The 41,811-nt window shown below is 66.6% G+C and carries 44 protein-coding genes and 1 pseudogene; 28 read left to right on the plus strand and 17 right to left on the minus strand.

Translation table 11 applies throughout. The annotated features are described in order from the left end of the window. Nucleotides 1-282 precede the first annotated feature (282 nt). The 5 genes from phnC (at nt 283) to AAC997_RS12660 (ending at nt 5,386) form a co-directional block, all read left to right on the plus strand. Nucleotides 283-1,077: a phosphonate ABC transporter ATP-binding protein gene (phnC, locus tag AAC997_RS12640; protein WP_340646056.1), complete on the plus strand. Its 795-nt coding sequence runs from the start codon at nt 283-285 to the stop codon at nt 1,075-1,077. Continuing rightward, nucleotides 1,074-2,084, plus strand: a complete 1,011-nt coding sequence (gene phnD / locus AAC997_RS12645) for a phosphate/phosphite/phosphonate ABC transporter substrate-binding protein (protein WP_340646057.1) — start codon at nt 1,074-1,076, stop codon at nt 2,082-2,084. The genes phnC and phnD overlap by 4 nt, the downstream gene beginning before the upstream one ends. Continuing rightward, nucleotides 2,084-2,896 carry a phosphonate ABC transporter, permease protein PhnE gene (gene phnE, locus AAC997_RS12650; RefSeq protein WP_340646058.1) on the plus strand — a complete coding sequence of 271 codons (813 nt, stop codon included), beginning with the start codon at nt 2,084-2,086 and terminating at the stop codon, nt 2,894-2,896. Before phnD ends, phnE begins: the two co-directional genes overlap by 1 nt. Nucleotides 2,897-3,056: 160 nt before the next feature. After that, entirely contained in the window at nt 3,057-4,271 is a 1,215-nt protein-coding gene (locus tag AAC997_RS12655; protein WP_340646059.1) for a porin, read from the plus strand. 71 nt (nt 4,272-4,342) lie between these two features. Next, entirely contained in the window at nt 4,343-5,386 is a 1,044-nt protein-coding gene (locus AAC997_RS12660) for a substrate-binding domain-containing protein (protein ID WP_340646060.1), read from the plus strand. A gap of 67 nt (nt 5,387-5,453) precedes the next feature. On the opposite strand, the gene AAC997_RS12665 is transcribed toward AAC997_RS12660, so the two are convergent. From AAC997_RS12665 to AAC997_RS12675, 3 genes and pseudogenes are all read right to left on the minus strand, one after another. Further along, entirely contained in the window at nt 5,454-6,551 is a 1,098-nt protein-coding gene (locus AAC997_RS12665) for a glycosyltransferase family 1 protein (protein WP_340646097.1), read from the minus strand. Nucleotides 6,552-6,662: 111 nt separating this feature from the next. After that, nucleotides 6,663-6,857, minus strand: a pseudogene (locus AAC997_RS12670) (helix-turn-helix domain-containing protein); the annotation flags it as partial. A 47-nt stretch (nt 6,858-6,904) separates the two neighbouring features. After that, complete coding sequence (locus tag AAC997_RS12675) at nt 6,905-7,717, minus strand: UDP-2,3-diacylglucosamine diphosphatase (RefSeq protein WP_340646061.1); 813 nt, start codon at nt 7,715-7,717, stop codon at nt 6,905-6,907. A 152-nt stretch (nt 7,718-7,869) separates the two neighbouring features. On the opposite strand from AAC997_RS12675, the gene AAC997_RS12680 reads away from it, so the two are divergent. Then, on the plus strand, nt 7,870-8,505 hold the full coding sequence (locus AAC997_RS12680; RefSeq protein ID WP_340646062.1) for a helix-turn-helix domain-containing protein: 636 nt from the start codon (nt 7,870-7,872) through the stop codon (nt 8,503-8,505). 8 nt (nt 8,506-8,513) lie between these two features. Here the strand turns inward: AAC997_RS12680 and AAC997_RS12685 are convergent, their stop codons facing one another. The 5 genes from AAC997_RS12685 to rfbB all read right to left on the minus strand — a co-directional run bounded on the left by AAC997_RS12685 (nt 8,514) and on the right by rfbB (nt 13,520). Continuing rightward, a complete protein-coding gene (locus AAC997_RS12685) occupies nt 8,514-8,660 on the minus strand; it encodes a hypothetical protein (RefSeq protein ID WP_340646063.1) in 147 nt (48 codons plus the stop codon). 127 nt (nt 8,661-8,787) lie between these two features. Next, nucleotides 8,788-10,533 carry a DUF885 family protein gene (locus tag AAC997_RS12690; protein WP_340646064.1) on the minus strand — a complete coding sequence of 582 codons (1,746 nt, stop codon included), beginning with the start codon at nt 10,531-10,533 and terminating at the stop codon, nt 8,788-8,790. Between the two features lie 148 nt (nt 10,534-10,681). Further along, nucleotides 10,682-11,578 carry a glucose-1-phosphate thymidylyltransferase RfbA gene (gene rfbA / locus AAC997_RS12695; RefSeq protein ID WP_340646065.1) on the minus strand — a complete coding sequence of 299 codons (897 nt, stop codon included), beginning with the start codon at nt 11,576-11,578 and terminating at the stop codon, nt 10,682-10,684. Then, the gene (gene rfbD, locus AAC997_RS12700) at nt 11,575-12,474 is read right to left on the minus strand and encodes a dTDP-4-dehydrorhamnose reductase (protein WP_340646066.1); all 900 of its coding nucleotides are present in this window, start codon (nt 12,472-12,474) and stop codon (nt 11,575-11,577) included. Before rfbD ends, rfbA begins: the two co-directional genes overlap by 4 nt. Next, on the minus strand, nt 12,471-13,520 hold the full coding sequence (rfbB, locus tag AAC997_RS12705; protein WP_340646067.1) for a dTDP-glucose 4,6-dehydratase: 1,050 nt from the start codon (nt 13,518-13,520) through the stop codon (nt 12,471-12,473). The genes rfbD and rfbB overlap by 4 nt, the downstream gene beginning before the upstream one ends. Before the next feature lie 256 nt (nt 13,521-13,776). Between rfbB and AAC997_RS12710 the strand changes: the two genes are divergently transcribed. Next, entirely contained in the window at nt 13,777-15,339 is a 1,563-nt protein-coding gene (locus tag AAC997_RS12710; protein ID WP_340646068.1) for an MATE family efflux transporter, read from the plus strand. Here AAC997_RS12710 and AAC997_RS12715 read toward each other — a convergent pair. Then, nucleotides 15,336-16,553, minus strand: a complete 1,218-nt coding sequence (locus AAC997_RS12715) for a serine hydrolase domain-containing protein (protein ID WP_340646069.1) — start codon at nt 16,551-16,553, stop codon at nt 15,336-15,338. The genes AAC997_RS12710 and AAC997_RS12715 overlap by 4 nt on opposite strands. Before the next feature lie 296 nt (nt 16,554-16,849). On the opposite strand from AAC997_RS12715, the gene AAC997_RS12720 reads away from it, so the two are divergent. The 4 genes from AAC997_RS12720 (at nt 16,850) to ribB (ending at nt 21,807) form a co-directional block, all read left to right on the plus strand. After that, entirely contained in the window at nt 16,850-18,184 is a 1,335-nt protein-coding gene (locus AAC997_RS12720) for an acyl-CoA dehydrogenase family protein (RefSeq protein ID WP_340646070.1), read from the plus strand. A gap of 127 nt (nt 18,185-18,311) precedes the next feature. Beyond that, entirely contained in the window at nt 18,312-20,051 is a 1,740-nt protein-coding gene (locus tag AAC997_RS12725) for a class I adenylate-forming enzyme family protein (RefSeq protein ID WP_340646071.1), read from the plus strand. 2 nt (nt 20,052-20,053) lie between these two features. Further along, on the plus strand, nt 20,054-20,635 hold the full coding sequence (locus tag AAC997_RS12730; RefSeq protein ID WP_340646072.1) for an NADPH-dependent FMN reductase: 582 nt from the start codon (nt 20,054-20,056) through the stop codon (nt 20,633-20,635). Next, on the plus strand, nt 20,632-21,807 hold the full coding sequence (ribB, locus tag AAC997_RS12735; RefSeq protein WP_340646073.1) for a 3,4-dihydroxy-2-butanone-4-phosphate synthase: 1,176 nt from the start codon (nt 20,632-20,634) through the stop codon (nt 21,805-21,807). The genes AAC997_RS12730 and ribB overlap by 4 nt, the downstream gene beginning before the upstream one ends. Here the strand turns inward: ribB and AAC997_RS12740 are convergent. Further along, nucleotides 21,804-22,277, minus strand: a complete 474-nt coding sequence (locus tag AAC997_RS12740; protein WP_340646074.1) for a hypothetical protein — start codon at nt 22,275-22,277, stop codon at nt 21,804-21,806. The genes ribB and AAC997_RS12740 overlap by 4 nt on opposite strands. A gap of 635 nt (nt 22,278-22,912) precedes the next feature. On the opposite strand from AAC997_RS12740, the gene AAC997_RS12745 reads away from it, so the two are divergent. Then, nucleotides 22,913-23,572 (plus strand): cell cycle transcriptional regulator TrcR, encoded by a 660-nt coding sequence (locus AAC997_RS12745; protein WP_340646075.1) that lies wholly within the window; start codon nt 22,913-22,915, stop codon nt 23,570-23,572. Nucleotides 23,573-23,650: 78 nt separating this feature from the next. On the opposite strand, the gene AAC997_RS12750 is transcribed toward AAC997_RS12745, so the two are convergent. Further along, on the minus strand, nt 23,651-23,824 hold the full coding sequence (locus AAC997_RS12750) for a DUF465 domain-containing protein (protein ID WP_340646076.1): 174 nt from the start codon (nt 23,822-23,824) through the stop codon (nt 23,651-23,653). Between the two features lie 131 nt (nt 23,825-23,955). Here AAC997_RS12750 and AAC997_RS12755 point away from each other — a divergent pair, with 131 nt between their 5' ends. From AAC997_RS12755 to AAC997_RS12765, 3 genes are read left to right on the plus strand one after another with little or no spacing between them, the layout of a single operon-like run. Beyond that, nucleotides 23,956-24,555: a UbiX family flavin prenyltransferase gene (locus AAC997_RS12755; RefSeq protein WP_340646077.1), complete on the plus strand. Its 600-nt coding sequence runs from the start codon at nt 23,956-23,958 to the stop codon at nt 24,553-24,555. After that, nucleotides 24,555-25,001, plus strand: a complete 447-nt coding sequence (locus AAC997_RS12760) for a TIGR02444 family protein (RefSeq protein WP_340646078.1) — start codon at nt 24,555-24,557, stop codon at nt 24,999-25,001. The genes AAC997_RS12755 and AAC997_RS12760 overlap by 1 nt, the downstream gene beginning before the upstream one ends. Before the next feature lie 15 nt (nt 25,002-25,016). After that, on the plus strand, nt 25,017-25,274 hold the full coding sequence (locus AAC997_RS12765) for a DUF465 domain-containing protein (protein ID WP_340646079.1): 258 nt from the start codon (nt 25,017-25,019) through the stop codon (nt 25,272-25,274). Here the strand turns inward: AAC997_RS12765 and AAC997_RS12770 are convergent. Next, a complete protein-coding gene (locus AAC997_RS12770) occupies nt 25,271-26,032 on the minus strand; it encodes a GGDEF domain-containing protein (RefSeq protein ID WP_340646080.1) in 762 nt (253 codons plus the stop codon). The genes AAC997_RS12765 and AAC997_RS12770 overlap by 4 nt on opposite strands. A gap of 135 nt (nt 26,033-26,167) precedes the next feature. Here AAC997_RS12770 and purE point away from each other — a divergent pair, with 135 nt between their 5' ends. Both purE and AAC997_RS12780 read left to right on the plus strand, forming a co-directional pair. Further along, entirely contained in the window at nt 26,168-26,659 is a 492-nt protein-coding gene (gene purE, locus AAC997_RS12775; RefSeq protein ID WP_340646081.1) for a 5-(carboxyamino)imidazole ribonucleotide mutase, read from the plus strand. Between the two features lie 6 nt (nt 26,660-26,665). Next, the gene (locus AAC997_RS12780) at nt 26,666-27,760 is read left to right on the plus strand and encodes a 5-(carboxyamino)imidazole ribonucleotide synthase (protein WP_340646082.1); all 1,095 of its coding nucleotides are present in this window, start codon (nt 26,666-26,668) and stop codon (nt 27,758-27,760) included. A gap of 110 nt (nt 27,761-27,870) precedes the next feature. Here the strand turns inward: AAC997_RS12780 and motA are convergent, their stop codons facing one another. Then, a complete protein-coding gene (motA, locus tag AAC997_RS12785) occupies nt 27,871-28,740 on the minus strand; it encodes a flagellar motor stator protein MotA (protein ID WP_340646083.1) in 870 nt (289 codons plus the stop codon). A 132-nt stretch (nt 28,741-28,872) separates the two neighbouring features. Here motA and AAC997_RS12790 point away from each other — a divergent pair, with 132 nt between their 5' ends. Next, nucleotides 28,873-30,180: an MFS transporter gene (locus tag AAC997_RS12790; RefSeq protein WP_340646084.1), complete on the plus strand. Its 1,308-nt coding sequence runs from the start codon at nt 28,873-28,875 to the stop codon at nt 30,178-30,180. 9 nt (nt 30,181-30,189) lie between these two features. Here AAC997_RS12790 and AAC997_RS12795 read toward each other — a convergent pair whose 3' ends face one another. Next, the gene (locus AAC997_RS12795) at nt 30,190-31,467 is read right to left on the minus strand and encodes a lytic murein transglycosylase (protein WP_340646085.1); all 1,278 of its coding nucleotides are present in this window, start codon (nt 31,465-31,467) and stop codon (nt 30,190-30,192) included. Between the two features lie 169 nt (nt 31,468-31,636). Between AAC997_RS12795 and ykgO the strand changes: the two genes are divergently transcribed. From ykgO to AAC997_RS12815, 4 genes are all read left to right on the plus strand, one after another. Continuing rightward, complete coding sequence (ykgO, locus tag AAC997_RS12800) at nt 31,637-31,762, plus strand: type B 50S ribosomal protein L36 (RefSeq protein WP_111456358.1); 126 nt, start codon at nt 31,637-31,639, stop codon at nt 31,760-31,762. A 15-nt stretch (nt 31,763-31,777) separates the two neighbouring features. After that, the gene (locus AAC997_RS12805; RefSeq protein ID WP_340646086.1) at nt 31,778-32,380 is read left to right on the plus strand and encodes an HAD family phosphatase; all 603 of its coding nucleotides are present in this window, start codon (nt 31,778-31,780) and stop codon (nt 32,378-32,380) included. A gap of 29 nt (nt 32,381-32,409) precedes the next feature. Further along, nucleotides 32,410-33,381, plus strand: a complete 972-nt coding sequence (locus tag AAC997_RS12810) for an aminoglycoside phosphotransferase family protein (RefSeq protein WP_340646087.1) — start codon at nt 32,410-32,412, stop codon at nt 33,379-33,381. 70 nt (nt 33,382-33,451) lie between these two features. Next, nucleotides 33,452-33,904 carry a PA2169 family four-helix-bundle protein gene (locus tag AAC997_RS12815; protein WP_340646088.1) on the plus strand — a complete coding sequence of 151 codons (453 nt, stop codon included), beginning with the start codon at nt 33,452-33,454 and terminating at the stop codon, nt 33,902-33,904. Nucleotides 33,905-33,952: 48 nt separating this feature from the next. On the opposite strand, the gene AAC997_RS12820 is transcribed toward AAC997_RS12815, so the two are convergent. Both AAC997_RS12820 and folE read right to left on the minus strand, forming a co-directional pair. Then, a complete protein-coding gene (locus AAC997_RS12820; protein ID WP_340646089.1) occupies nt 33,953-34,222 on the minus strand; it encodes a hypothetical protein in 270 nt (89 codons plus the stop codon). A 94-nt stretch (nt 34,223-34,316) separates the two neighbouring features. Further along, nucleotides 34,317-34,898 carry a GTP cyclohydrolase I FolE gene (folE, locus tag AAC997_RS12825; RefSeq protein ID WP_340646090.1) on the minus strand — a complete coding sequence of 194 codons (582 nt, stop codon included), beginning with the start codon at nt 34,896-34,898 and terminating at the stop codon, nt 34,317-34,319. Between the two features lie 231 nt (nt 34,899-35,129). On the opposite strand from folE, the gene AAC997_RS12830 reads away from it, so the two are divergent. The 3 genes from AAC997_RS12830 to AAC997_RS12840 are packed head-to-tail and all read left to right on the plus strand — an operon-like array spanning nt 35,130 to nt 36,102. Further along, nucleotides 35,130-35,396 carry a DUF2312 domain-containing protein gene (locus AAC997_RS12830; protein WP_215338304.1) on the plus strand — a complete coding sequence of 89 codons (267 nt, stop codon included), beginning with the start codon at nt 35,130-35,132 and terminating at the stop codon, nt 35,394-35,396. Next, nucleotides 35,393-35,725 (plus strand): hypothetical protein, encoded by a 333-nt coding sequence (locus tag AAC997_RS12835; protein ID WP_340646091.1) that lies wholly within the window; start codon nt 35,393-35,395, stop codon nt 35,723-35,725. The genes AAC997_RS12830 and AAC997_RS12835 overlap by 4 nt, the downstream gene beginning before the upstream one ends. Next, a complete protein-coding gene (locus tag AAC997_RS12840; protein ID WP_340646092.1) occupies nt 35,722-36,102 on the plus strand; it encodes a hypothetical protein in 381 nt (126 codons plus the stop codon). Before AAC997_RS12835 ends, AAC997_RS12840 begins: the two co-directional genes overlap by 4 nt. Nucleotides 36,103-36,474: 372 nt before the next feature. Here the strand turns inward: AAC997_RS12840 and AAC997_RS12845 are convergent, their stop codons facing one another. Further along, complete coding sequence (locus tag AAC997_RS12845) at nt 36,475-37,971, minus strand: sigma-54 dependent transcriptional regulator (protein WP_340646093.1); 1,497 nt, start codon at nt 37,969-37,971, stop codon at nt 36,475-36,477. Between the two features lie 180 nt (nt 37,972-38,151). Between AAC997_RS12845 and AAC997_RS12850 the strand changes: the two genes are divergently transcribed. The 3 genes from AAC997_RS12850 to AAC997_RS12860 all read left to right on the plus strand — a co-directional run. After that, the gene (locus AAC997_RS12850; RefSeq protein WP_340646094.1) at nt 38,152-38,799 is read left to right on the plus strand and encodes a hypothetical protein; all 648 of its coding nucleotides are present in this window, start codon (nt 38,152-38,154) and stop codon (nt 38,797-38,799) included. A gap of 78 nt (nt 38,800-38,877) precedes the next feature. Further along, nucleotides 38,878-40,992: a PQQ-dependent dehydrogenase, methanol/ethanol family gene (locus AAC997_RS12855; protein WP_340646095.1), complete on the plus strand. Its 2,115-nt coding sequence runs from the start codon at nt 38,878-38,880 to the stop codon at nt 40,990-40,992. Between the two features lie 52 nt (nt 40,993-41,044). Beyond that, on the plus strand, nt 41,045-41,811 hold a 767-nt coding region (locus AAC997_RS12860; RefSeq protein WP_340646096.1), incomplete at its 3' end, for an alpha/beta hydrolase.

The raw sequence follows: 41,811 nt of genomic DNA on the forward strand, positions 1-41,811 counted from the left end.
GCCTTCTACCAGGCGCTCGGCGGCCGGGTCGCCGGACGCTATGTCGATCCAGGACCGCTCTGGCGTTCGGAAAACCTGATCTTTGTCTGGGACGAAGTTTCCGACCTGATCTGAGCCGCTTCCCGCTGACTTTCGCAGGACATTCGACGACTTGTCGCGGCCGCTTGCATTATCGGACGCTAGACCGTAGGCCGCGCGACATGTCATGAAGCTGTGGCAAGGGGGGGCGATTACGGTTGTTCCGTCCTGTGCGCGCGCCGATCCGAGGAAGCCTCGCCATCTATGTCTGACGCCGCCGTTCTGTCCGTGCGGAACGCCTCGAAGAGCTTCGGTTCCAGGCGCGCCCTCGATTCCGTTTCATTGAATGTGAGCAAGGGCGAGATGATCGCTCTGATCGGGCCGTCCGGTTCGGGCAAGTCGACGCTGCTGCGCTCGATCAGCGGCCTGCAGACCATCGACAAGGGCGACGGCCGGATCGAGGCGTTCGGCGGTGTGGTGCAGTCCGAGGGCAAGATCAGCGGCAAGGTGCGCGACGCGCGCATCCGCATCGGCTTCATCTTCCAGCAGTTCAACCTGGTCGGCCGTCTGAGCCTGTTCTCGAACGTGGCGCTCGGCTCGCTCGGCCGGATCAACAAGGCGCGCGGCCTGTTTGGCCTCTGGCCGGCCGAGACCAAGACCGCGATCATGGCGGCCCTGGCCCGCGTTGGGGTGGCCGAGTATGCGGCTCAGCGCGCCAATACGCTGTCCGGCGGCCAGCAGCAGCGCGGCGCCATCGCCCGCGCCCTGGTCCAGAAGGCCAAGATCATCCTGGCCGACGAACCGGTCGCTTCGCTCGATCCGGTCTCGGCGCGCCGGGTCATGGAAATCCTGCGGAACCTGAACAAGGATGACGGCCTGACGGTCGTGGTCACCCTGCACCAGGTCGACTACGCCCTGCGCTATTGCGACCGGGTGGTGGCCTTGAAGGCCGGCAAGGTCGTCTATGACGGCCCAGCCGACGGCCTGGACCGCAAACAGCTCATCGATATCTACGGCCCGGAATTCGAAGACGTCTTCTGGGAAGGAGCCCCGAAATGATCCGTCGACACCTGCTGACCGCCTTTGGCGCCGCCCTGGCGCTGGCGCTCGGCGCCTGCAGCGGCGAGCCTGAGCAAAAGGCCGCCGGCGCCCCCAAGGAAATCACCTTCTCGATCCTGTCGGCCGAGAGCCAGCAATCGATGGCGCCGCTCTGGCAGCCGTTGCTGGACGACATGTCGGAATATACCGGCGTGAAGGTGAAGCCCTATTTCGCGACGAACTACACCTCGCTGATCGAGGCCATGCGTTTCAACCAGGTGCAGGTGGGCTGGTTCTCGGCCCTGCCGGCGCTGGAGGCGACGCGCCGCGCCGAGGGCCAGGTGCTGGGGCGAGTGGTCGATTCCGGGGGCATCGCCTCCTATGAATCGGTGCTGATCGTCCGCAAGGGCAGCGGCATCACGCTCGACGACGTGCTGAAGTGCGGCAAGCGCTACACGTTCGGCCTGGGCGACGCCAAGTCGACCTCGGGCACCTTGGCCCCGATGGCCTATCTGTTCACGCCCAAGGATATCGAGCCGGCCAAGTGCTTCAAGGCCGTGCGCTCGGCCAGCCACCAGGCCAACGTCTTCTCCGTGGCCAACGGCGTGCTGGACATCGCCACCAACAACACGGTCGGCCTGGTCTTCGCCGGCCGCGAGAACCCGCAGATCGCCGAGAAGATCGAGGTCATCTGGCGCTCGCCGCCGCTGCCCGAGTCCTCGATCGTCGCCCGCAAGGATCTCGATCCGGCGATCCGTGAGAAGATGCGCCAATTCTTCCTCACCTACGGCACCGGCACGGGACCGCGCGCCGACAAGCAGCGCGAAGTGCTCAAGGGCCTGGCCTATGGGGGCTTCCGTCCGGCCGACGACAGCTATCTCGACCCGATCCGCGAGATGGAGGCTTCCGAGGTGCTGGCCGACGCCAAGCGTGGCGGCGACGCCGCCAAGATCGCCAAGGCCCAGGCCGCGTTCGACGACATCCGCACCAAGGCCGCCCAGCGCCGCGCCGTCAATCCGGACGTCTGATGACCCTTACAGATTCCAAGATCGCGGGCGTTCCCCGGCCGCCGAGCCGCACCCTGGCGCAGCGGGCGCCAGACATCCTGGTCTGGGGTGGGGTGATCGCATTCCTGGCCATCAGCTTCGGCCCGGTGGAGATCAGTCGCCTGCCAATGCTGTTCTCCAATTCCGAGAACATGCAGCAGTTCGGCCGCGAACTGCTGCGCCCCGACTTCACCAACTGGAAGCTCTATGTCGCCCAGATGTGGCTGACGGTGCAGATCGCGCTCTGGGGCACGTGCCTGGCGGTGTTCCTGGCCATTCCCTTCGGCCTGGTCTGCGCACGCAACATCTCGCCGGTCTGGCTGCAGCAGCCGATGCGTCTGGCGATGAATCTGCTGCGCTCGATTCCTGACCTGGTGCTGGGCCTGTTGTTCATCGTGGCCGTGGGTCTCGGGCCCTTCGCCGGCGTCATGGCGCTGGCGCTGAACACTGGCGGCGTCCTGGCCAAACTCTTTTCCGAGGCCGTGGAGTCCATCGACCGTGGACCGGTCGAGGGCGTGCGCGCCACCGGCGCCACGCCGCTGCAGGAAGTGGTCTGGGGCGTTATCCCCCAGGTCGCGCCGTTGTGGAGCTCATATGCGCTCTACCGGTTTGAATCCAACTCCCGCTCGGCCACCGTTCTGGGCCTGATCGGGGCGGGCGGGATCGGCCAGACCCTGTTCGAATCCCTGAATGGATTCAACTATTCTCAGGTCGCCGCGATCGCCATCGTCATCGTCGTGGCGGTCACCTTGATCGACATGCTCAGCCAGACGATTCGCGCCCGCCTGCTGTAGAGCGCTCCGTCTACGGAGCGTGCGTCATAAAACTTGAGCCTGGCCGTCATCGTTTCGGCGTCAGACCGTCACGCAAGTTTGGCCGGAGCGTCACAGGACCTCGTTAAGCCGCCCCTAGCCTGAAGAGGCACGGGGATAAGCTCCACAAGGATCCGAAGATATGACGTTCAAGACCTCGCTCTGCGCCGGGGCGGCGCTCAGCGTCGCCATGTTGGCGGCCGGCGCCGCCAGCGCCCAAGACACCTCGACCGCCTGGAAGGGCGCGCCGCAGTGGACCAACGACACCCTGACCTTCAAGGTCCGCGGCCGCGTCTATGAAGACTTCGTGTCGCAATCGGTCGACCGCCAGACCGGCGCCGACTTCGACGCCAACGTGACCCGCCTGCGCACCGCCCGCCTGGGCGTTGAAGGCACCTGGAACGCCAACTGGGCCTACAAGGCCGAGGCCGCGATCTCCTCAGGCGGTGGTTCGACCCAATGGGAGGACCTGATCCTCGAGTACAAGCCCACCGACAACATCTCGATCCTGGCGGGTAACTTCAAGACCGTCGCCCTCGAGAACATCTCGTCGTCACGCTACATCACCTTCATGGAACGCGGCCCCTTCAACGACGTCCTCGACGTCGGGCGCGTGATGAATGTCCAGGTCAAGGCCAACGGCCAGAACTGGACTGCGGCGGTCGCCGTCTCGGGCGACTCCCTCAATGCCGCTGATCCCACCGCCACCGCCACCGGCGGCTCCGAGACCCTGGGTGTCAATGGCCGAGCGACCTTCACGCCCATCAATGAGGACACCCAAAAGCTGCACCTCGGCGCTTGGGCCCGCTACCGCGACCGCCAGGACCAGGCCAACTTCAACTACCAGGCCCGCAACAACACCAACTACGGAGCCCGCTATATCTCGACGGGCGCGGTGGGCGTTTCAGACCGCATGGTCGGCGTCGAAGGCCTCTACATCCACGGGCCGTTCTCGATCCAGGCCGAGTACGCCAGGGCCGATGTCGACCGCCTGGCCGGGCTCTCCAGCGACTTCCGCACCTACTATGTCGCAGGTTCGTTCTTCGTCACCGGCGACATGCGCAACCTGGACGTCAAGAAGGGTGAATTGGGCCGCACCAAAATCCTGAACCCCGTCACCAGCGGCGGATACGGGGCCCTGGAACTGGCTGTTCGTTACGACAATGTCGACCTGACCAACTTCAAGATTCCCGCCACGGCGGGCGAGTACACCGCCTGGACCGTGGGGGCCAACTGGTATCCCCACCCCTACGTCCGCTTCATGGCCAACTACAGCAAGTCCAAGAACGACAACGTCGCTGTCGGCGCCGACGTCGATGTGGACACCCTGCAGTTCCGCGCGCAGTTCGACTTCTAAGGCAACCCCTCGCGGGGCGGCCTCAGGGTCGCCCCGCATCCCTTTCGGAGATATCTCCCGTGAAGATCACCATGGCTAAGAAAGCCCTCCTGGCCTGCGCTGCGGCCTCCGCGACGCTGGCCTTCGGCGCCCCGGCCTTCGCCGCGCGCGACTACGTCTGGGCGGCAGGCTCCTCCACCGTCTTCCCCTTCTCCACCCGGGTGGCGGAGAACTACGCCAAGAAGACCGGCAAGAAGTCGCCGAAGATCGAGAGCCTGGGCACCGGCGGCGGCATCAAGCTGTTCTGCGGTGGGGTCGGCGACGCCTTCCCCGACATCGCCAACGCCTCGCGCCCGATGAAGAAGTCCGAGTTCGACGCCTGCGCCGCCAAGGGCGTGAAGGACATCATCCAGATCAAGATCGGCTTCGACGGCATCGTCGTGGCCACCGACAAGGATGGCGCCGACTACGCCTTCAAGACCGAGCACCTCTATCTCGGCCTGTCGGCCAATGTGCTGCGCCAGGGCAAGTTCGTGGCCAACCCCTACACGACCTGGGACGAGATCGGCGCCGGCCTGCCCGGCAACCGTATCCAGGTCTTTGGTCCGCCACCCACCTCCGGCACTCGTGACGCCTTCGTCGAGCTGGCCATCGAGGCTGGGGCCCGCAAGTACCCCACGGCCGAAGAACTGCGGTCGAACAATGAGAAGAAGTTCAAGGAAGTGGTCGACCCGCTCCGCAAGGATGGCTGGGTTGACGCCGGTGAGAACGATAACGCCATCGTCGGCACCCTGACGAAGACGCCGGGTTCGCTGGGCGTCTTTGGCTGGTCCTACCTCGAAGAGAACATGGACAAGATCAAGGGCGCCAGCGTCAACGGTGTGAAGCCTTCGGCCGGCTCCATCTCCGACGGCTCGTATCCTCTGGCCCGCTCGCTCTACATCTATGTGAAGAAGTCCCACATCGGCGTGACGCAAGGCCTCCAGGACTACGTCAACGAGTTCGTCTCCGACGCCGCCACCGGCCGCGGCGGCTATCTGCAAAGCCGCGGCTTGATCCCGCTGCCCGCTGGTCAGCACGCCGGCCAGCAGTCGGCCGCCGCCAAGCTTACCCCCATGGCGCGTCCGGCCTCCTGAGCCCCCTCAAACCGGCACGCCAAGAGCGCCGCGGTCCTTCGGGATCGCGGCGTTTTCTTTGTGTGGATCAGGCGGCTTCGGGGCGTCGACGCCGGACCCGCGCCAGTCGGCGCAGGCGGCGCCAGAAGCGGGTCTTCTCGGGCTCAGGATAGGGCTGCAGATTGCGCACGAAGTCCTCGGCGCAGGCGCGCCAGGAGAAGCCCTCGGCGAAGGCCCGCACGACCTTGCGGTCCAGCTTCAGGGCTTCGAGGCAGGCTTCACGCAGGCCCTCCGTGGCGCTGCCAGCCAGGACCCCGGCGTTGCTGCCCGGAATGATGTCGATGGGACCGGGCGCCGGATAGGCCGCCACCGGCGTGCCCGCGCCCATGGCTTCCAGGATCACCAGACCGAAGGTGTCGGTCAGCGAGGGGAAGACGAAGGCGTCGGCGCAGGCGAAGTGAGCGGCCAACTCCTCGCCCATCCTGAAGCCGCGGAACACCACCTCCGGGTACTTGGCCTTCAACTCCTCGGTCTGAGGGCCGTCGCCCACCACCACCTTGGTGCCGGGCAGGTCGAGGCAAAGGAAGGCCTCGATATTCTTCTCCACCGCCACCCGGCCAACCGACAGGAAGACGGGTCGGGCCAGGCCCTCATAGACGTCGGGGTCGCCCTCGCCGCGGGGATGGAAGGCCTCGGTGTCGACGCCCCGCGACCAGGCGGTGATGTTGCGGAAGCCGTGATGCTCCAACTCGTCGCGCATGGTGGGGGTGGCCACCATCAGCCGGCCCGACGGCTTGTGGAACCACTTCATGTAGGCGTAGCCGGCGGCCAGCGGGAGCGGCAGGCGGGCCGAGACATATTCCGGGAACCGCGTGTGGTAGCTTGTGGTGAAGGGCAGCTTCCATTCCACGCAGATGCGCCGCGCCGCCAGGCCCAGGGGGCCCTCGGTGGCGATGTGGATGGCTTCCGGTTCAAAGGCCTTGAAACGCTCCTGCACCGGCTCGTAGGTGCCCACAGCCACCTTGATCTCGGCATAGGTCGGCAGAGGGAAGGTCTTGAACTGGTCGGGGCTGATCACCTCGACCGAGTGACCCATCTCGCGCATCTCCTTGATGACCCGGGTCAGGGTCCGGACCACACCGTTGACCTGAGGCTCCCAGGCGTCGGTCACCACCATGATGCGCATGGGCTTGAGGCTGTCGCGCGGGGCGGTGATGGCGTCGCGGACCCGGGCGCGGGAGGGCCGGGGCGGGGTGAGCGCCTGGGTCTGCAGCCAGGCCCAGAAGGCACCCATCAGGGCTTCGCGGGTGGGGAAGTGGCGGTAGACGGTGCGCTCGCCGACCTTCGCCTCGGCGGCGATCTCGGCGAAGCTCAGCTCCTCCAACCCGCCGGACTCCAGTCGGGTGGCTACTGCGCGCAGGATCTGATCGTGAGTCTCGGCCTTCTGGCGATCGCGCAGATTGGAGACGTAGCGAGTTGGGGGCAGCGTCATGACAGCGGCACTGTCGTCAGTTCGGAGGGGCTGTCAAGAAAACGCCGTTACGCCGCGATGGCCGGCGTAGGGCGCAGGTCCGGCATCGTCCGGTCGATGGCCGACCAGGAACGGATCTTGGCCCACTCCAGGATTTCAAGCCGACCGTCGCTGTGCTCGACAAGCGCCGTGCAACTCTCCACCCAATCGCCGTCGTTGATATAGGCGATCCCGTCGATATCGCGCATCTCGGCCTTGTGGATGTGGCCACAGATCACGCCGTCGACCCCACGGCGCCGGGCTTCGTCCGCCACGGCGGCTTCGAAGTTCTCGACAAACTGCAGCGCGTTCTTCACTCGGGTCTTCAGGAAGGCCGAGAGGCTCCAATAGCCGAAGCCCAGCCGCCGGCGCACGCGGTTGAACATCGTATTGACCGCGATCAGAGCCCGGTAGGCGTAGTCGCCGACGAAGGCCAGCCAACGGGCATGCTGCACCACCCCGTCGAACTCATCGCCATGCAGCACCAGGAAGCGCTTGCCGTCGGCGGTCTCGTGGATGACATCGCGGGCCACCACCACGCCGCCGAAGTGCACCCCGATGAACTCTCTCGCGCCCTCGTCATGGTTGCCGGGGACATAGGTGACATTCACCCCCTTGCGGGCCATCCGCAGGACCTTCTGCACCACGTCGTTGTGGCTCTGCGGCCAGTGCCAGCCCGAGCGCAGTTTCCAGCCGTCAATGATGTCACCGACAAGGAAGAGATTGTCGCACTCGATGTGGCGGATGAAATCGAGCAGCAACTCCGCCTGACACCCCTTTGTCCCGAGGTGGACGTCGGAAATGAACACGGTGCGATAACGTCGGATTCCGAACTCGGACATCAAGGGCCTCTTGGCGAGCAACCAACGCCCGCCGGTTAGGCTGATTGCATGTCATTCTCATGAAACCGATCGTGCCTCTTTCGAAGCAGGGCCTTTGGGGGTAAGGGATTCCTCAGGCCGACCCTCCCCAGGTCACCCCAAATCAGGTCCCGATGGACGCCCGTACCTATCCTGCGAAGGAGACGCCGAAGTCCCGGCGGACCCGAGCACGCATCCTCGACGCCGCCATGCGGCTGTTCGCCGACGTCGGCTATCACGCCGCCACCAACGCCATGATCGCGGATGCCGCGAACCTGACGCGGGGCGCGATGCTCTACCATTTCGCGAGCCGCGAAGAATTGGTGGAGGCTGCGGTCACCTATATCGAGGTCGAGCGCGCCAGGCTGTTTGAACAGGCCGCCTCGGCGCCTGCCGCCCCCGGCGTGGACGCCTCGGAACATGCTATCGACGCTTACTGGGCGTTGCTGCACGAGGTTCCGTTCGTGGCCTTCGCGGAGCTGGAAACCGCCGCCCGCACCGAGCCCATGCTGCGGGTTCGCCTGGCCGCCGCTCAGAGCGCCTTCGATCGGGCCCAGGTCGGAGACCGGTTCCTGGCCCTGGCCCAGGCCGGCGAAGACCCCCGTTTCCAGACCAGCCGCGATCTGGGTCGTTTCCTGCTGGAAGGCTTGGCCAAGGGCGCAATGACCTATGACGAACAGGCACGCAAGGAGCGCCTGCTGACGGTGGTCAAGCGCGCCGTGCGGGTGTTGAACCGCAAGGGCGATGTGCAGGAACTTTGGCCCGACTAGGTTTGGGGCTAAAGGGTCGCGAGCAGGCCCACGAGGGCGATGGCCTTGATCGCCAAATACCAGAAGGCGACGTTCAGACCCAGGAAGCCCGCGATCAGGGCCACCCTGTAGAGGCGCGGTCGCCGCTGCACGGGGCCAAGAGAAGCTCCGGCCATACTCATTTCCTCCGCTGCTGCCTTTGGTTCGGGGGGAGACAGCTAAGCTTGAGTGTTGCGCCGATTCATCGTCGATGAAGCGGTGACGAAGTGTCGCCCCTCAAACGCCAGTCCAAAACAAAAAGTTTCATGGCGCGCGGGCTGTTTTCGCCCAGAGGCTGACGCGGGTTTCCAGCAGATCCAGGGGCAGCGGACCGGCCAACAGGACGGCGTCGTGGAAATGGCGGATATCAAACGTCTCGCCGAGTTCGGCCTGGGCCTTGGTCCGCAGCTGGACGATCTTCATCTCTCCGACCTTGTAGGCCACGGCCTGGCCCGGCCAGGAGACATAACGGGCCAGTTCCACCTCGATATTCAACGGCGATAAGGCGGAGTTGTCGGTGAAGCAGGACCGCGCCTGGTCCAGGCTCCAGCCCTTCCAGTGGATCCCCGTGTCAGCCACCAGCCGACAGGCGCGCCACATCTCGTAGGAGAGCCGCCCGAACCGCTCATAGGGATCCTGGTAGATGCCCATCTCTCCGCCCAGCTTCTCGGCGTAGAGCCCCCAGCCCTCCGTGAAGGCGGTGACCCCGGCGTTGCGGCGGAAGGTCGGAACGTCTCGCAATTCCTGAGCGAGGGCGATCTGCAGGTGGTGGCCCGGGACGGCCTCATGCAGAGTCAGGGCCGGCAGTTCGTAGAGCGGCCGTTGGTCCAGTTTGGCGGTATTGACCATGTAGCCGCCGGCCACGCCCTGCGCGGGGCTGCCGGAGAAATAGCGCCCGGTGGTGTAGTTGGCCTCGATGTCGGCGGGCACCGGGCGCACGCCATAGGTCAGACGTGGCAGGGTGGAGAACCAGCCCGGCAGCTTGTCGTCGATCCGCTTGGCGATACGCGAGGCCTTCTCCAGCAGATCCTCCCGCGAGGTCGCGTAGAACCGGGGATCGGTCCGCAGCATGGCCAGGAAGGCCTTGAAGTCGCCCGTGAACCCGGTGTCGACGATCACCCCGTCCATCTCCGCCCGGATACGGGCCACCTCAGCCAGGCCCGCGGCGTGAATCTCGTCGGGCGTCATTTTCGTCGTGGTGTGGTCGGCCACCAGCCAGCGGTAGTAGCGCTCGCCGTCCGGCAGGCTGCGGGCGGCCAGAGCCTTGCGGCTGGTGGGCAGGTATTCCGACTCAAGGAAGGTCACGAAGTCGCGTTGGGCGGGTCGCACCTTGTCGCGGACGATCGCCGTGGCCTGGGCCCTAAGCGTCGTCTGTTCCGCCGCCGGGATCGCGCTGGGCAAGATCTGGAACGGCGTCAGCAGAACGTCGCTCTCCACCGGCACGGCGACCATCTCCTTGGCGCGGGCCAGGACCTGGTCGTTGGTGCCGCGCGGCTGGGTGAAGCCGGCCTTTACGCCCCGGCGGGCGTTGGCGATGTTGGCGGCGTAGTAGGCCGGGATGGCGTTCAGCCGGTCGAGCCAGGCCCGGGCGTCGGCGCTCGACCGGATCGGGGTGGTGGCGGCCAAGTAGCCAAGGGTCTGGTGGAACCCACCGTCGGAATTGAACGGCATGCGGGCCTCGTCGAAGGCCAGGCTGTGGAGTTGACGATCCAGCGTCCAGGCCAGGAAGGCGCGGTTCAGGGTCGCCTCCTCTGACAGGCCGGTGGTGTCGATGCCGGAAAGCCGCATCTGGAAGGCCCTCAGCGCCTTGGTTCGCGCGGCGTCGGCGGCGGGCGTCACGTCAGGCAGACGCGACAGAGCCGCGCGGTCGCCCTCACCTCCCGCGGTGATCGGATCATCGGCGAGGGCATAGGCCTCGTACTCGGCCACCAGGGCGTTCAGGGGCACGTCGTCGGCCACGGCGGGGCCGGCGACCAGCAGCAGGGCCAGGGCGAACAGCAGGCGGCGCATGGGGATCATCCTTCCGACAGGCGGTCAGGCTGGCGCCGGGCGCGGCCCCTGCCAAGCCCTTGCGGCCGCTGGGCCGGCGATGAACTTCCTCGCCGTTCGGAGCGCCGTCGGCGGAGAGGGCGTCGCCCACCGCCGCGTCAGGAGTCGGCTACTCGGCGGGATCGTCGAAGCCCTGCGGCCGGTCGGCAAGCTGGCGCAGGTATTGGCCGTACTCGCTCTTGGCCAGCCGGTCGGCGAGCTTGAGCAGTTGGGCCCTGTCGATCCAGCCCTGATGGAACGCGATTTCCTCCAAGCACCCGATCCGCAGGCCCTGCCTCTGCTCGAAGGTTCGGATCAGTTCACCGGCCTGGATAAGACTGTCGTGGGTGCCGGCGTCTTCCCAGGCGAAGCCCCGCCCGAGCAGCTCGACGTGCAATTCTCCGGCCTCGAGGTAGATCTGGTTCAGGGCGGTGATCTCCAACTCGCCGCGCGCCGAGCGGGCGAGGGTCTTGGCGAAGGTCGAGGCGCGGCCGTCGTAGAAGTAGAGGCCGGTCACCGCATAGTTGGACTTCGGATGGGTGGGTTTCTCCTCGATGCCCAGGGCCCGGCCATCGGCGCCCAGCTCCACGACGCCATAGCGTTCGGGATCCTGCACCGTGTAGCCGAACACCGTGGCGCCCTGGGTGCGCGCGTCGGCCGAGCGCAGCATCTGGCTGAAGTTCTGGCCGAAGAAGATGTTGTCGCCGAGGATCATGACGCTGGGCTCGCCGCCCACGAAGTCTTCGCCCAGGATATAGGCCTCGGCCAGGCCGCCCGGCGTCGGCTGGACGATGTATTCAAACCGCACGCCGAGCTGGGAACCGTCGCCGAGCAGGCGCTGGAAGCCCATCTGGTCCTCCGGCGTGGTGATGATCAGGATCTCGCGCACGCCGGCCAACAGCAGGACCGACAGCGGATAGTAGATCATCGGCTTGTCGTAGACCGGCAGCAGCTGCTTGGAGACCGCCAGGGTCAGCGGGTGCAGGCGCGTACCGGAGCCTCCGGCCAGAATGATGCCGCGTCTCACGCGTTCACCGGGGCGGCGTTCAGATCTTCGATGGTGTCCTCCAGCGCCTCGCGCCACGGCCGCAGCGTCAGACCAAAGACGCCCTGGAGCTTCACCGTGTCCAGTTCGCAATTCAACGCCCGCCGCGCCGGAGTCGGGAAGGCGCTGGTGGGCACCGGCTGCATGGCCGGCAAGGTCTGGCCGGGTCGGGCCAATTCAAAGATCGCCTGGGCCATCTCGAAGCGTGTGGCGACCCCCCCATTGACCAGGTGCAGCAGGCCCCACTCCGGGGCGCCGGCCGGCAGACGCGACAGTCGCTGGGCCTGGCTGAGCGAGAAGCCCGCCACGTCGCCGCTGGCGGTGGGACAGGCGCGCTGATCGTCCACCACCTTCAGCAGGGGTTGGGTGGCGGCGAGCTTGAGCATCATCTGCAGGAAGTTCTGCCCGAAGGCGGAGAACAGCCACGAGACGCGGGCCACCAGGGCGCGGTCGCAGTACTCCAGCACCGCCTGCTCGCCGGCCAGCTTGGAGGCGCCATAGACATGCAGCGGGTTGGTGGCGTCGGTTTCGACATAGGCGCCGGCCTTCTCGCCGTCGAACACCATGTCGGTGGAGATGTGGATCAGGGGCACGCCACGCGCCTGGCAAGCCTTGGCCATGGCCTCCGGGCCCTTGGCGTTCACCGCATAGGCGAGATCGGCCTGGCTCTCGGCCTTGTCGACGGCGGCGTAGGCCGTGGCGTTGAACACCAGGTCGATGTCGGGCGTCTCGCCGATGGCCCGGGCCACGGCGTCGGCGTCGGTGACGTCAACGTCGGCGCGGGAAAGGGCCTTGATGGTCACCCCACCGCTGGAGCGGAGCAGCATCTCCCGGGCCAATTGCCCGGTGGCGCCGAACTGCAGGATCGTCGTGGTCATACGGTGGCGAGGCCCAGACGCTCGGACTCAAAGCCGCGCTCACGGATGGCTTCCCACCAGGCCCGGTTCTCGACGTACCAGCGCACGGTGTCCTCCAGGCCAGCGGCGAGATCGGTTCGAGGCGCCCAGCCCAGCTCATTGGCGAGCTTGGAGGCGTCAATGGAGTATCGGAAGTCGTGCCCGGGCCGGTCGGCGACAAAGCTGATCCGCTCGGCGTGCGGGACATTGGCCGGCGCCAGCCTGTCCAGGTGGGCGCAGAGGATCTTGATGACCTCGATGTTGCGCAGGTTGCTATCGCCACCCACGCAATAGGTCTCTCCCAGCCGGCCCTTCTGAAGCACGGTCAGCAAGGCGTCGGCGTGGTCGTCCACGTGCAGCCAGTCGCGCACCTGGCGGCCGTCGCCATAGACGGGGATCGTCTTGCCCTCCATGGCGCGCAGCACCACCGTGGGGATCAGCTTTTCGGGAAACTGGAAGGGGCCGTAGTTGTTGGCGCAGTTGGTGATCACCACCGGCAGGCCGAAGGTGCGGTTCCAGGCGCGCACCAGATGGTCGGCGCCAGCCTTGCTGGCCGAATAGGGCGAGTTGGGGTCGTAGGGAGTCTCTTCGGTGAAGGCGCCGCTCTCGCCCAAAGCCCCGAACACCTCGTCGGTGGAGACGTGGTGGAAGCGGAAGGCCGCCTTCCTGTCCGGTTCCAGGCTGAGCCAGTAGGCGCGCGCGGCCTCCAGCAGGACGGCCGTGCCCATGACGTTGGTGCGCACGAAATCCAGCGGCCCATCGATGGCCCGGTCGTTATGGCTTTCGGCCGCCAGATGCATCACCGCGTCGGGCTGGTGGCGGGCGAAGATCGCCTTCACCGCAGGCGCGTCGCAGATATCGGCCTCTTCGAAGGCATAGAGCGGTGAGGCCGAGACCTCGGCCACATTCTCCAGATTGGCCGAGTAGGCCAGGACGTCGAGGTTGACCACCTCGTGGCCGTCCGCCACGGCCCGTCTCACGACCGCCGACCCGATGAATCCGGCGCCGCCCGTAACAAGGATTTTCATGGAGTCTTTCGTAAGCGATGGCGGCGGTCTTGCCACGTCAATTCCCGCAGGACGTGCCTCTAACAGGAGATCGCGTCCGGCTCAAATCGTGTGGCGCGTGACGCTTTTTCGCAAGGGCCGTGCTTGAGGCGCCGGGATGGGGCGCCTACAGTCGGCTCAACTCGCTCCCTCGCATTTTCGGGGAACACGCCGCGCCTCCGCATTTTTCGGGGACCAGTCGAAGGCGGGCGGCGCGTGGCGCGCCTTGGGGATGGCTGTGGTTTCGAGTTCAGACGATGGGCCGGTTGCGGCCCCTGCCGGCGGTCCCCGGCCCGGCTTCCCGCCCGGCGGCCCCCGCGGGCGCGGCGGTCCTGACCTGACCACAGGCCCCATCGGAAAGACCCTGATCGTCTTCGCCCTGCCGGTGATGGGCTCCAATATCCTGCAGTCCCTGAACGGCTCGGCCAACGCAATCTGGGTGAGCCATGTCCTGGGCGAGGCGGCGCTCACCGCCACCTCCAACGCCAACATCCTGCTGTTCCTGATGCTGGGGGCGGCTTTTGGCGTCAGCATGGCGGCCAACCTGCTGATCGGTCAGTCGATCGGGGCCGGCGACAATGCGATGGTCAAGCGGGTGATCGGCACCGCCACGACCTTCTTCATCGTGCTTTCGATCTCTGTCGGGGCGGGGGGCTGGCTGCTCACGCCGGCGATCCTGCATGCCATGGGCACGCCGGCCGACGCCATCCAGGACGCCATCACCTATCTGCGGGTGATCTTCCTGGCCATGCCGTTCATGTACTTCTTCTCCTTCGTCATGATGGCGCAGCGCGCCACCGGCGACTCCCGGACGCCCTTCTATTTCTCGCTGTTCGCGGTGGGGTTGGACGTGATCCTGAACCCGCTGCTGATCACCGGCTTCGGGCCGGCGCCGAAGATGGGGATCGCCGGCTCTGCGACCGCCACCCTGGTCAGCCAGACCGCGACCCTGGCAGCCATGCTCGTCTATCTCTATCGGACCAACTCGGTCCTGGTGCTGCGCCGCCATGAGTGGACGCTACTTAAGCCCGAGTTCGAGATCCTGAAGACCATCGTGGTCAAGGGCATGCCCATGGCCTTCCAGATGCTGGTGATCTCCGGCTCTGCGGTGCTGATGATCAGCATGGTCAACACCTACGGCTCCAGTACGGCTGCGGCCTACGGGGCGGCGACCCAGCTCTGGACCTATGTGCAGATGCCAGCCATGGCGCTGGGGGCCGCGGTCTCTTCCATGGCCGCGCAGAACGTGGGTGCGGGGCGGATGGACCGCGTCGACCGGATCGCCTTGATCGGCTCGGCCTACGCCGCCCTGTTCAGCGCCGTTCCCGTCGTGCTGATCTATCTGGTGGAGCCGGTGATCCTGCATCTGTTCCTGCCGGTCGGCAGCCCCTCCCACGCCATCGCCATGCACCTCAACGCCTATGTGCTGTGGGGTTTCATCCCGTTCGGGGTGTCCTTCGTGCTGTCGGGGATCGTGCGGGCGACTGGATCGGTCTGGCCACCGCTGTTCGCCATGATCATCTCGCTGTGGGTCGTCCGGGTGCCGTTCGCCAAGCTGCTGATGCCGGTGATTGGCGCCGACGCCATCTGGTGGAGCTTCCCGCTCGGCAGCATCACCTCCTGCATCCTGGCGGCGGCCTGGTATCGTTGGGGGCCGTGGCGCAACGCCCGCCTGATGAAGTTCACCCCGCACGGCGACGCGCCCGACACCGGCATGAGCCTTCCCGGCGGCCTGGAGGAGAGCGAGGCCGCCGAGGCGGTGGCCGAGGCCGGCCAGCCGCTGGCGCCTTCGAAGGCTTAGGGTTCAACCAGGGCCGAGTAGACCAGGGTCCGCAACTCGCGGCGGATCGGATAGGCGCTGGATGGCAGCACCTGGGTCATGACCACCACCTGGATGTCCTCCACCGGATCGATCCAGAAGGCCGTCGAGGCCGCCCCGCCCCAGTAGTATTCGCCGGGGCTCGAGGTCAGCATGGCCTGCACCGGATCGAAGGTGACGGCGAAGCCCAGGCCAAACCCGACGCCGGCGTTGGTGGCCTCGGAGAACAGCGAACGCGACAGGGCCGTCAGGTCCTGGCCGCCGGGCAGGTGGTTGGACGCCATCAGCTTCAAGGTCTTGGGCGCGATCAGCCGCTGTCCGTCCAGCACACCGCCGTTCCCCAGCATCCGGCAGAAGGCCATGTAGTCCTTGGCCGTCGACACCAGGCCGCCACCGCCGGAGTGGAAGTTGGGCGCGGTGAGATAGGGGCTGGTCTCCGGGTCGTCCTGTAGCGTCAGGCCGCCGGCGGGGGTGGCGTTGTAGCAGGCGGCGAAGCGCGGCTTCTGGTCTTCACGCACGTGGAAGCCGGTGTCGGTCATCTTCAGCGGATCGAAGATGCGGGTCTGCAGGAACGTCTGGAACGGCATGCCTGAGATGCGCTCCACCAGAACGCCCAGCACGTCGGTGGAGATCGAGTAGTTCCAGGCCGCGCCCGGCGAGAATTCCAGGGGCAGCTTGGCCAGTTCGGCGACGAAGCCATCCATGTCGGCGCCATGGGTGTCGGCGATCTTCAGTCTGCGGTAGGCGGCGTCCACATTGCCGCGGTTCTGGAAGCCGTAGGTCAGGCCCGAGGTGTGGCGCAACAGGTCCACCATCTGCATGGGACGGGTAGGGGGCGTGGTCATGAACTGCGGGGTTATCCCGGCGGCGAAGACCCCCAGGTTCTTCCATTCGGGGATGAAGCGGCTGACCGGGTCGTCCAGGGCCACCAGGCCTTCTTCCACCAACATCATGAATGCGACGCTCGTGATCGGCTTGGTCATGGAGTAGATGCGGAAGACGGTGTCGGTGGCTACGGCCTTGCTGCGCTCGCGGTCGGCCTGGCCCAGCAAGGTCTCGTGAACCAGTTCGCCCCGCCGGCTGATCTGCACCTGGGCGCAGGGGATGCGGCCCGGTTCGATGTAGCGGGCCTGAAGGAACGCATCGAGCTTGCCGAGGCGTTCGCTGGAGAAGCCGAGTTTTTCGGGCCGGGTCATGGGGCGTTCCTTCATGCGGGGTACGGGCGCACCGTGCCCGCAGCGCCGCCCCGGTTTCAACATCAAGTTCGCCGAAGCCCGCCATGGATCGGCGCCCGCCAGGAGTGCGCCGCCAAGAATTTCGTGTGTTTGACGCAAAGGCGACGTTGCGTAAGCCGAACGGGCGTTTGATAATGGCGACCAGACCGGAGGCCTAAGGGCCTGTTGCGTCGCGGATTTTTGGTTTGGCGTCGCTCTACGCCATACCGGATTTAGGAAAATCAGCCCGCACTCAGCGGCGACATGGGAGGCCATAGATGGCTTGGGATTTTGAAACCGACCCGGAGTTCCAGAAGAAGCTGGACTGGATTGAGGACTTCATGCGCGAGGAGGTCGAACCTCTGAGCCACCTGGGCATGGCCGTTCACGGCCCGCTCGGCCGCGAGAAGTTCATCAAGCCGCTGCAGCAGAAGGTGAAGGACCAGGGCCTGTGGGCCTGCCACCTCGGCCCCGAACTGGGCGGCCAGGGCTTCGGCCAGTTGAAGCTGGGCCTGATGAACGAGAAGCTCGGCCGCAACGGCTTGGCGCCTACGGTCTTCGGCTGCCAGGCGCCCGATACCGGCAACGCCGAGATCATCGCCCACTACGGCACCGACAAGCAGAAGGAGCAGTATCTCTGGCCGCTCCTGAACGGCGACATCCGTTCGGCCTTCTCGATGTCCGAGCCGACCGGCGGTTCCGACCCGTTGACCTTCAAGACCCGCGCGGTCCTGGACGGCAATGAATGGGTGATCAACGGCGAGAAGTGGTTCTCCACCAACGCCCGCTTCTCCAAGGTTCTGGTGCTCTACGCGGTCACCGATCCCGACGCGAAGGACCCGTATCGCCGCACCTCGATCTTCCTGGTGCCCACCGACACCCCCGGCGTCGAGATCATCCGTAATGTCGGCGTCGGCGGTGGCGGCGAGATCGGCGGCGGCACCGAGGGCTATGTCCGCTACACCAACGTGCGCGTCCCCTATGACGCTCTGCTGGGCGAGCGTGGCGCGGCCTTCGTCATCGCCCAGGTCCGCCTGGGCGGCGGCCGGGTTCACCACGCCATGCGCACGGTGGGGTCCTGCAAGCACGCCCTGGATCTGATGTGCCAACGCGCCGCCTCGCGGAACACCCGTGACGGCAAGCTGGCCGATCTGCAGATGGTGCAGGCCGACATCGCCGACAGCTGGATCGCTCTGGAAAGCTTCCGCCTGCTGGTGCTGCGGACCGCCTGGCTGATCGACAAGCACAAGGACTACAACCTGGTGCGCAAGGACATCGCGGCCATCAAGGTCCTGATGCCCAAGGTCTATAACGACATCGCCACCAAGGCCGCCCACCTGCACGGCGCGCTCGGCGTCTCCAACGAAATGCCCTTCATGCACATGGTCACCAGCTCGCTGGTGATGGGCATCGCGGACGGCCCCACCGAGGTCCACAAGGTGACCTTGGCCAAGCAGGTCCTGAAGGACTACACGCCCGACAACGACCTGTTCCCGAAGTACCACATCCCGCGCCTCCGCGAGGACGCCCAGGAAAAGTACGCCGACCAACTGGCCGACCTGAAAAAGGGTTACGAGGCGCTCCGCGGCGCCAAGGAAGCCGAGAAGGCCTAAAGCCGATCGAGGCCCTTTCCGGTTTCGGAAAGGCGCGACACTGTGGGGGCGGTTCCTTAGCGGGGACCGCCCTTCGCACATCCAGACATTTCAAACCCTCCCCATTTCGAAGACCCCGAGGATTTCCATGACCGACGCCCCCGCCTGGCCCGTGATGTCCATCGACCAGGCCCATGCCCAGCTGACGGCGCCGGGGCAGCGGTTCGAGATGGAAGAAAAGGTCATCCGGGGCGTGCGCACCCGCACCTGGAAGAATGCGCCGCCGACCCTGCGCGATGTCTTCCTCAGCGGGAGAACGTTCGGCGAGCGCGAGTTCCTGATCAACGAGGACGAACGGGTGACCTATGAGGCCTATGCGCGGGCGACGATCACCCTCGCTCACCGGTTGGCCGCCGACGGCGTGAAGAAGGGCGACCGGGTCGCGGTCATCATGCGCAACCTGCCCGAATGGCCGGTGACCTTCTGGGCCGGGATCCTGCTGGGCGCCATCGTCACTCCGTTGAACGCCTGGTGGACGGGGGCCGAACTCGAATATGGCCTGGCCGATTCCGGGACCAGGGTGGCCTTCGTCGACGACGAGCGGCTGGAGCGTCTGGCCGGCCATCTCGAGAACCTGCCCGATCTGGAGCGTGTCTATGTCTCCAGGCTGTCGGAGGCCCCCGGTCGCGCCAAGGTCAGCCGCCTGGAGGACGTGATCGGCAAGCCCAACGACTGGGTCAGGCTGACCGACCGACCCCTGCCCGACGTGACGATCGAACCCGAGGACGACGCCACCATCCTCTACACCTCCGGGACGACCGGCAAGCCTAAGGGGGCCCTGGGCACCCACCGCAACATGACGTCGAACATCATGGCCAGCGGCATCTCGGCCACGCGCAACTTCCTGCGGGCGGGCGATCCGCTGCCGGAAAGCGATCCGCACAAGCTGCCCCAGCGGGTGTCCTTGCTGGTGGTGCCGATGTTCCACGCCACGGGCCTGTCGGCGAACATGAGCCCCAGCATGAACGCCGGGGGCAAGATCGTGATGATGCGCCGCTGGGAGCCCGAGGCGGCCATGAAGCTGATCGAGGCCGAGAAGGTCAGCTCCACGGGCGGCGTCCCCACCATCGCCTGGCAACTGATCGAGCACCCGGCGCGGGCCAAGTACGACCTGTCGTCCCTGGTGGCGGTCTCCTATGGCGGCGCCCCCTCGGCGCCGGAGCTCGTGCGCAAGATCGTCGAGGTGTTCCCGGCCTCTCAGCCCGGCAATGGCTGGGGCATGACGGAGACGACGGCCACCTTCACCAGCCACCTGGGCAAGGACTATTCGGTTCGCCCCGACAGCGCCGGGCCCGCCGCTCCGGTGGGCGAGATGCAGATCCGCGACCCCGCCGACGGTCTCACCATCTTGCCGGAAGGCGCGGTGGGCGAGCTCTGGGTCAAGGGGCCGCAGGTGGTGAAACTCTACTGGAACAAGCCGGAGGCCACGGCCGAAACCTTCGTCGACGGTTGGCTGCGCACCGGCGACCTGGCGCGAATTGACGAGGAAGGTTTCCTGTTCATCATCGACCGCGCCAAGGACATGCTCATTCGCGGCGGCGAAAACATCTACTGTGTCGAAGTCGAAAATGTTTTGTATGACCATTCCGACGTGATGGACGCGGCTCTTGTCGGCGTTCCGCACAAGACGCTCGGTGAGGAACCGGCGGCCATCGTGCATCTGAAACCCGGGGGGACGGCGACCGAAGCCGAACTGCGGGCCTGGGTGCGCGAGCGGCTGGCGGGGTTCAAGGTCCCGGTGAAGGTCGTGTTCTGGCCCGAAACCCTGCCTCGGAACGCCAATGGCAAGATCCTCAAGACCGAGCTGAAAAAGGTGTTTGAGGAGTAGGCATGGGTTCTCTGGCGCGAAAGCCGCTGATCGTCGGGATCGGCGGCACCATCCGCTCCAACTCCTCGACCGAGAAAGCGCTCAAGGTGGCGCTGGCGGCGGTCGAGGCGGGCGGGGGCGAGACGCGCCTGCTGGGGGGCGAGTTCCTTGCCGGCCTGCCGATCTACAATCCCCAGCCGGGTGGCCCGACACCTGAGCAAAAAGTCCTGACCGACGCGGTGCGTGAGGCTGACGGCGTGATCGTCGCCTCTCCCGGTTATCACGGCTCGATCTCGGGGGTGGTGAAGAACGCGCTGGACACCCTGGAGGGCCTGCGCGATGACGCGCGCCCCTACTTCACCGGCCGCGCCGTGGGCTGCGTCATCACCGCCGAGGGCTGGCAGGCCGCCGGCACGACATTGACCACGCTGCGATCGATCATACATGCCTTGAGGGGCTGGCCGACGCCGTTCGGTGCGGCCCTGAACGCCAATTCCGGTTCCTTCGACGCCGAAGGGGCCTGTGTGGACCCGAAGGACGCCTGGCAACTCACCACGGTGGGAGAACAGGTCCTGGAATTCGCCTTGCTGAAAGCCGCCCGATGAAGCGCCCCTATCTTGTCCAGCCCGGTTCCTCGTCCTCCGCCTCCGATGGCGGTGGTGGCGGCAGTGAAGAGGCCCATGAATCCGCGATCTCGCCGATCGAGGACATCATCGAGGACGCCCGCAACGGTCGCCCTTACATCCTGGTGGATGCCGAGGACCGCGAGAACGAGGGCGATGTCATCATCCCGGCCCAGTTCGCAACGCCCGACCAGATCAACTTCATGGCCAAGCACGCGCGCGGCCTGATCTGCCTGTCGATCACGAGTGATCGCGCGCGCCAGCTGCGCCTGCCGCCCATGGCGGCGGAAAACCGTGAGGGTATGGGGACGGCCTTCACCGTCTCAATCGAGGCGGCCGAAGGTGTCACCACCGGCATCTCGGCCCACGACCGCGCCCACACCGTGGCCGTGGCCATCGACCCGACCAAGGGCATGGACGACATCGTGTCGCCGGGCCACGTCTTCCCGCTGGTGGCCCGTGACGGCGGCGTCCTGGTCCGCGCCGGCCACACCGAGGCCGCGGTGGACATCTCCCGGATGGCGGGTCTCAACCCCGCCGGCGTGATCTGCGAGATCATGAAGGATGATGGGTCGATGGCCCGCCTGCCCGACCTGGTGGGCTTTGCGCAACTGCACGGCCTGAAGATCGGCACCATCGCCGACCTGATCGCCTATCGTCGCCGCACGGAACGGCAGGTGGAGCGGGTGCTGGAGACGCCGTTCGAGTCCGCGTACGGCGGCCGCTTCCGGATGGTGATCTATCGCAACATCCTCGACGCCACCGAACATGTGGTCCTGACCAAGGGAAAGATCGACCCCGACAAACCGACCCTGGTGCGCATGCACCGGGTCGATATGGCCGCCGACATGCTGGGCCATACAGAGGCGCGCCGGGACTACGTGCCGCGCGCCCTGCAGGCCATCGCTGCCTATGAGGGGGCGGGGGTGGCGGTGTTCATCCGCGACTCCAACCCCGCCTGGCTGTCGGAGCGTTACGGCGCCGAGCCCGGAACCGATCACGGCGCCAATGTGCTGCGCGACTACGGGGTCGGCGCCCAGATCCTGCTGGATCTCGGCGTGCGCGACATGACCCTGCTATCCAACTCCGCCACCGTGCTGCCGGGCTCCGGCGGCTACGGCCTGCGCATCGTCGGTCGCAAGCCGCTGGACTAGGCGGCGACGTGCTGGGCGGAGGTTTCGCCCGTCCAGGCGGCGGGCAGTTCCCTCATCCGCCAATGCCCCCGTTCCAGGACCACGGTCCGGGCGGCGGCAAGCCGGCGTAGTTCCTCGACCACCCGCGACTCCTGGAAGCTGCGGTTCCATCGGCGTTCAAGGGATTCCAGGATCGTGCCGGTGTCGGCGCCCTCGTCGTGGGCGCGCAGAGACGCCAGGATCATGTCCTCCAGGCTGCGCTTGATGCGGCCGCGGCTCAGTCGGCTCTTGCGTGCCGCCTCGGGCTTGGGATCAGGCGACGGCTGCTCGGGCTCTTCCTCGATCAGAGGCGCCCCATCGAGGGCCGCAAGCGCGATATTGACCGCGCGCAGCTCCGCCTCGAAGGGCTCTGCGGCCTTGGCGCGGGCGGCGATCATCTGAGCGTGGACTTCGGCTCGGTGCTGCAAAAGCAGTTTGCGGATGACGTTCATAGGTTGTCTTCGGCGCGCCCGGGGGGCAATTGCGACGCGGCGCCTCGTTGTTTGGGTTTGCGACAGATCGTCTCATGCGAGATTTGTTTATCGGATCAAATTCTTTCGGAAACTGTACTTTTTCGACCCGATTTGGGTTTTTCATAGTTAATACAACTTAACACCCCCACGCCGTTTCCGGCGTTCTGTGGGCGAGCCTGTCTTTCGCCGCGCCTCAGGTATTTGTTTTATTGGGAGAAATACTGGAGCCGGACCGTTCGCGGTTCGCCTGACAGGCGCGGCCGGTTGCTCTCTGGCGGGACCCCGGCGCGAAAAAACCTCCCGGACCCAGAAAGCTCGGCGGCCGCGACAAAAACCAGGCATTCTGACCGAAGACCACCTCAGAATGAGTATATGCATCCATAGGCTGTAGCGTCGGCGTGCGGTGTCGCGCGGGGCGCCGGAATGCGCCTCGCGCGGGGCAGGTTCGGCGCGTCGCCACCCGAAGGCTCGAAGGTCCTGATTCAAAAGGAACTCAGGCTAGGCCCAAGCTCGCGATTGTCGTTTTCTTGGCAGCGGAACACGCCTATATGACGCTCTGCTACTTATGCACCGCCCGGCCGAAAGGCCGGGCGCCGTCATTTTCGGAGTCCGTCATGACCGACATTCTGATGCCGAAGGCGACCGCCGTCTGGCTGGTCGACAACACCTCGCTCACCTTCGAACAGATCGCCGACTTCTGCGGCCTTCATCCCCTGGAAGTGAAGGGTATCGCCGACGGCGAAGTGGCGCGCGACATCCGCGGCGCCGACCCGATCGCCAACGGCCAGCTGTCCCGTGAACAACTCGACGCCGCCCAGGCGAGCGACAAGTACCGCATGGTCGCCCAGAAAAGCCGCCACGCCGAACTGCTGAAGCCGGTGAAGAAGGCCCCCCGCTACACCCCGGTGTCGCGCCGCCAGGATCGTCCCGACGCCATCGCCTGGTTCATCCGCAATCACCCTGAAGTGGCCGACAGCCAGATCGCGCGTCTGCTGGGCACGACGAAGGCCACCATCGACCAGGTGCGTAATCGCCAGCACTGGAACGCCGCCAACATCAAGCCGGTGGACCCGGTGACGCTCGGCCTCTCGACTCAGCTCGAGCTGGACGCGGTCGTTCGCAAGGCGGCCGACAAGAAGGCCAAGGATGACGCCAAGCGCGGGATCGTCGAGCCGGACGGCGCGACCCTGGAGCCGGCCTCCGTCACGGGGTCAGCGCAGGTCGAAGACGCCGCCGATGACGCGGGCTACGACGAAGACGACGCCGAAGACTGAATCAAGACCGAGCCCTGGGCCTGACGCGAGCGCCCGCCCAGGAACGTCCCCTCCAGCGGGCGCTGGAGCTCTTAGCCTCTAGTGAGGCTGGGCGCGGAGCGCCTCCATCTCTTCCTTCAGCTTGAGCTTCTTGCGCTTGAGTTCCTTGAGGCGGGCCTCGTCTGATGCTGGTCGGTTAAGCTCGTCCTGGATCGCCTGATCGAGAGAGTGGTGGCGGGATCCAAGTTCACGGATGCGGGCTTCAACGGCCATGACGGGTCGTCTCCTTGTGTTGGAACGATGCCACCACTGAACACCCGCTGGTCTGGTCTGTCAGATCACATATGTTTGCACGTGAGCGGATGGAACAGGCGCCTTGAAATCAGGCGCGAGGACCCAACGGCATGACAAAAACTGACCGTCCACGCCTCGTGGTGGGCATCTCCGGAGCCAGCGGCGTCACCTATGGCCTGAGAGTGCTGGACGCTTGCCGTGAGCTGGACGTCGAGAGCCACCTGATCCTCAGCCGAGCCGCGGCGCTGACCATCGCCCAGGAGACCGACCTCACGGTCGCCGATGTCCAGACCCGGGCCGATGTGGCGCACAAGGTCGGAGATGTAGGCGCCTCGATCGCATCGGGCTCCTTCCCGACCCTTGGCATGATCGTCGCCCCTTGCTCGGTGCGCACCATGAGCGAGGTGGCCACCGGGGTGACGTCCTCCCTGCTCACCCGCGCGGCCGACGTGACGCTGAAGGAGCGCCGTCCCCTGGTGCTGATGGTTCGTGAGACGCCCCTGCACCTGGGTCACCTGCGGACCATGGTGAAGTTGGCGGAGATGGGGGCGGTGATCGCCCCGCCGCTGCCGGCCTTCTATGCCAAGCCGGCCGGGCTGGAGGAGATGGTCGACCAGTCGGTCGGCCGGGCGCTGGACCTGTTCGGGCTCTCGTGGCGGCCGGTGAAACGTTGGGGCCAGGATGTCGGCCCGCTGTCAGGAGAGGTGTGATGTCGCTCTGGGATTGGACCCTCGAGGCCTATGGCCAGGTCGGCGTGCCCGAGGCGACGCTGGCCCTGCAGGACGCGCACGGCCAGAACACCTCCTTCCTGCTTTGGGCGGTCTGGGCCGAGGGACCGGACGCCCAGGCGCTGGCCCAGGGCGTGGCCGCAGCCAAGGCCTGGGACGCCAAGGTTCTGGTTCCCATCCGGGACGTGCGCCGCACCTTGAAGGCGGCGATTCCCCCCGTGGACGATGGCGCGCGCGAAGGCCTGCGGGAGGACGTCAAGGCCGCCGAGCTGCGGGCCGAGCGGGTGCTGATGGAGACCCTGGAGGGTCTTGCGGGCGGCGCCAGCGGCGGGCGCGGAGCCCTGGCCTCCTTGCAGGCCGCCTCGGCCGCGTGGGGGCGGCCCGCGCCCGACGACGCCCTGGCCGTTCTGGCGCGCGCGTTAAGCTAGACGTGAGCCGCGCCGATGCGCATCATCACCCGCGATGGGTGGGGCGTGCGTATGAACGATCATGACGGTGAAGACCCGGAGGAGGAGGGCGTCCGCGCTCGCCTGGCCCTGGTCAGTCTCGACCACTCCGACCTGGACGCCGCCATCCAGGCTCTGATGCTTTCACCCCTGCCCGACATGATGGTGATCAGCCGGCTGAAGCGGAAGAAGCTGCTGCTGAAGGACGAGATCGAGCGGCTGCGGGATCAACTGACCCCGGATATCATCGCCTAGCCGGTCGCTTCGCCGGTCCTGTCGCCGGTGGCGATCGGGGGCGGTGCGGTGCGGGCGCGCTTGGCGGCGAACATGGCCGCGTCGGCCTCGGCCAATAGGGTCTCTGGCTCGATATCCGGGCTGATCTCGCGGACCCCGAAGGAGATGTGCAGCGGGGCCGACCAGTCGCCGAACTCGATAGGCGAGGCTTCGATGGCCTGGGCCAGTGATTCGGCCTTGGCCTGGGCCGTGATCTCGTCGGCCTGCACCAGGATCACCCCGAATTCGTCGCCCCCCATGCGGCCGATGATGTCACTTTCGCGGACATTGGCGGCCAGCCGTTCGGCCACGGCGCGCAGGGCGGCGTCGCCGGCGGCATGGCCGAAGCGGTCATTGACGCTCTTGAAGCCGTCCAGGTCGAAATAGACCACGCTGGCCGGAGACCCATAGCGTTGGGCGAAGGTGCGGATGCGGCCGAGTTCGCGCACGAAGGCCCGGCGGTTCAGCAGGGGCGTCAAAGGGTCGCGGTCGGCCAGGGTCTCAGCCTCGGCCAGTTTGGCCTTCAGGCGCGACACCTCGCCCCGCAGATCGTCGATTTCGGTCAGCAGGGTCTTCACGGCGTTTTGGACGGCCGGCGTCAGATCGGTCTCGCTGAGGCCCAGAAACGCGGTCTTGTCCGCCGGTGCGGCGGTTCCCGCCGTGAAATGCGCCCCGGCCTGGGCCAAGGCGCGCTTTCGTATGGCCGAGAACGGTTCGTTGCGGGCGCCCGTGATCTTCATGTGGTTTTCAACGGACTTTCAGAGAACGCGAATCGTCGAGGTCTGGTCAGCGTTAAGAATCCTAAACGTCCTTGGTTGCGGGCGCAAAGGCGGCGCCTATACTCCGCGCCTTCTCGTCGCAGGGGCCTATGTTCAATGAGCGCCACGTCAGCGCCCGTCGCCATCATCATGGGCAGCCGTTCCGACTGGCCGACGCTCAAGGGCGCGGCCGAAAGTCTCGATGCGTTGGGCGTCGCCTACGAAGCCAAGGTGATCTCCGCCCACCGCACGCCCGACCGCATGTACGCCTTCGCCAAGGGCGCCAAGAGCGCGGGGTTCAAGGTGATCATCGCCGGGGCCGGCGGCGCGGCGCACCTGCCGGGCATGACCGCCTCGATGACCGAACTGCCGGTGTTGGGCGTGCCGGTGCAGTCCAAGGCGCTGAGCGGCCTCGATAGCCTGCTCTCCATCGTCCAGATGCCGGCCGGCATCGCCGTGGGGACGATGGCCATTGGCGAGGCCGGCGCGAAGAACGCGGGCCTGATGGCCGCCCAAATCCTGGCCCTGTCCGATCCGGCCCTGGCCAAGCGCCTGGCCGACCACCGGGCCCGACACAGCCAGGCCGTTTCCGAAACCGTCGAGGACTAAGCTTTCATGGCCATCCTCCCCCTGGCTCCGGGCGAAACAATCGGAATCCTCGGCGGGGGACAACTGGGCCGGATGCTGGCGCAGGCCGCCTCGCGTCTGGGCTTTGATGTGGCGATCCTCGAACCCGCCCCCGACGCACCGGCCGGCCGGGTCGCGGCTCACATCGTGCGTGGCGCCTATGACGATCCCCGCGCTCTGGAGGCCTTGGCCGCCGTGGCCAGCCTGGTGACCTTCGAATTCGAGAACGTGCCGGCCTCAGCCGTGGCCCACCTGACGGCCCAGGCCGTCGAGGTGGCGCCCAACGCGCGCGCCTTGGCCATCGCCCAGGACCGTGTGGAGGAGAAGACCTTTCTCAACGCCATCGGCGTGCCCACCGTCGCCTTCGCCGCCGCCGACACGCCGCAGGGCGCCACGGCCGCCATAGCCCAGATCGGCGCCCCGGCCCTGATGAAGACCCGCCGTGAAGGCTATGACGGCAAGGGCCAGCGCTGGGTCGAGCATGCCTCCGAGGCCGGCGCCGTCTTTGAATCCCTCGGCGGCAAGCCGGTGATTCTGGAGGCCCCCGCCGACTTCGTGCGCGAACTGTCGGTGATCGCCGCCCGTGGCCGCGACGGCGAACTGGCGGTCTATCCCATGGCGGAGAACCATCACGAGAACGGCGTCCTGCGCCGGTCCGTGGCGCCTGCCGCCGTCAGTCCGTCGCTCGCGCAACAGGCCGAGCGGATCGCCGCCCAGGTGCTGACCGGTCTGGACTATGTTGGGGTCATCGGGATCGAACTCTTTGAGCTTGCCGACGGCCGGCTGCTGGTCAACGAGATCGCGCCGCGCGTTCACAACACCGGCCACTGGACCATGGACGGCTGCGAGGTGGATCAGTTCGAACAGCACATCCGCGCCATCGCCGGCTGGCCCCTCGGCCCCACCGCGGCCATCGCCCGGGTGGAAATGCTGAATCTTCTGGGGGACGAGGTGGACGCCTGGGCCAAGCTGGCCGGCGAGCCGGAGACCCGGCTGCATCTCTACGGCAAGCGCGACGCCAAACCGGGCCGCAAGATGGGTCACGTGAACCGGGTGAGCCCGCTCCTCGCCGAGCGGCGCTAGAGCATTTCCGATAGGTGTGAAACGGCTATCGGATCGAAAAATGCTCTAACTTTTTGAATTATAGCCCTTTTTGATCCGATCTGACTGACGCGGTCAGATCGGAAAGGGCTCTAGGCTTCGTTCGGGATCGCCGAGAGCGCTTCTTCCAGTTCGAGGAAGCTGGGCTGGGCGCCGGAGGGGACGCTGCCGCGGCCGATTTCCACCGAGATCTGGGCGGCGTTGCCGTGCAGGTGGGCCACCAGCACCGACTGGATGATGCGGTAGTACGAGCCTTCTTCCTCGAGGATCTCCTTCAGGCGGGCCGCGAAAGGCCCCACCAACCCATAGGCCAGGAACACGCCGAGGAAGGTGCCCACCAGGGCGCCGCCGATCATGGTGCCCAGGACCTCCGGAGGCTCGGTGATGGAGCCCATGGTCTTGATGACCCCCAGCACGGCGGCCACGATGCCCAGCGCGGGCAGGGCGTCCGCCAGGCTCTGAAGGGCGCCGGCCGGCGCCAGGGCCTCGTGATGGTGCTTCTCGAGCTGCTTTTCCATGGCGTCCTCGACCTGGTGCGGGTCCTCGAGGTTCATGGTCATCATCCGCAGGGTGTCGCAGATGAAGTCGACGGCGAAGTGGTCCTTGGTCACCTTCGGGAAGCGCGAGAAAATCGAGGAGTCCTTGGGGTTCTCGATGTGACTTTCCAGGGCGATGACCCCCTTGGACTTCATCGTCTTGGTGAGCAGGAACAGCAGGGACAGCAGATCGCGGTAGTCCGACGCCTTCCACTTGGGGCCGGCGAACACCTTGGCCAGACCGCCACCCGTCCCCTTCACCACCGTCATCGAGTTGGAGACCAGGAAGGCGGCGATTCCCGCACCGCCGATGGCCAGCATCTCGTGGGGGAGGGCGTGCATGATGACGGCCATGTTGCCGCCAGACCACAGGTAGCTGCCGAACACCGTGGCAAAGAGCAGCACAACGCCGATGATCTGAAACATGCGAGACGGGTCCTGGTCGAATTGCCCGGAGCATCCCCGTTAATGCTTAATGCTCGGTGAGGATTTAGGGGGTTTCGCGCTCCAGCGGCGCGGCGTAACAGCCGATCCATGCCCAAATCAGCGCCCGTTCCCGTGAGCCTGCCCAAGTCATCGTTCGCGATCATCTTCGGCGTCTCCCTGGTGACCGCCATGGGCAATACCGGGATGATCTCGGTGCTGCCGGCGATCGGGCGCTCCATCGGCATTCCCGACTTTCTGGTGGCCGGGGTCTTCTCGCTCTCGGCCCTGCTGTGGGCGGGATCGTCCCCCTTTTGGGCGCGCGCTTCCGATCGGCATGGCCGCAAGCCGCTGATGCTGGTGGGATTGACCGGCTTTGCGGTCTCCATGGCCGCCTGCGCCGTGGTGGTGGCGGCCGGGTTGCACAAGCTGGCCGCGCCCATGGTGATCTTCGTCTTCTTCCTGTTCGCGCGCGCGCTCTTTGGCCTGTTCGGCGCGGCGTCGAACCCGGCCACCCAGGCCTACGTGGCTGAGCACACCCCGGAAGCCCAGCGCACGACCGCCATGTCCAGCCTGGCCGGCGCCTTTGGCCTGGGCACGGTCATCGGCCCCTTCCTCGCGCCGCTCTTCATCCTGCCCTTCCTCGGCATTGGCCTGGCCGGCCCCATGATGGCCTTCTCCCTGATCGCACTCACGATGCTGGTGGTGGTCTGGAAGATGCTGCCGGAGAGCCAGCACATGCCGGCTCAGCCGGTGAAGATGGCGCCGACCATGGACGCCAAGGCCGACGCCAAGGGCAAGGAGACGCCGATGTGGCGCGATCCGCGCATGAAGCCTTTCCTGATCTACGGCTTCATCGTCGCGGTCTGCCAGACCGCCCAGGGCCAGACCCTGGGCTTCCTGATCATCGACAAGCTGGGCAAGTCGCCGACGGAGGCCCAGGGCTTCATCGCCATCGCCATGATGTTCGGCGCCATGGCGGGCCTGCTCTCCCAGTGGGGTATCATCCGCATGTTCGAGATGACGCCTCGCCAACTTCTGCGCTGGGGCGTGGCGGTGGCGGCGCTCGGCAATCTGATCGTCGCGTTCCAGCCAAGCTACGCCGCCGTGGTGGCGGGCTACGCGATCTCAAGCCTCGGCTTTGGCTTGGCGCGGCCCGGTTTCACCGCAGGGTCATCCCTGGCGGTGGGCATGCATGAACAGGCCCGGGCGGCGGGCGCCATCGCGGCGGTCAACGGGGTGAACGTGGTCCTGGCGCCGCTGTTCGTGCTGCTCTACCAGCGCATCCACGCCGCGCCCTTTATCCTCAACATGGTCATGATGCTGGCCATGCTGGTCTACGCCTTCAAGAACCAGCAGCTCGCCAACGCCGACCCCAAGCCGGCGACCCAGGCCGATTCGGCCATGGCGACCCTGGAGAAGAGCGACGAGGGGTCGCTCTGATCTCCCCAGTTAGAGGATGTTGGCTTCGGTTTTCAGGCGGCGGACCATGTCCAGGGACAGGTAGCCGTCGGCGGTGACGCCTCGCGATTTCTGCCAGTTGCGGAGGGCGTTGCGGGTATTGACCCCCACCACCCCGTCCGGCGGGCCGGGGTCGAAGCCGAGTTGGGCCAGGGCCCGCTGGGTGACGATGCGGTCGCCGATGGAGAGCGCGCTCTCATAGGGCCAGGGCTTGATCACCCCGCCCATGCCGCCAAACCGGTCAGCCAGCATGCCGACGCCGAGCGCATAGGTGGTGGCGTTGTTGTACTTGCGGATCACGAAGTGGTTCGGGAACAGCAGGAAGGCAGGACCCTGCGCGCCGGTCGGCGCGATCAGCATGGCCTTGGCGCCTTGGTCGGCCGTGTTCCAGGGCAGGCCGTCGGTGCGACGCACGCCCTTCTGGGCCCACCAGTCGGGAACTTCGCGCGGGCCCTCTGTCAGGCTGTAGTCGAAACCGTCGGGCAGGGTGACCTCGCGGGCCCAGCCCTGGCCCCGCTGCCAGCCGCCCTTGGAGAGCAGGTTGGCGGCCGAGGTCAGCGCATCGGCGCTGGAGCCCCAGACGTCGCGCCGGCCATCCCCGTCGCCGTCCACGGCGGTGGCGAGGAAGCTGGTGGGAATGAACTGGGTCTGTCCCATGGCGCCGGCCCAGGAGCCGCGCAGCTGGCTGCGGGGGAACTCGCCCGAGCCGATAATTCTGAGAGCCGCCATAAGCTGGTCCTCGGCGAAGGCCCGGCGGCGTCCCTGGGCGGCCAGGGTGGCCATCGAGCGGATGACGTCGAAGTCCCCCATGACGGCCCCGAAACCGGTCTCCATGGCCCAGATGGCCATCAGGATGTCGCCGGGCACGCCGTAGCGGGCCTCGATGCCGGTCAGGGTCGACGCGACGGCGGGCTTGCGGCGGGCGGCGATGGCCACCCGGTCCTCGCTGACCACGCCCTTGATATAGTCGCCGAAGGGCTTGGCGAATTCCGGCTGACGCGTGTCGAGGGAATTGACCCGCGGATCGGGGGTCAGCCCCGCCAGTTCGCGGTCGAGCAGGCTCGCGGGCAGGCCCGCCTTCACCGCGCGGCTATAGAAGTCTCGGGCCCATTCGTCGAAGGGCTGATCACCCGACTGGGTCGGCGGCGCCACCGGCGTCGGAGCCTGAGGCGTCGGCGGGGGTGGCGTGGGGGTCACCACCGGCACCAGATTGGTGGACGGGTCGGCGCAGCCGGCCAGGAGCAAGACAAGGAAGACGCGACGATCCATGGGGACAACCTATCGGTCGGAGCCGTTGATCTCAATCACAAGCCCGTCAAGGGCGAGCCGACGCTGTTATCGGGCGCCTCGCCGTTGACTCAAAACCCGGCGCCTCGTATATGCGCCGGCTCTTGTAGACACCCCCGGGCGAAAGCCTGGTCTTTAAGAAGATACGGTCATGAAGGTTCGAAGCTCGCTCAAGTCGCTCAAGACGCGTCACCGCGACTGCAAGCTCGTGCGCCGCAAGGGCGTCGTCTACATCATCAACAAGACCAACCCGCGCTTCAAAGCCAAGCAAGGCTAAGGCTGCGGGTCCCAGATGCCGAAAGCGGTCATCTGGGATGTTGGTAATGTTGTCGTGCGCTGGAATCCGCGCACGCTCTACGCTCAGATCTTTCCAGAGCCGGTCGCTTGCGACCGGTTTCTGTCGTCGGTCTGCACGATGATCTGGCATGTGAACCACGACCTGGGCGTCAGCTTCGTCGACAACCGCGCGCCCCTGGTCGCCCAGTTCCCGGAATACCGCGAGCAGATCGAGGCCTGGGAGACCCGATGGTGGGACATGTTCTCCGGGACCATTCCCGAGAGCGAGGCCGCCATCGAGGCCCTGCACTTAGCCGGCGTCCCGCAATACGGCCTCACCAACATGTCGGACGAGACCTTTGAGGGCACCATGGCCATGAGCCCGGCCTTCAGGCGCCTGGCTGACGTCGTGGTTTCGGCCCGCGAGGGGATGATCAAGCCCGACCCGCGCATCTACGCGCTCACCTGCGAGCGGTTCGGCCTGGCGCCGGAGGACATCTTCTTCATCGACGACAGCCTGGCCAACGTCGAGAGCGCCCGGGCCTTCGGCATCGACACCCACCACTTCACCGACCCGGCGGAACTGCGGCCGGCGCTTGAGTCGCGCGGCCTGTTGTAGGATGGCCGCTTCGTCGGCCACACTTGGCCATGGCCGAGCCCACGTCCCCACCGCCCCGCGAGACGATCGACTTCGACCTCGCCGCCGCCCAGGCCGTCCTCGACCGGCTGGACGCGCCGTTGCAGGCGCTGGCCGTGCGCCGTCTGGCCGGCGGCAGCAAGGACGTGTTCGAGATCGATGTCCCCGGCCAGACCCTGGTGTTGAAACCCTATCCGCCCGCCTCGGCCTGGGCCTCACGCAAGGAGGCCTATGTGGGCGGCCTGATCGGGAGGGTGCTGGACGCGCCCGTGCCGCTCTGGCTGGCCGTGGACGAGAGCCTGGCGGTGCTTCCCCACGTCTACGCCCTGATCACCCGGCTGCCGGGTCGCACGCTCTTGTCGAGAAACGGCAAGCCGGAGGCCGAAGGGTTGTATCGCCAGATGGGCGCGCTGCTGCGGACCATCCACACCATCCCCATGTCGCGCTTCGGCTACATCCTTGACGCCGAGACCGTGGTCCACGCCCAGCTCACCAACCGCGACTACCTGACCAAGGGCTTCCAAGCCAAGTTCCGCGACTTCCGCGCCCATGGCGGGGACGCGGCCCTGGCGGCGCGGATGGAACGGCTGGTGGGGGAGAGCGGCGACCTGATGGACGCCTGCCATGCCCCGGTGCTCTGCCACTACGATTATCACCCCGGCAATCTGCTGGCCGACCAGTCGCCAGACGGCGAATGGCGGGTGTCGGGCCTGCTGGACTTCGAGAACGCCATGGCCGGCGATCCGCTCTATGATCTAGCCAAGGCACTCGACTTCAGCGCTCACGATGATCCGGCCAGCCGTGCGCCGCTGCTCGAGGGTTACGGCGCTATCGAGCGACCGCACCTGGCGGAGACCCTGGTGATCTACCGCCTCTACCATAAGCTGGAGATGTGGAATTTCTTCCAGGCGCTCGGTAAGGCGCGGGACGCGAGCGGGGCGGCGGGCCTGTTACGGGACCTCGACGAACTCACGCCGCCATAGTCGAAGCCTCTGCGAGGAACTCCTGCGGCCGGCGAATGTTTTGCCTCCGTCACCCCCCAAGGAGATCACCATGAGCACCCACGCCGAACACGCCGTGAAGGTCCTGAACAGCCTGATCGAAACCACCCTCGACAGCGCCCGGGGCTATAAGGAGGCCGCGCAGAGTTCCGAGGACACCCAGTACAAGAGCATGTTCAGCGAGCGCTCGTTGAAGCGCATGAAGATCACCGGTGACCTGCAACAGGAAGTCCGCACCTTTGGTGGGGAGCCGGAGGACGACCAGTCCATCCTGGGCAAGGCCCACAATATGTTCGTCGATCTGAAGGCCGCCGTGCTTGGCCACGACGAAAAGGCGATCATCAACGAGGTCGAGCGCGGAGAGGACTTCATCAAGGCGAAGTTCGAGAAGGCGCTGGCCGAGGATGATCTGCCCGCCACCGTGCGTGAATTGGTGAGCCGCGCGTTCGCCGACATCAAGGCCGATCACGACACCATCAGCGCGCTGAAGAAGACGCTCAACTAGAGTGGAGCCGGCCCCCGACGCGACCGGGTCGGGGGCCGATCTCGAAGCCTAGTGGGTCTTGGCGGCCGCGTCAGCGGCGGCGTCGGCCTTGCGAGCCGCCGTTCCGGCGGCAGCCTCGGTATTGGCGGCGGCGTTGTCCACCGCGACAGCGGTGTTGGCGGCTGCGGCATTGGCGTTGGCGGCGGTGTCGTCGACGGCGGAAGCGGCCGCGGCTCCGGCTTGGTCGGCGGCTTCAGCCGCGTGGTTCTCGGTCTTCTGCGAACAGGCCGCCAAGGCGAGGCTGGCGACAGCGGCTGAGACGATCAGGGTCGTGCGCATCGGGTTCTCCATTTCAAGGTTGCGGCCCCACCGACGTTGCGACGAAAGCCGACACGCTCAACTGCTGAACCTCCACTTTGGATGCATTCCGAGGTTAGCCGCGGACGAGATCGAAGAATTCCTGCCGGGTCCGGGGATCGTCGCGCACTTCCCCGAGCAGGTGGCTGGTGGTGAGCCGTGAGCCTGGCGTATTGACCCCGCGCATGGTCATGCAGCTGTGTTCGGACACGATCACCACGCCGACGCCCTTGGGCGCCAGGATATCCTGGATGGCGCCGGCGATCTCGGCGGTGAGCTTTTCCTGGATCTGCAGTCTGCGTGCGAAGCCGTGGACCACGCGGGCCAGTTTGGAGATCCCCACCACCCGGTCGCTGGGCAGGTAGCCGACATGGGCGATGCCTAAGAACGGCAGCATGTGGTGCTCGCAGAAGCTGACGACGCGGATGTCCTTGAGGATCACCAGTTCGTCATAGCCCGCCACCTCCTCGAAGGTGCGGGCGAGGTAGTCCTTCGGGTCGGTCTCGTAGCCGGCGAACAGCTCCTTGTAGGACCGCGCCACCCGGGCCGGGGTCTCCAGCAGGCCCTCGCGGTCGGGATCGTCGCCGGCCCATTCGATGAGGGTGCGGACGGCGGCCTCGGCCTGTGCCTGGCTCGGGCGCTTGGGGGATGTGGTCATGGGGGAACTCCGCGGCGTTGCGCCTCAACGGATCGCCTCGGTGAAGGTTCAGGGCGGATGACAGGGATCGGCCACGACGCCGACGCCTTCCTCATTAAAATCAATGATTTTAATGAGATAAGAAGGCGTCGTTTCAAAGCCTGGAGCGCGACGGCCGCCGAAACCGGCTTCCACTTTCGGCTGTCGCGCTCTAGTGTCCGCCGCTTTCCAGCCTCCTATCCGCGAGCTCCCATGGCCGACGACGCTTCTCACGCCGACATTCTGAACCAGACGGCCCAGGGCCAGCTGAAGAGCATCATCGAGCGCATCGAGCGCCTTGAGCAGGAAAAGTCGGAGATCGCCGAGCAGATCAAGGAAGTCTTCGCCGAGGCCAAGGGCAACGGCTTTGACGTCAAAATCCTGCGCAAGGTGATCCGCATCCGCAAGCAGGACGCCGCCAAGCGTCAGGAAGAGGACGCGATCCTGGATCTCTACCTCTCCGCGCTCGGAGTGATTTGAAGAACAGCCCGCCAGATCGAAAGGCGCAGGCCCAACGGGCCGCGCTGAACGCCCTTCGCCGCGCCCAGCGCGCGGCCGACAAGGCGGGCGTCAAGCTCTCCGACTGGGAGGGCGAATTCCTCGATTCCGTCACCGAGCGGGTGAAGACCTACGGCCGCGCCTTCGCCGACCCCGAGAAGGGTGGCGCCGGGGAAGCCTTCTCGGTGATGCAGCACATCAAGCTGAAAGAGATCGTCGCCAAGGCCAAGGGCGAGCCGCGCTTCCCCCTCAAGCGCGGCGGGGGCTTCAAGCGGCGCGGCGCACCAAAGCCCGATCCCGAGGCCGAATGAGCGCGGTGATCGATGAGGACTCGCTACCGGCCCTGGTGGCCCGCGCGCGTCGGGCGGCCCTGACCCTGAAGGCCACGACCCACCGGCAGGGCCGCGCCAAGCACGCCCTCTATGTGGTGCTTCTGGAGGACCGCCGCCGGTCGCCGCCCTGGGGGTTCTACGTCGGCGAGACCTCCCGCGATCCCGACCTCCGCTTCGACCAGCACAAGACCGGCTACAAGGCGAGCCGCCACGTGAACCGCTTCGGCGTGCGGCTGCTGCCCGACGTGGTGGAGCACCTCAATCCGCTGCGGCGCTGGGAGGCCATCGAGCTGGAGGCCGCGCTCGCCGAGGTGTTCCGGCAGGCCGGCCTGCCCTGGGTCGAGGGCGGGCACTAGAGGAATTACGGTGGCGGAAGACCGATGTTCCTTCCCCTCTCGACCGAGCCCAGCGGACCAGGGTCGGATCGGGCGTGGTCGGATCGGGCGTGCGAAGGCCTATCCCGCAAACCCACCGCACATCCCGGCGAAGGTCGGGACCCAGGTTAAACCCACTCCGATCCGAGGTGAGGTCGAAGGGATCAATTGCTACCGCTCGGGATGAATCTGGGTCCCGTCCTTCGCCGGGATGTGCGGTTTTATTCCTGAGGGCGGAGCGCGATCCCTCATCCGTCCGCCATATGATGCGAGTTACAGCGCCTTCGCCGCGGCCAGGATCGCTGCACGTCGCGCCGCGACCTGGCGGCGCGCATCAGGTCTCGGAGGCGTTCGTCACGCGGCTGCGGTCGCAGAATCATCACCTTCGCCCTTCTCCAGAATGCCTTCCAAGCCCTGTTCACGGACCTTGCGGTAGAGGGTGGAGCGGCCGATGCCGAGGCGCCGCGCCACCTCGCTCATGTGGCCGGCATAGATCTCGATGGCCAATTGGATCAGATCGCGCTCGATCTCCTCCAGGGTGCGCAGGTGGCCGCGGCCGTCGAGGATGCGGACAGGCGCGTCCGTGGGCATCTCAGCCATCAACTGCTCGGCGCTGGGCAGCATGGGCGGGGCGGCCATCAGCGAGGTCGGAGAGACCGCCTCGGGCGGGGGCGCCGCAATACCGGAAATGGCCGGGAAATCGTAGGGCTGCAGATAGGGGGCGTCGGCCAGCACGATGGCGCGATAGACCGCGTTCTCCAGCTGGCGGACATTGCCCGGCCAGTCGAAGGCGGTGAGGAAGGCCAGGGTCTCGGCCGAGGCGCCGGTGACCGACTTGCCCTCTTCGATGTTGAAGCGGCGGATGAAGTGCTCCACCAGGGCCGGAATGTCCTCACGCCGTTCGCGCAGGGCCGGGGCCTCGATGGGGAAGACATTGAGACGGTAGAACAGGTCCTCGCGGAACTGGCCGTCCTTCACCGCCTGGGCGGGGTCGCGGTTGGTGGCCGAGACGATGCGGACATCGACCTTCAGCGAGCGCTTGGAGCCGATGGCGTCGACCTCGCCCTCTTGCAGCACGCGCAGCAGCTTGACCTGCATGTCCAGCGGCAGTTCGCCCACCTCGTCCAAGAACAGGGTGCCGCCATTGGCTTCCTGGAACTTGCCCAGGTGTTTGTCGGTGGCGCCGGTGAAGCTGCCCTTCTCGTGACCGAACAGGATGCTCTCGATCAGGTTCTCGGGGATGGCCCCGCAGTTCACCGCCACGAAGGCCTTGCCGGCGCGGTCGGACGAACCGTGCACGGCGCGCGCGATCACTTCCTTGCCGACCCCGCTCTCGCCGGTGATCAGGATGGGGATGGAGGACTTGGCCGCTCGCTCGCCCAGGCGCTTGACCATGGTCATGGCCGGGGAGTCGCCCACCATGTCGGCGAAGCTGGCGCGGCCGGTGGCGTGCTTCTTCAGCCGCTCCACCTCGCTCTTCAGCGAGCCCAGGTTCAGGGCGTTGCGGATCGAGACGATGATACGTTCAGGCGAGGCGGGCTTCACGAAGAAGTCGCAGGCGCCGGCCTGCATGGCGGCCACCACGGTGTCGATGCCGCCGGTGGCGGTGATGACGATGACCGGCTGGTTGTGACCCCGGGCCCGCATCTCCTTCAGCGTATCCTGGCCAGTGATGCCGGGCATCACCAGGTCCAGCAGCACCAGGTCGGTCGCCGCCCCCGACTGCAGCCGGGCGATCGCCTGGTCGCCGTTCTCGGCGTGAACCGCGACAAAGCCCTCGCGCTCCAGGACAGCCTGGATCAGCCTGCGCTGTGTCGGGTCGTCATCGACGACAAGGACCGTCTTGGTCATTTGAAAACACCCACCAGAACCGGGCGCCGCCGCATGGACGAGGCCTCTTGTTGACCCGGATTGATACAGGCCTTGGGTAAAGGACGCGTTTCGGAGTCCTGAGTCGGGGGTTAACGGCGGGTCTTGCGCAAGGCCAAGCTTGGGCGCTCACTTCGCGAAACACAGCGGGAGGGTGCGTCGATGTTCGTGGGCCACTATGCGGCGGCCTTGGCCGCCAAGAGCGCAGAGCCGCGGGGACCGCTCTGGGCCTATGTCCTGGGCTGCCAGCTGGTCGACGTGGCCTGGGGCGGACTGATCATGAGCGGGGTCGAGCGGCTCAGCTTTGATCACAGCCTGCCGGGCAGCGCGCTGGTGCTGGAGCACATGCCCTATACCCACAGCCTGCCGGCCTCGCTCGCCTGGGCGGTGGGCGCGGCGCTCCTCGCCAAGCTGATCCTGCGCCTGCCCTGGCGGGCCGCGGGGCTCATCGGCCTGGTGGTCTTCTCCCACTGGGTCGCCGACTTCCTGGTCCACCGGCCTGACCTGGAACTGTGGTTCGGGGGACAGAAGGTGGGTTTGGGGCTCTGGAACTATCCGGTTCCCGAACAGGCCCTGGAGATCGGGTTGGTGGCCCTGGCCGCGGCCGCCTGGGCCTGGCGGCGCGGGACCTTGAGCCAGTCTCTATGGCCGGTCCTGGCCTTCGTCAGCTTCCTGCTGGCGCTGCAGGTCGCGGGCCTGCTGATCCCAGGCAATCCCGATCCGGTGGGGATGGGCGGCATGGCCATCGCCTCCTTCCTGGTGGTCACGGCGCTTGCCGCCCTGGTGGAGCGCAGGGGCAAATCGGCCTGACGCGAGGTCACCGGTTGCAGCGATCCTTGGCGCGGGCATAGTGACCGCAGGGCCGGAAGACACGGTCGGGAGGACATCATGAAGCTTCACAAGCTCGCCATCGTCTTGGCGTTCGCCGCCCTGGCCAGCGCCTGCGGCCAGAGCAAGCCGGGGGATGTGGACGCCAAGCGGCTGACCGCCGCGTCAGGCAATGGCGACTGGATGTCCGTCGGCCGGACCTATGACGAGCAACGCTTCAGTCCGCTCACCAAGATCGACACCAAGAATGTCGGGACCCTGGGCCTGGCCTGGTATCACGAGTTCGACACCGACCGTGGCCAGGAGGCGACGCCGGTCGTGGTCGACGGGGTCATGTACACAACCACCGCCTGGTCCAAGGTCTACGCTTTCGACGCCAAGACCGGCGAGCAGAAGTGGGCCTTTGACCCCAGGATCGACGGCGCCAAGGCCTTTGACGCCTGCTGCGACGTAGTCAACCGCGGGGTCGCGGTCTGGAAGGGCCGGGTCTATTTCGGGACCCTCGACGGCCGGCTGATCGCGCTGGACGCCGGCACCGGCAAGCCGGTCTGGAGCACCCAGACCACCGACAACGCCCAGCCCTACACGATCACCGGCGCCCCCCGGATCATCAAGGGCAAGGTGATGATCGGGAACGGCGGCGCCGAGTACGGGGTGCGTGGCTACCTTTCGGCCTATGACGCCGACACCGGCAAGATGGCCTGGCGGTTCTACACGACGCCCAACGCCAAGGGTCAGCCGGACGGCGCGGCCAGCGACAAGATCATGAAGGAGAAGGCCGGGGCCACCTGGTTCGGCGACGGCTGGAAGGCGACCGGCGGCGGCGGCACGGTCTGGGACTCCATGGCCTATGACCCCGCCCTCGACATCCTCTATGTCGGCGTCGGGAATGGCACGCCGTGGAACCGGCTGAAGCGGTCGGACGGCAAGGGCGACAACCTCTTCCTGTCCTCGATCCTGGCGCTCAAGCCCGAGACCGGCGAATACGTCTGGCACTACCAGACCACGCCCGGCGAGAGCTGGGACTACACCGCCACCCAGCACATGATCCTGGCCGACCTCACCGTCGGCGGCGCGGCGCGCAAGGTGATCATGCAGGCGCCCAAGAACGGCTTCTTCTATGTGCTGGACCGGGCGACCGGCGAACTTCTCTCCGCCAACAACTACATCCCTGTGACCTGGGCCACGGGGATCGATCCCAAGACCGGACGACCCATCGAGAACCCCGCCGCGCGCTATGAAAACGCGCCGGCCCTGCAGTTTCCAGGGCCGCTGGGCGGCCACAACTGGCACCCGATGAGCTTCAGCCCCAAGACGGGCCTGGTCTATATTCCGGCCCAGATCGACCCCTTCGCCTACACCGACGAGAAGGACTACAAACACCGCCAGGGCGCCTGGAACCTCGGCACCGATTTCCTGGCCAACGCCTTCCCGAGCGACAAGGCGCAACTGGCCGGTCTGAAGGCGATGTTCAAGGGCCAGCTGATCGCCTGGGATCCGGTGGCCCAGAAGGCCCGCTGGACCGTGCAGCATCCCTATTTCTGGAACGGCGGCATCATGTCGACGGCGGGCGGCCTGGTCTTCCAGGGCGACGGCTTGGGCGAGTTCGTCGCCTATGACGCCGCCAACGGCAAGGCGCTGTGGCGCTACAAAACCGAGAACGGGGTCGTCGCCGCGCCGTCCACCTATGAGATCGACGGCGAGCAGTATGTGGCCCTGATGGTGGGCTATGGCGGCGGGGCGCCGGTCTCGGCCTCGGCGGTGCTGCGGGAGCGGCCGCGAATGGCGGGCCGGCTTATGGTCTTCAAGCTGGGCGGCAAGGCTGTGGCCAAGCCCTATGACATCCCGGTGGTCGCCAATCTGGACCTTGCCGGGGTCACCTCGGCGGGCGACGTGAAGGCGGGCTTCGCTCTGTTCCACAACAACTGCCAGGTCTGCCACGGGCCCAGCGCCTCGGGCGCCTACCTGCCAGACCTGAAGAAGTCGCAGATGCTGCTGGCCGCCGAGAGTTTCAAGTCGGTGGTGATCGACGGCGCCCTGAAGGACCGGGGGATGGCGAGCTTCGCCCGCTTCTTGTCGCCCAAGGACGCCGAGGACATCCGCGCCTATGTCCTGACCGAGGCCCGCAACGCCCAGGCCGGCGCTGAGTCGGCCAAGGCGCAGGGGGTGAAGTAGCCCCTCGGCACGCGGGATCGCCACGGCGGCGATCCCGCGCTAGCCTGAGGTCATGACACCGGTTTCCTATCTGATCGCGGCCGTGAGCCTGGCGCTCGGCCTCGCCACATCGGCGATCGCCCAGGACAGCCCCGCAGGTCCCGGCCACGCGGTGATCGCGCTCTGGCCCAAGGGGCCGCCGGGCGCCGAACACGCCACGGCCCAAGAGGAGATCGTCGAACGGTCCAAGGACCCGGCGGTTATCCGCGACCGCATCATCAAGGGCGTCCAACGCCCGACCCTGATCGCCTTCCGGCCTAAGCATCCCAACGGTGCGGCCTTGCTGATGGCGCCCGGAGGCGGCTATTCGTGGGTGGTGATGGACAAGGAGGGCTATGAGGCCGCCGAGGTCTTCGCCAAGGCCGGCGTCACCGTTTTCGTCATGACCTATCGCCTGCCGCAGGAGGGCTGGTCCGCCGGACCCGCTGCGCCGCTGCAGGACGCTCAGCGCGCCATGCGAGTGATCCGCGCCCTGGCGGCGGACTATGCGGTGGATCCGGCGCGGGTTGGGGTCATAGGCTTCTCGGCCGGGGGCCATGTGGCCGGCGCGCTGACCCTGAAGCTCGACAAGGCCACCTATCCGGCGGTCGACGCCGCCGACCTGGCCTCCGCGCGGCCCGACTTCTCGGTGCTGATGTACCCGGTGGCGACCATGGCGCAGCCCTACGCCCACCCCGGATCGCGCAAGAACCTGCTGGGGGAACATCCCACCCCCGTCGCCATCGCCGAATGGTCCCTGGAGACCAGCGTCCGGCCCGACGCCCCGCCGACCTTCATCGT

It is taken from the genome of Phenylobacterium sp. (assembly GCF_037968635.1).
In the GTDB taxonomy this organism is placed as follows: Bacteria; Pseudomonadota; Alphaproteobacteria; order Caulobacterales; family Caulobacteraceae; genus Phenylobacterium.

What these genes read in the sequence shown, in the direction of transcription:
- phnC (WP_340646056.1), top strand. Translation starts at nt 283, where the DNA reads ATGTCTGACGCCGCCGTTCTGTCCGTGCGGAACGCCTCGAAGAGCTTC.
- phnD (WP_340646057.1), top strand. Translation starts at nt 1,074, where the DNA reads ATGATCCGTCGACACCTGCTGACCGCCTTTGGCGCCGCCCTGGCGCTG.
- phnE (WP_340646058.1), top strand. Translation starts at nt 2,084, where the DNA reads ATGACCCTTACAGATTCCAAGATCGCGGGCGTTCCCCGGCCGCCGAGC.
- AAC997_RS12655 (WP_340646059.1), top strand. Translation starts at nt 3,057, where the DNA reads ATGACGTTCAAGACCTCGCTCTGCGCCGGGGCGGCGCTCAGCGTCGCC.
- AAC997_RS12660 (WP_340646060.1), top strand. Translation starts at nt 4,343, where the DNA reads ATGGCTAAGAAAGCCCTCCTGGCCTGCGCTGCGGCCTCCGCGACGCTG.
- AAC997_RS12665 (WP_340646097.1), bottom strand. Translation starts at nt 6,551, where the DNA reads ATGCGCATCATGGTGGTGACCGACGCCTGGGAGCCTCAGGTCAACGGT.
- AAC997_RS12675 (WP_340646061.1), bottom strand. Translation starts at nt 7,717, where the DNA reads ATGTCCGAGTTCGGAATCCGACGTTATCGCACCGTGTTCATTTCCGAC.
- AAC997_RS12680 (WP_340646062.1), top strand. Translation starts at nt 7,870, where the DNA reads ATGGACGCCCGTACCTATCCTGCGAAGGAGACGCCGAAGTCCCGGCGG.
- AAC997_RS12685 (WP_340646063.1), bottom strand. Translation starts at nt 8,660, where the DNA reads ATGGCCGGAGCTTCTCTTGGCCCCGTGCAGCGGCGACCGCGCCTCTAC.
- AAC997_RS12690 (WP_340646064.1), bottom strand. Translation starts at nt 10,533, where the DNA reads ATGCGCCGCCTGCTGTTCGCCCTGGCCCTGCTGCTGGTCGCCGGCCCC.
- rfbD (WP_340646066.1), bottom strand. Translation starts at nt 12,474, where the DNA reads ATGACCACGACGATCCTGCAGTTCGGCGCCACCGGGCAATTGGCCCGG.
- rfbB (WP_340646067.1), bottom strand. Translation starts at nt 13,520, where the DNA reads ATGAAAATCCTTGTTACGGGCGGCGCCGGATTCATCGGGTCGGCGGTC.
- AAC997_RS12715 (WP_340646069.1), bottom strand. Translation starts at nt 16,553, where the DNA reads ATGACCCGGCCCGAAAAACTCGGCTTCTCCAGCGAACGCCTCGGCAAG.
- AAC997_RS12720 (WP_340646070.1), top strand. Translation starts at nt 16,850, where the DNA reads ATGGCTTGGGATTTTGAAACCGACCCGGAGTTCCAGAAGAAGCTGGAC.
- AAC997_RS12725 (WP_340646071.1), top strand. Translation starts at nt 18,312, where the DNA reads ATGACCGACGCCCCCGCCTGGCCCGTGATGTCCATCGACCAGGCCCAT.
- AAC997_RS12730 (WP_340646072.1), top strand. Translation starts at nt 20,054, where the DNA reads ATGGGTTCTCTGGCGCGAAAGCCGCTGATCGTCGGGATCGGCGGCACC.
- ribB (WP_340646073.1), top strand. Translation starts at nt 20,632, where the DNA reads ATGAAGCGCCCCTATCTTGTCCAGCCCGGTTCCTCGTCCTCCGCCTCC.
- AAC997_RS12740 (WP_340646074.1), bottom strand. Translation starts at nt 22,277, where the DNA reads ATGAACGTCATCCGCAAACTGCTTTTGCAGCACCGAGCCGAAGTCCAC.
- AAC997_RS12745 (WP_340646075.1), top strand. Translation starts at nt 22,913, where the DNA reads ATGACCGACATTCTGATGCCGAAGGCGACCGCCGTCTGGCTGGTCGAC.
- AAC997_RS12750 (WP_340646076.1), bottom strand. Translation starts at nt 23,824, where the DNA reads ATGGCCGTTGAAGCCCGCATCCGTGAACTTGGATCCCGCCACCACTCT.
- AAC997_RS12755 (WP_340646077.1), top strand. Translation starts at nt 23,956, where the DNA reads ATGACAAAAACTGACCGTCCACGCCTCGTGGTGGGCATCTCCGGAGCC.
- AAC997_RS12760 (WP_340646078.1), top strand. Translation starts at nt 24,555, where the DNA reads ATGTCGCTCTGGGATTGGACCCTCGAGGCCTATGGCCAGGTCGGCGTG.
- AAC997_RS12765 (WP_340646079.1), top strand. Translation starts at nt 25,017, where the DNA reads ATGCGCATCATCACCCGCGATGGGTGGGGCGTGCGTATGAACGATCAT.
- AAC997_RS12770 (WP_340646080.1), bottom strand. Translation starts at nt 26,032, where the DNA reads ATGAAGATCACGGGCGCCCGCAACGAACCGTTCTCGGCCATACGAAAG.
- purE (WP_340646081.1), top strand. Translation starts at nt 26,168, where the DNA reads ATGAGCGCCACGTCAGCGCCCGTCGCCATCATCATGGGCAGCCGTTCC.
- AAC997_RS12780 (WP_340646082.1), top strand. Translation starts at nt 26,666, where the DNA reads ATGGCCATCCTCCCCCTGGCTCCGGGCGAAACAATCGGAATCCTCGGC.
- motA (WP_340646083.1), bottom strand. Translation starts at nt 28,740, where the DNA reads ATGTTTCAGATCATCGGCGTTGTGCTGCTCTTTGCCACGGTGTTCGGC.
- AAC997_RS12795 (WP_340646085.1), bottom strand. Translation starts at nt 31,467, where the DNA reads ATGGATCGTCGCGTCTTCCTTGTCTTGCTCCTGGCCGGCTGCGCCGAC.
- ykgO (WP_111456358.1), top strand. Translation starts at nt 31,637, where the DNA reads ATGAAGGTTCGAAGCTCGCTCAAGTCGCTCAAGACGCGTCACCGCGAC.
- AAC997_RS12805 (WP_340646086.1), top strand. Translation starts at nt 31,778, where the DNA reads ATGCCGAAAGCGGTCATCTGGGATGTTGGTAATGTTGTCGTGCGCTGG.
- AAC997_RS12810 (WP_340646087.1), top strand. Translation starts at nt 32,410, where the DNA reads ATGGCCGAGCCCACGTCCCCACCGCCCCGCGAGACGATCGACTTCGAC.
- AAC997_RS12815 (WP_340646088.1), top strand. Translation starts at nt 33,452, where the DNA reads ATGAGCACCCACGCCGAACACGCCGTGAAGGTCCTGAACAGCCTGATC.
- AAC997_RS12820 (WP_340646089.1), bottom strand. Translation starts at nt 34,222, where the DNA reads ATGCGCACGACCCTGATCGTCTCAGCCGCTGTCGCCAGCCTCGCCTTG.
- folE (WP_340646090.1), bottom strand. Translation starts at nt 34,898, where the DNA reads ATGACCACATCCCCCAAGCGCCCGAGCCAGGCACAGGCCGAGGCCGCC.
- AAC997_RS12830 (WP_215338304.1), top strand. Translation starts at nt 35,130, where the DNA reads ATGGCCGACGACGCTTCTCACGCCGACATTCTGAACCAGACGGCCCAG.
- AAC997_RS12840 (WP_340646092.1), top strand. Translation starts at nt 35,722, where the DNA reads ATGAGCGCGGTGATCGATGAGGACTCGCTACCGGCCCTGGTGGCCCGC.
- AAC997_RS12845 (WP_340646093.1), bottom strand. Translation starts at nt 37,971, where the DNA reads ATGACCAAGACGGTCCTTGTCGTCGATGACGACCCGACACAGCGCAGG.
- AAC997_RS12850 (WP_340646094.1), top strand. Translation starts at nt 38,152, where the DNA reads ATGTTCGTGGGCCACTATGCGGCGGCCTTGGCCGCCAAGAGCGCAGAG.
- AAC997_RS12855 (WP_340646095.1), top strand. Translation starts at nt 38,878, where the DNA reads ATGAAGCTTCACAAGCTCGCCATCGTCTTGGCGTTCGCCGCCCTGGCC.